The organism is Pectobacterium hainanensis (assembly GCF_046237015.1).
In the GTDB taxonomy this organism is placed as follows: domain Bacteria; phylum Pseudomonadota; class Gammaproteobacteria; order Enterobacterales; family Enterobacteriaceae; genus JBJYIN01.
Genome location: NZ_JBJYIN010000013.1, coordinates 55,935 through 113,605 on the forward strand (window position 1 = coordinate 55,935; position 57,671 = coordinate 113,605).

48 protein-coding genes and 2 pseudogenes (2 of these 50 cut by a window edge) are annotated in these 57,671 nt (G+C 47.9%); 26 read left to right on the top strand and 24 right to left on the bottom strand.

The window, feature by feature from the left end:
* From coaD to aldA, 4 genes are all read right to left on the bottom strand, one after another.
* Nucleotides 1-150 carry the 5' end (the start) of a pantetheine-phosphate adenylyltransferase gene (gene coaD / locus ACKPVM_RS14040; protein WP_409309894.1) on the bottom strand. It extends 330 nt beyond the left edge of the window, so only the first 150 of its 480 coding nucleotides appear in the window; the start codon lies at nt 148-150; its stop codon lies off the left edge, out of view.
* 15 nt (nt 151-165) lie between these two features.
* Complete coding sequence (gene waaA, locus ACKPVM_RS14045) at nt 166-1,443, bottom strand: lipid IV(A) 3-deoxy-D-manno-octulosonic acid transferase (RefSeq protein ID WP_409309896.1); 1,278 nt, start codon at nt 1,441-1,443, stop codon at nt 166-168.
* A gap of 217 nt (nt 1,444-1,660) precedes the next feature.
* Entirely contained in the window at nt 1,661-2,806 is a 1,146-nt protein-coding gene (lldD, locus tag ACKPVM_RS14050; RefSeq protein WP_409309898.1) for an FMN-dependent L-lactate dehydrogenase LldD, read from the bottom strand.
* Between the two features lie 36 nt (nt 2,807-2,842).
* The gene (gene aldA / locus ACKPVM_RS14055) at nt 2,843-4,282 is read right to left on the bottom strand and encodes an aldehyde dehydrogenase (RefSeq protein ID WP_409309900.1); all 1,440 of its coding nucleotides are present in this window, start codon (nt 4,280-4,282) and stop codon (nt 2,843-2,845) included.
* Between the two features lie 261 nt (nt 4,283-4,543).
* Between aldA and rhaS the strand changes: the two genes are divergently transcribed.
* From rhaS to ACKPVM_RS14075, 4 genes are read left to right on the top strand one after another with little or no spacing between them, the layout of a single operon-like run.
* Nucleotides 4,544-5,536, top strand: coding sequence for a rhamnose ABC transporter substrate-binding protein (rhaS, locus tag ACKPVM_RS14060; RefSeq protein ID WP_409309902.1), 993 nt, complete (start codon nt 4,544-4,546; stop codon nt 5,534-5,536).
* Between the two features lie 59 nt (nt 5,537-5,595).
* The gene (locus ACKPVM_RS14065; protein WP_409309903.1) at nt 5,596-7,107 is read left to right on the top strand and encodes a sugar ABC transporter ATP-binding protein; all 1,512 of its coding nucleotides are present in this window, start codon (nt 5,596-5,598) and stop codon (nt 7,105-7,107) included.
* Nucleotides 7,104-8,117: an ABC transporter permease gene (locus tag ACKPVM_RS14070; RefSeq protein ID WP_409309905.1), complete on the top strand. Its 1,014-nt coding sequence runs from the start codon at nt 7,104-7,106 to the stop codon at nt 8,115-8,117. Before ACKPVM_RS14065 ends, ACKPVM_RS14070 begins: the two co-directional genes overlap by 4 nt.
* A complete protein-coding gene (locus tag ACKPVM_RS14075) occupies nt 8,114-9,118 on the top strand; it encodes an ABC transporter permease (protein ID WP_409309907.1) in 1,005 nt (334 codons plus the stop codon). Before ACKPVM_RS14070 ends, ACKPVM_RS14075 begins: the two co-directional genes overlap by 4 nt.
* 209 nt (nt 9,119-9,327) lie before the next feature.
* Here the strand turns inward: ACKPVM_RS14075 and ACKPVM_RS14080 are convergent.
* The 9 genes and pseudogenes from ACKPVM_RS14080 to rfaQ form a co-directional block, all read right to left on the bottom strand.
* Nucleotides 9,328-9,537, bottom strand: a pseudogene (locus ACKPVM_RS14080) (transposase); the annotation flags it as partial.
* A gap of 73 nt (nt 9,538-9,610) precedes the next feature.
* Nucleotides 9,611-10,369, bottom strand: coding sequence for a glycosyltransferase family 25 protein (locus ACKPVM_RS14085; RefSeq protein ID WP_409309909.1), 759 nt, complete (start codon nt 10,367-10,369; stop codon nt 9,611-9,613).
* Nucleotides 10,370-10,514: 145 nt separating this feature from the next.
* Nucleotides 10,515-11,249, bottom strand: a complete 735-nt coding sequence (locus tag ACKPVM_RS14090; protein WP_409309911.1) for a hypothetical protein — start codon at nt 11,247-11,249, stop codon at nt 10,515-10,517.
* Between the two features lie 10 nt (nt 11,250-11,259).
* A complete protein-coding gene (locus ACKPVM_RS14095; protein ID WP_409309913.1) occupies nt 11,260-12,192 on the bottom strand; it encodes a WaaZ-like lipopolysaccharide core biosynthesis protein in 933 nt (310 codons plus the stop codon).
* Between the two features lie 6 nt (nt 12,193-12,198).
* Nucleotides 12,199-13,155: a glycosyltransferase family 8 protein gene (locus ACKPVM_RS14100; RefSeq protein ID WP_409309914.1), complete on the bottom strand. Its 957-nt coding sequence runs from the start codon at nt 13,153-13,155 to the stop codon at nt 12,199-12,201.
* Nucleotides 13,156-13,190: 35 nt separating this feature from the next.
* Nucleotides 13,191-14,792, bottom strand: a complete 1,602-nt coding sequence (locus ACKPVM_RS14105; RefSeq protein ID WP_498044282.1) for a phosphoethanolamine transferase — start codon at nt 14,790-14,792, stop codon at nt 13,191-13,193.
* Between the two features lie 71 nt (nt 14,793-14,863).
* Nucleotides 14,864-15,664: a lipopolysaccharide core heptose(I) kinase RfaP gene (rfaP, locus tag ACKPVM_RS14110; protein WP_409310007.1), complete on the bottom strand. Its 801-nt coding sequence runs from the start codon at nt 15,662-15,664 to the stop codon at nt 14,864-14,866.
* Between the two features lie 8 nt (nt 15,665-15,672).
* Nucleotides 15,673-16,794 (bottom strand): glycosyltransferase family 4 protein, encoded by a 1,122-nt coding sequence (locus tag ACKPVM_RS14115; RefSeq protein ID WP_409309917.1) that lies wholly within the window; start codon nt 16,792-16,794, stop codon nt 15,673-15,675.
* On the bottom strand, nt 16,794-17,858 hold the full coding sequence (rfaQ, locus tag ACKPVM_RS14120) for a lipopolysaccharide core heptosyltransferase RfaQ (RefSeq protein ID WP_409309919.1): 1,065 nt from the start codon (nt 17,856-17,858) through the stop codon (nt 16,794-16,796). The genes ACKPVM_RS14115 and rfaQ overlap by 1 nt, the downstream gene beginning before the upstream one ends.
* A 253-nt stretch (nt 17,859-18,111) precedes the next feature.
* On the opposite strand from rfaQ, the pseudogene ACKPVM_RS14125 reads away from it, so the two are divergent.
* Nucleotides 18,112-18,315, top strand: a pseudogene (locus ACKPVM_RS14125) (type II toxin-antitoxin system death-on-curing family toxin); the annotation flags it as partial.
* A 38-nt stretch (nt 18,316-18,353) separates the two neighbouring features.
* On the opposite strand, the gene ACKPVM_RS14130 reads toward ACKPVM_RS14125, so the two are convergent.
* From ACKPVM_RS14130 to envC, 7 genes are all read right to left on the bottom strand, one after another.
* A complete protein-coding gene (locus ACKPVM_RS14130; protein WP_409309920.1) occupies nt 18,354-19,607 on the bottom strand; it encodes an O-antigen ligase family protein in 1,254 nt (417 codons plus the stop codon).
* 8 nt (nt 19,608-19,615) lie between these two features.
* Nucleotides 19,616-20,620: a lipopolysaccharide heptosyltransferase RfaC gene (rfaC, locus tag ACKPVM_RS14135; RefSeq protein ID WP_409309922.1), complete on the bottom strand. Its 1,005-nt coding sequence runs from the start codon at nt 20,618-20,620 to the stop codon at nt 19,616-19,618.
* On the bottom strand, nt 20,617-21,669 hold the full coding sequence (gene rfaF, locus ACKPVM_RS14140; RefSeq protein ID WP_409309924.1) for an ADP-heptose--LPS heptosyltransferase RfaF: 1,053 nt from the start codon (nt 21,667-21,669) through the stop codon (nt 20,617-20,619). The genes rfaC and rfaF overlap by 4 nt, the downstream gene beginning before the upstream one ends.
* Before the next feature lie 23 nt (nt 21,670-21,692).
* On the bottom strand, nt 21,693-22,625 hold the full coding sequence (gene rfaD, locus ACKPVM_RS14145; RefSeq protein WP_409309926.1) for an ADP-glyceromanno-heptose 6-epimerase: 933 nt from the start codon (nt 22,623-22,625) through the stop codon (nt 21,693-21,695).
* A gap of 109 nt (nt 22,626-22,734) precedes the next feature.
* A complete protein-coding gene (locus ACKPVM_RS14150; protein ID WP_409309928.1) occupies nt 22,735-24,690 on the bottom strand; it encodes a DUF2207 domain-containing protein in 1,956 nt (651 codons plus the stop codon).
* Between the two features lie 136 nt (nt 24,691-24,826).
* Nucleotides 24,827-25,792, bottom strand: a complete 966-nt coding sequence (locus ACKPVM_RS14155; RefSeq protein WP_409309929.1) for a divergent polysaccharide deacetylase family protein — start codon at nt 25,790-25,792, stop codon at nt 24,827-24,829.
* Nucleotides 25,793-25,794: 2 nt separating this feature from the next.
* Entirely contained in the window at nt 25,795-27,096 is a 1,302-nt protein-coding gene (gene envC / locus ACKPVM_RS14160) for a murein hydrolase activator EnvC (RefSeq protein WP_409309930.1), read from the bottom strand.
* 348 nt (nt 27,097-27,444) lie between these two features.
* Between envC and ACKPVM_RS14165 the strand changes: the two genes are divergently transcribed.
* The 7 genes from ACKPVM_RS14165 (at nt 27,445) to ACKPVM_RS14195 (ending at nt 33,508) form a co-directional block, all read left to right on the top strand.
* Nucleotides 27,445-27,876 carry a rhodanese-like domain-containing protein gene (locus tag ACKPVM_RS14165; protein WP_409309932.1) on the top strand — a complete coding sequence of 144 codons (432 nt, stop codon included), beginning with the start codon at nt 27,445-27,447 and terminating at the stop codon, nt 27,874-27,876.
* Nucleotides 27,877-27,985: 109 nt separating this feature from the next.
* Nucleotides 27,986-28,456: a protein-export chaperone SecB gene (gene secB / locus ACKPVM_RS14170; RefSeq protein WP_409309933.1), complete on the top strand. Its 471-nt coding sequence runs from the start codon at nt 27,986-27,988 to the stop codon at nt 28,454-28,456.
* Nucleotides 28,456-29,475, top strand: coding sequence for an NAD(P)H-dependent glycerol-3-phosphate dehydrogenase (gene gpsA / locus ACKPVM_RS14175; RefSeq protein WP_409309935.1), 1,020 nt, complete (start codon nt 28,456-28,458; stop codon nt 29,473-29,475). Before secB ends, gpsA begins: the two co-directional genes overlap by 1 nt.
* A gap of 127 nt (nt 29,476-29,602) precedes the next feature.
* Nucleotides 29,603-30,424, top strand: a complete 822-nt coding sequence (cysE, locus tag ACKPVM_RS14180) for a serine O-acetyltransferase (protein ID WP_409309937.1) — start codon at nt 29,603-29,605, stop codon at nt 30,422-30,424.
* 164 nt (nt 30,425-30,588) lie between these two features.
* Nucleotides 30,589-31,272, top strand: coding sequence for a hypothetical protein (locus ACKPVM_RS14185; protein WP_409309938.1), 684 nt, complete (start codon nt 30,589-30,591; stop codon nt 31,270-31,272).
* A gap of 452 nt (nt 31,273-31,724) precedes the next feature.
* Nucleotides 31,725-32,363 carry a lipid IV(A) palmitoyltransferase PagP gene (gene pagP, locus ACKPVM_RS14190; RefSeq protein ID WP_409309939.1) on the top strand — a complete coding sequence of 213 codons (639 nt, stop codon included), beginning with the start codon at nt 31,725-31,727 and terminating at the stop codon, nt 32,361-32,363.
* A 245-nt stretch (nt 32,364-32,608) separates the two neighbouring features.
* Nucleotides 32,609-33,508 carry a carboxylate/amino acid/amine transporter gene (locus ACKPVM_RS14195; protein ID WP_409309941.1) on the top strand — a complete coding sequence of 300 codons (900 nt, stop codon included), beginning with the start codon at nt 32,609-32,611 and terminating at the stop codon, nt 33,506-33,508.
* Here ACKPVM_RS14195 and metR read toward each other — a convergent pair.
* Nucleotides 33,414-34,349, bottom strand: a complete 936-nt coding sequence (metR, locus tag ACKPVM_RS14200) for an HTH-type transcriptional regulator MetR (protein ID WP_409309943.1) — start codon at nt 34,347-34,349, stop codon at nt 33,414-33,416. The two genes, ACKPVM_RS14195 and metR, sit on opposite strands and share 95 nt — an antisense overlap.
* Nucleotides 34,350-34,453: 104 nt before the next feature.
* Between metR and metE the strand changes: the two genes are divergently transcribed.
* Both metE and ACKPVM_RS14210 read left to right on the top strand, forming a co-directional pair.
* Nucleotides 34,454-36,718: a 5-methyltetrahydropteroyltriglutamate--homocysteine S-methyltransferase gene (metE, locus tag ACKPVM_RS14205; protein ID WP_409310009.1), complete on the top strand. Its 2,265-nt coding sequence runs from the start codon at nt 34,454-34,456 to the stop codon at nt 36,716-36,718.
* 1,098 nt (nt 36,719-37,816) lie between these two features.
* A complete protein-coding gene (locus tag ACKPVM_RS14210; RefSeq protein ID WP_409309945.1) occupies nt 37,817-39,481 on the top strand; it encodes a methyl-accepting chemotaxis protein in 1,665 nt (554 codons plus the stop codon).
* A gap of 89 nt (nt 39,482-39,570) precedes the next feature.
* Here the strand turns inward: ACKPVM_RS14210 and ACKPVM_RS14215 are convergent, their stop codons facing one another.
* The gene (locus ACKPVM_RS14215; protein WP_409309947.1) at nt 39,571-40,401 is read right to left on the bottom strand and encodes a dienelactone hydrolase family protein; all 831 of its coding nucleotides are present in this window, start codon (nt 40,399-40,401) and stop codon (nt 39,571-39,573) included.
* A gap of 136 nt (nt 40,402-40,537) precedes the next feature.
* Between ACKPVM_RS14215 and udp the strand changes: the two genes are divergently transcribed.
* The 5 genes from udp to ACKPVM_RS14240 all read left to right on the top strand — a co-directional run bounded on the left by udp (nt 40,538) and on the right by ACKPVM_RS14240 (nt 46,764).
* The gene (udp, locus tag ACKPVM_RS14220; RefSeq protein WP_409309949.1) at nt 40,538-41,308 is read left to right on the top strand and encodes a uridine phosphorylase; all 771 of its coding nucleotides are present in this window, start codon (nt 40,538-40,540) and stop codon (nt 41,306-41,308) included.
* Nucleotides 41,309-41,355: 47 nt separating this feature from the next.
* Nucleotides 41,356-42,138, top strand: a complete 783-nt coding sequence (locus tag ACKPVM_RS14225; protein ID WP_409309951.1) for a tyrosine-protein phosphatase — start codon at nt 41,356-41,358, stop codon at nt 42,136-42,138.
* A 197-nt stretch (nt 42,139-42,335) separates the two neighbouring features.
* Nucleotides 42,336-44,033, top strand: coding sequence for an Hsp70 family protein (locus tag ACKPVM_RS14230; RefSeq protein ID WP_409309953.1), 1,698 nt, complete (start codon nt 42,336-42,338; stop codon nt 44,031-44,033).
* A complete protein-coding gene (locus tag ACKPVM_RS14235) occupies nt 44,030-46,069 on the top strand; it encodes a J domain-containing protein (protein ID WP_409309955.1) in 2,040 nt (679 codons plus the stop codon). The genes ACKPVM_RS14230 and ACKPVM_RS14235 overlap by 4 nt, the downstream gene beginning before the upstream one ends.
* A complete protein-coding gene (locus tag ACKPVM_RS14240) occupies nt 46,066-46,764 on the top strand; it encodes a DUF1266 domain-containing protein (RefSeq protein ID WP_409309956.1) in 699 nt (232 codons plus the stop codon). Before ACKPVM_RS14235 ends, ACKPVM_RS14240 begins: the two co-directional genes overlap by 4 nt.
* A 71-nt stretch (nt 46,765-46,835) precedes the next feature.
* On the opposite strand, the gene ppc is transcribed toward ACKPVM_RS14240, so the two are convergent.
* Nucleotides 46,836-49,475 (bottom strand): phosphoenolpyruvate carboxylase, encoded by a 2,640-nt coding sequence (ppc, locus tag ACKPVM_RS14245; RefSeq protein WP_409309958.1) that lies wholly within the window; start codon nt 49,473-49,475, stop codon nt 46,836-46,838.
* A 256-nt stretch (nt 49,476-49,731) separates the two neighbouring features.
* Nucleotides 49,732-50,889, bottom strand: a complete 1,158-nt coding sequence (gene argE, locus ACKPVM_RS14250) for an acetylornithine deacetylase (protein WP_409309960.1) — start codon at nt 50,887-50,889, stop codon at nt 49,732-49,734.
* A 203-nt stretch (nt 50,890-51,092) separates the two neighbouring features.
* Between argE and argC the strand changes: the two genes are divergently transcribed.
* From argC to ubiB, 7 genes are all read left to right on the top strand, one after another.
* Entirely contained in the window at nt 51,093-52,097 is a 1,005-nt protein-coding gene (gene argC / locus ACKPVM_RS14255; RefSeq protein ID WP_409309962.1) for an N-acetyl-gamma-glutamyl-phosphate reductase, read from the top strand.
* Nucleotides 52,098-52,132: 35 nt separating this feature from the next.
* Complete coding sequence (gene argB, locus ACKPVM_RS14260; protein WP_409309964.1) at nt 52,133-52,906, top strand: acetylglutamate kinase; 774 nt, start codon at nt 52,133-52,135, stop codon at nt 52,904-52,906.
* 126 nt (nt 52,907-53,032) lie between these two features.
* On the top strand, nt 53,033-54,406 hold the full coding sequence (argH, locus tag ACKPVM_RS14265; protein ID WP_409309966.1) for an argininosuccinate lyase: 1,374 nt from the start codon (nt 53,033-53,035) through the stop codon (nt 54,404-54,406).
* 219 nt (nt 54,407-54,625) lie between these two features.
* A complete protein-coding gene (gene rmuC, locus ACKPVM_RS14270) occupies nt 54,626-56,155 on the top strand; it encodes a DNA recombination protein RmuC (RefSeq protein ID WP_409309968.1) in 1,530 nt (509 codons plus the stop codon).
* Between the two features lie 108 nt (nt 56,156-56,263).
* Nucleotides 56,264-57,019 (top strand): bifunctional demethylmenaquinone methyltransferase/2-methoxy-6-polyprenyl-1,4-benzoquinol methylase UbiE, encoded by a 756-nt coding sequence (gene ubiE / locus ACKPVM_RS14275; protein ID WP_409309970.1) that lies wholly within the window; start codon nt 56,264-56,266, stop codon nt 57,017-57,019.
* 12 nt (nt 57,020-57,031) lie between these two features.
* Entirely contained in the window at nt 57,032-57,640 is a 609-nt protein-coding gene (ubiJ, locus tag ACKPVM_RS14280) for a ubiquinone biosynthesis protein UbiJ (protein WP_409309971.1), read from the top strand.
* Nucleotides 57,637-57,671: the start of a ubiquinone biosynthesis regulatory protein kinase UbiB gene (ubiB, locus tag ACKPVM_RS14285; protein WP_409309973.1), read on the top strand. It continues 1,606 nt past the right edge of the window; 35 of the gene's 1,641 nt are visible here — the first part of the coding sequence; it begins with the start codon at nt 57,637-57,639; its stop codon lies beyond the right edge, outside the window. Before ubiJ ends, ubiB begins: the two co-directional genes overlap by 4 nt.

Sequence of the window (57,671 nt, forward strand, 5' to 3'; positions counted from 1 at the left end):
AACGCGTTCATCTAGCGAGAAAAGCGTATTTTTACTCGGGCTGGCGGCAATCGCCAGCACCACATGGTCAAACATGCGTGACGCTCGCGTCAGCAGATCCAAATGACCATTGGTGAGTGGATCGAATGTGCCGGGGTAAATTGCCTTCATGGTATGCCTCATGGGCTAGTGAGTACGCTGTGGAAGATAAGGCTCCAGCAATGCCAGTAGCTTCTGTAATGCTCCCTGATTTTGGTGCAATACTTCAACCGCATGCCTGCCATAATAAAGCCGGTAATCTTCATCGGCGAGCAAATTGCCTACCTCTTTCGCGATAGAGTCCGCATCAGAGATCGTAATCAGGCCATCGGCCTGTTCAAGCTTATTGCAGATATCTTTAAAGTTGAATGTGTGTGGTCCCATGAGGACAGGAATAGCATGCGCCGCCGCTTCAAGCGGGTTATGGCCACCGCGGTCAACCAGACTGCCGCCAACAAACGCCAAATCGGCGATGCCATACAGCAACATCAACTCACCCATCGTATCCCCGATCACTACCTGTGTGTCGGCTGAAGGCTGTTCGCCGCTGCTACGTAAGGTGTAGGTGAAGCCTAAATTTTGCGTCAGAGCCTGAGTGGTTGAGAAACGCTCAGGGTGGCGAGGCACTAAAATGAGTAACAGGTTGGGGTATGTTTCTAGTAGCTGACGGTGTGCCGCTAAAATAATAGATTCTTCACCTTCGTGTGTACTGGTCGCGATCCACACCGAGCGGTGTGGTGCCCATTGACGACGTAGCGTGACCGCGCGTGCCGCAAGCTCTGGCGTGACAGAAATATCGAATTTGAGGCTGCCCGTGACCGTCAGGCTTGAGCGTTTCAAACCAAGATCGATAAAACGCTCGCCGTCTTCCTGATTCTGCGCGGCGACCAGTGTGATTTGACGTAAAATGTGGCGTGTCAAACGACCAATTTTTTTATAACCAGCCGCCGATCGGGCCGATAAACGGGCATTGGCAATGACCAGTGGAATTTCACGTTTATTCAGCTCTGCAATCAGGTTGGGCCACAATTCTGTTTCCATGATGATGACAACTTTAGGGCGAACCTGATTAAAAAAACGCCGTAAGGCACAGGGTAAATCATAAGGCAGATAGACGTGATAGACCGAATCACCAAAAGCGGAACGCACACGCTCTGAGCCTGTCGGCGTCATGGTGGTAACGGTGATGGGCAGATTAGGGTAACGATGGCGCAGCGCCCGAACCAGCGGGATTGCGGCGAGGGTTTCCCCCACGGAAACGGAATGCAACATGATGCCATCAGGCTTCACTTTCTCGGCACAAAATCCATAGCGCTCGCTCCAGCGTCTGCGGTAGGCCGGCGCTTTACGGCCACGAAACCACAGTCGAAGCCATATCAACGGCTGAATGAGATACAGAAGAACAGTGTAGAGAGTTTGTAGCATGCGTTTTACTGTCGTTAGTTATCGCTGGTGGCGATTTTATCGGGTAAAGCAGGAGAAGGCTATTTGTAAAACAGATGACTTTTATTCCTTAGGGAGGATTGAGGCAAAAACGGCACCGGATCGCCGCATTCATGTGGCGAGGCGTACCCAAAAGATTGAGACAGGCAGATCTCGCTGCGGAAAATACTGCCTGTCGATTGAAGAGGCACAGGGAATGTTACGATGGTTGGCGATATACCAACGCATCCGCATTGATTTCAGCAATGGATTTAGCACCGGTCAGCGTCATGGCGACACGCATTTCTTTTTCGATTAGGGTCAATAGGTTGGTTACACCAGCTTCTCCTGCTGTCGCTAGCGCATAAACAAACGCTCGTCCCAGCATCACGCTGTCTGCTCCCAGCGCTATCATGCGAACCACGTCCAAGCCGGTACGAATGCCTGAATCTGCCAGGATGGTAATTTCACCTTTTACCGCATCAGCAATAGCGGGTAAGGCGTGAGCCGTTGACAGTACGCCGTCGAGCTGGCGGCCGCCGTGGTTAGACACCACAATGCCGTCTGCCCCGAATTTTACCGCCTCTCTGGCATCTTCGGGGTCGAGTATCCCTTTGATAATCATTGGCCCTTGCCAGAATTCACGGATCCACGCTAAATCCTGCCATGAAATCGAGGAATCGAAATTTGCGCCCAACCAGCCGATGTAATCTTCCAGCGTTGTCGGTTGACCACGATAGGCGGAGACGTTGCCAAGATCGTGCGGCTTACCGTTTAAACCGACATCCCATGCCCACTGTGGATGCATCATGGCTTGTAACATGCGTCGTCTGGCAGCGTTTGGGCCGCTCATGCCGGAATGGGCATCGCGATAACGCGCGCCTGGAACGGGCATGTCTACCGTAAACACCAATGTTTTTACGCCCGCAGCCTGAGCGCGTTCTAAGGCATTACGCATAAAACCGCGATCTTTCAGGACGTAAAGCTGAAACCACATAGGGCGATTAATCGCAGGTGCGACTTCTTCAATCGGGCAGACTGAGACGGTAGATAAGGTGAAAGGGATACCTTTTTGGGCCGCGGCCCGCGCCGCCTGCACTTCGCCACGTCGGGCATACATACCGGTCAGCCCTACCGGAGCCAACACGACCGGCATCGCGAGCTTCTCGCCAAATAATGATGTTTCCAGACTCAGGTCGGACATATTTTTCAGTATGCGCTGGCGCAGCGCAATATCGGCCAGATCTGCGGTATTACGTCTGAGGGTGTATTCGTTATATGCGCCACCATCGATATAGTGGAAAAGAAACGGCGGCAGCTTGCGCTGCGCCGCTGCACGGTAGTCCGTTGAAGCAGAAATGATCATCGCATTCCCTTTTTCTTGTCTATTCTGGAAACACCGTTAGTGAAATTGCAAATACGCGACATGCGTTTGCAGATATTCCTGTAGGCCGTGCTTGCCGTCAGCGCCGCCGACACCGGATTTACGCCATCCTGCGTGGAAGCCCTGCATTGCCTCGAAATTTTCACGATTGATATAGGTTTCACCGAATTTCAGTTGCTTCAGCGCTTGCATGGCAGTGTTGATATTTTGAGTATAAATCGAAGACGTTAGGCCATATTCGCTATCGTTAGCCATTCTTATCGCCTCTTCCAGCGTATCGAACGTGGCAACTGGCAACACAGGGCCAAAGACTTCTTCATGCATGATAGGCATGTCTTGTTTAACGTCGACCAATAAGGTTGGTGGGTAGAAATAGCCTGTACCGCTTTCTCGCTTGCCGCCAAGGAGAACTTTCGCACCCTGCGAAATGGCTTTCGCTACTTTTTCTTCTACCCGCTGTAATGCCGCCGCGCTGATTAATGGCCCCATATCCAGATCTTTTTTCTCTGCGGTATTGCCAAAAGACACGTGTTCCATTGCTGCTTTGATACGAGAGATAAATTCGTTGTACACGCCTTTCTGTACATAAACACGTTCAGCACAGTTACACACTTGCCCACTGTTGATGACACGAGAACTGACAATCGCTTTCACGGCCAAGTCCAGATCAGCGTCATCCATCACGATGGCCGGTGCTTTACCGCCCAGTTCAAGCGACACCTTCGTGACGTTTTGTGCCGCGGCTGTCATGGTGGCAATGCCTGCCGCGACGCTGCCTGTCAGGCTAACCATGCCGACTTTCGGGTTCGCGGCCAATTCCTGACCTACGGTTGGTCCATAGCCCGTGACGATGTTGAGTACACCTTTCGGTAAGCCGATGCTATGAATGATCTCGGCGAAAATCATCGCATTATTGGGCGTGATTTCACTGGGTTTGATCACAATGGTATTACCTGTAATCAAGGCTGGCGCAGCTTTACGTGCAATCAGAAAGAACGGGAAGTTCCAGGGAAGGATACCCGTTGTCACCCCGATAGCCTTACGGAACACAAAAATGTTCTCATTTGGGCGGTCGCTTTGAATGATTTCACCTTCGTAACGGCGTGCCCACTCTGCCATATAATCAAGATAATCGGCGGTGAATAAAACCTCCGTCTGTGCCAGCCCGTAGGTTTTTCCACCTTCAGCAATGATAATTTCTGTCAGTTCTTTTTCACGTTCGCGAATACCTGCTGCAATCTTATGCAGCCAGACGCCGCGTTCTACGGCGGGTAGCGCTTCCCAACCGGGCTGAGCTGCTTCGGCCGCGTCGATCGCGCTTTTGGCATCTTCCGATGTGCCTTCAGGGATCTGGGAGATAAGTTGTTCTGTCGCGGGATTCACGACATCGATCCATTTGCCGCTGGCGTTTTTAACAAATTCACCGTTGATATACATCTGTTTCTGAATGGTGCCCATGTCAGGTTTCTCCAAGAGATCAGCGATAAAAATAGGGTATTGCAGCCATATAATTAACGGTTGGATAACTTATTGCTCACTAAAAAAACAAAAATGTTATCAAATTGTGATGTTGTTCTCTCAAACCTTTGTGTTTTTGCCATAGTTTCCCCCGGGGTGGCACGGAGAGAAAGGTCACTTTAGCGGCAACCTCCTAGAGTCAAATACATGCCTGACGAATCGGCAAACTTTGGTCGTTAAACGTTATGCGGGGGACCCATCATGACAGTAAAACGCGTACTGAGCCTGGCCCTGGCAGTGAGTAGTATGCTGTTGGCTGGTGCAGCATCAGCAGAAGTGAAGATCGCTTTAGTGGCAAAATCACTGGGAAATGGTTTCTTTGAAGCGGCTAACGTCGGGGCACAGGAAGCCGCAAAGGAATTAGGGGAAGTGAAGGTCATTTATACCGGCCCCACCACCACGACGGCTGAGGCCCAGATTGAAGTGCTTAACGGATTGATCGCACAAGGTGTGGATGCGATTGCAGTATCCGCCAATGACCCAGATGCGCTGATTCCGGTGTTGAAAAGGGCGATGCAACGTGGCATTAAAGTCGTTTCCTGGGATTCAGGCGTCACCAAAGAAGGCCGTCAAATCCACCTTAATCCCTCCAACAATGCGCTTATCGGTGAAACTAACGTCAAACTGGCTGATGATGCGCTGAAAGCGCTTAACCTCGAAAAAGGTGACGTGGCCATCCTTAGTGCGACACCGACGTCAACCAACCAAAATCTGTGGATCGCCGAGATGAGGAAAGTGCTGCCACAGTATCCTTCTATAAACCTGGTTTCCGTCGCTTATGGTGATGATTTATCGGACAAAAGCTACCGTGAAACGGTGGGGTTGCTGAAATCCTATCCTGATTTACGCGTCATTATTTCTCCCTCTTCTGTCGGCATTGTCGCCGCAGCGCAAGCAGTGAAGGATCAGGGGAAGATTGGCAAAGTCTATGTGACGGGGCTGGGTTTGCCGTCTGAGATGGCCGGCGCGGTGAAATCCGGTGCGACGAAAAGTTTTGCCATCTGGAACCCGATTGATCTGGGCTATGCCGCGACCTATCTGGCATACGATCTGGTGAAAGGCACCGCCACGAAAAGCGAAGCGAGTATGGGGCGTTTGGGCAAGGTGAAATTGGATACGGATGGCAACGGCGCGATGGCGGAACCGTTCACTTACGATGCCAGCAATATCGATCAATTTTCTAAAATATTCTGAATCTGTGTTCGGCTTGCCATTCTCTCTGGTAAGCCGATCATCCAGATAGGAGATGCGTAATGGCAGACGCTACGCCACTGTTGTCATTGCAGCACATTGGCAAACGCTTTCCCGGTGTACAGGCGTTAAATAACGTTCGGGTTGATCTGTATCCGGGCAAAGTGACTGCGCTTATCGGTGAAAACGGTGCCGGTAAATCGACGCTGGTGAAGGTGATGACGGGTATTTATCAGCCGGAAGAGGGGGAAATCCGCTATAAAGCCATTCCGATTAAGTTACCGAATCCCGAGTCGGCGCATCGGGTTGGTATTACGGCTATCCATCAGGAAACGGTGTTGTTTGATGAGCTTTCGGTTACCGAGAATATTTTTGTGGGCCACTACCTCACTCACGGTGTGCTGAAACGCCTTAACTGGGCTGCTATGCACCAGCAGGCCCGTGATATTCTGCTCCGTCTGGAAGTGAACATTGATCCGCATACTATTCTGAAAGAGCTCAGTATTGCACAGCGTCATATGGTGGCGATCGCACGAGCGTTATCGTTTGAGGCACAGGTTGTGATCCTTGATGAGCCCACCGCCGCGCTATCTCAACATGAAATTGTCGAGTTTTATCATATCGTCGAGCGCCTGAAGCTCGAGGGGAAAGCGATCCTGTTCATTTCGCATAAATTCGATGAAATTTTTGCAATATCAGATTATTACACCGTATTGCGAGATGGTAACTGTGTCAGCTCTGGCAACATTAACGACATCAGCGAACAACAGATGGTGACGATGATGGTGGGCAGAGAAGTCAGCCAAACGTATCCTAAAATTATCTGTGGGCTGGGGGAGACGGTGTTACAGGTGCAACAGCTCAGCCATCCGACGGAATTTGCCAATATCAGTTTCAGTTTGCATAAAGGTGAAATTCTGGGTTTTTACGGGCTGGTCGGTGCGGGGCGTACCGAACTGATGCAGGCGCTATTTGGTGTCACGCAACCCAGCAGCGGGAACATCCTGATTAACGGCCAGGAACAGCACTTTTCCCATCCTGCGCACGCGATTCAAGCAGGGATTGTTTATGTACCAGAGGAACGACAAAAACAAGGTGCGGTTATTGAGCTCTCTATCAGTCAGAATATCAGCCTGCCGCAACTCAGCCAGCTCAATCCGCATGGCGTTCTTAACGACAGGCAAGAGTGGGCGCTGGCGGAGGACTACGCCAAACGCCTGCAAGTTAAGGCCTCCAGTTGGCGGCAGCCTGTGGGAACGTTGTCCGGTGGGAACCAACAAAAAGTAGTGATTGCCAAATGGCTGGCGACCCAACCGGATATCATCATTCTCGATGAACCAACCAAGGGGATTGATATTGGTTCAAAAGCTGCTGTTCATCAGTTTATGTCTGAGCTGGTTGGACGCGGGTTGGCCGTGATTATGGTGTCGTCGGAGTTACCTGAAGTCATGGGCATGGCCGACAGGATTATTGTCATGCACGAAGGGCTGATGGTGGCAGAGTTTAAGGCCGGTGAAGCCAGTGCTGAAATGATCGTCAGCGCCGCCAGTGGCGCAGGTAAGGAGGCGGCATGATAAAAAGTCTGCTTAAGCAGCGTGAGCTGTTATTGGCGGTAGTGATCGTGTTGATGCTACTGGCGATTGGTATACGCTCACCCGCGTTCCTCGGCATCGGTAATCTGTTGGAGATCTTTAACGACACCTCGATTCTGATCATTCTGGCGCTGGGGCAGATGATGGTATTACTGACAAAAGGAATTGATTTGTCGATGGCTGCCAATCTGGCGCTGACCGGTATGATTGTTGCCCTGATCAATTTCAATTATCCCGAGATTCCGGTATGGACATTAATATTACTGGCGACGGTATTGGGCTTGGTGATGGGCGCAATCAATGGGGTATTGGTGTGGAAAGTGGGTATCCCGCCGATTGTCGTTACGCTTGGCACCATGAGTATTTATCGCGGCGTTATTTTCCTGCTTTCTAAGGGGGGCTGGATTAACGCTCACCAGATGAGCCCTGACTTTCTTAATTTGCCGCGCAGTCCCTTTATTGGATTGCCGTTACTCGGTTGGTGCGCGATTGCAGCGCTGATCCTGGTCGCTTATTTTCTACGCTATAGCCGTACCGGACGGGCGTTGTATACCGCAGGAGGGAATGCGACGGCTGCTTATTACACCGGTATTAATGTCGGGAAAATGCAATTTATCAGTTTCTGTCTGTCTGGGGCACTCGCGGGATTCTGTGGCTACTTATGGATTTCCCGTTTTGCTGTGGCCTATGTGGATGTGGCGAATGGTTTTGAGTTACAGATTGTTGCCGCGTGCGTTATTGGTGGGATCAGCACGATGGGAGGGATTGGCTCGGTGATGGGCTGCCTGTTAGGCGCGCTATTTCTTGGCGTGATTAATAATGCCTTGCCGGTGATTAATGTCTCACCCTTTTGGCAAATGGCGATTTCTGGAGCCGTCATTGTCATTGCGGTGATCCTCAACGAACGTGCCAACAGGCGCAAAGGGCGGATGATTTTACGCCATTCCTCGCTCCTTCATGCCGAGCGCTCAGAATCAGAGGCTAAATCATGAATAAGCCGTTAACTCCGAGAACGACAGCAGAACACGCGCCATCCGATGTGCCGCCATTCTTAAGCCGTTTGCTGTGCTGGGAAGGGTTCTTGTTGGCGGTGACGCTACTGGTATTTGTGATCAATGCGTTTGCTTCACCTTATTTCTTGAATATCTGGAATTTATCGGATGCGACGTTCAATTTTACCGAAAAAGCCATCATCGCATTACCGATGGCGATGCTCATCATTGCCAGAGAAATCGATTTATCCGTTGCTTCCACGATGGCGTTGAGTTCTACGGTCATGGGTTTTTGTGCTCAGGTGGGGTGGTCTACGCCAGCGCTGGTGGGCATTGGGCTGAGTGTTGGATTACTGTGTGGATTGATTAACGGTTTGCTGGTCACGCGCCTGAATCTTTCTTCAATTGTCATCACCATCGGCACGATGAGTTTGTTTCGCGGCATCACTTATGTTCTGCTGGGCGATCAGGCTTTGAGCCATTACCCAGCCAGCTTTGCCTGGTTTGGTCAAGGCTATGTTTTCGGCGCGTTATCGTTTGAGTTCGCGTTATTTCTGATGCTGAGCGTGGTGTTTTACTTCCTGCTGCACAAAACTAATTTTGGGCGTCGGACTTATGCGATTGGTAATAACCCTGTGGCAGCCTGGTATTCCGGTATTAATGTGAAGCGTCATAACTTGATATTGTTTGCGTTGGTAGGGGCAATGTCCGGACTGTCTGCGGTGCTACTGACGTCTCGCCTGGGCAGTACGCGCCCGACGCTGGCAATGGGATGGGAATTAAGCATTATTACGATAGTGGTGCTTGGCGGAGTCAGTGTTCTCGGCGGCTCTGGCTCGATGGTCGGCGTGATTGTCGCCGCGTTCCTGATGGGATTGTTAACCTTCGGCCTCAGCCTGCTAAATGTGCCGGGCATCGTGATGTCGGTGATTGTCGGCATGATGTTGATTGTCGTGATTTCGTTACCGGTATTGTATCGGCGGGTAGTGAAAGGAGGGTAAGAGAAATGATTTTGTTGAGTAAATCATTTTTGATATGCGTCAAAGTCGTACCCATACCTCTTAGACAATGCGCATGTTGTACTGAAAATCCTGTAATGTCATGATGTTTGCTGCTTTCACTCACGCCATTGATCCCACTCCTGCGCATCGTCGTTCCGTAACGTCAGCCGCTGGTGCGCCACCAGCCTGATTCCGCTCTAACCTTCCATTTCCCCCTTGCCGAACATTTTCAGCCCGGTGGAATCAATGACCGGATGAGCTACCTCTCCACGTGTCGGCATCTTGATGCGGACATTAACACTGTTGATACAGATATAATCTGGGCAACGTAGCAGCACATGCATCATCTGGAAAACCGAGTCGGTAAGGCCCTGCTATACCCGCAGGGTAAGGTGAAAGAGGCTTTTGAGCATCAGTATTAATTAGTACTTACATGTATATTTATATCAAATTGATCGATTTTTCTCCGTGTATTATTAAATTTTTAATTTGTTATGGTGTATATTCTATATTTAAAAATGGCTTTTTAAAAACTCTCCAAAAAAATCGCTTTATTCGATATGAATTATTTTTCTTCAGCAAATCGTGTATATATTTACTACGCTTTTCTTGAATGATATGCCTTTCTTGATTTAGTGAGGAAAGGTTTTCTGAATTTTCAATTAAACTTGTTATAGGTGGTTGCAATGAATAGATGTTGGCGAGCCCCAATTTTGAGAAATACCCCCATAAATCTGCTTCTATATATATAGGTTGGAGGTGTTTATGCAAAGAACGTGCAGCAGCATTGTTTATTATATATGAATGTGCTCTAGCGGCTTCATGAACTTTGTATAAACAATTGTCCCCTATTTTTATTTTATTGTTTTTTATAATACTATGTACTCTTGATAATAGATATATATTGGGTTTCTCGCTATTTAAGCAATCAAGTTCTTCAATGACATCAAGGATGCCGTTAACTTCTTGAATTTTAAAGACAACATCATCTTCTAATATTAACGCTATTTTAATATCGTTTTTTATAATTTCTTCATATATCTTCAAATGAGATAATGCGCACCCAATCACACCCTTTGTCATAAAGTTATCAGGATAGCTAGGGCATGATTTTTTTAGTTCTAACTCATTGAGCTTGCTACCATCTATAGCTTTAATAACGTTAACTTTAATATTTAATCGATTGCATTCATAAATGATTTTATCTCTTTTTTCTTTTTCTCTTTCTAAATTTATTGCGAAGGTTTTCATTTTATTTTCCATAATTTAAATTAACTATAAATTTTATTTAAATTAATGTTACCCAACGTATTTTATCTTTTTTTTTGATTAAGCTATTAAAGCTTTTTAAACTCAACTAACCACCAATTAAAATCTCACTATTTTTATAGAAAATTTAGAATATATTTCTTTTTTTCCATGCCAGCAACTGTTGTAAAATTGTTGGAGGGGTAAATTGGGGAATCCATGGTAATTTAACTTCCCATGGCCTAGGGTTACCATGAAAACAAACGATACGAGAATCTTTCGGTAAATGCCCATTTCCTAGCGATAACTCATGATGAAACCCAGTCATGTTGCTATTAGCAATATGCGCTTTATAGCTTATGATCTTTCCTGGATGAATATTTTGCCAACGTAAGACATTTGGATATATAGAACCAATAAACCCTTGATCTCCCCATTGGTCTTTTGTGGTGCATTTTTCCATATAATACTTAGGATTTTCTAAAAATTTTTCCCATACAGATTCTTTATATTCATAAGGTATCTTCATCACTCCGCTTGCTGGTAATGGGAGGTTCGGAGCATTATGGCCTATCCCGAAAAAATCTGTTAGCATTACCATACCTGCTGTTTTCATGAGCTCGGTAAGATCACCCGTGATAACAGTATCAATATCAATAAAAAAAATATCTCTTTTGCCAATGACAGGATGTTTAGGGTTGAATAATTCGATCTTCGACCACCATCCTGGCCAATTATGTTGTAATGGTATTGTTTTTACTCCTGGTATATTTCCGGCATCAGTTAAGCAAACAGACTCATAACTTGATAACTGAGAATGTAACCATTGAGCGTGATTGGGAAGAAAATTTTTCCCTAATTTTAAGACAGTAACAATAAGCATAGAATCCTCCCTAAATACTAGAAAGACTATCAGAGTATTTTTTCTTTTCAAAAATATTTTCAGGTATTGAACTATTAATGGACATATTAATTATCTTTATATTTAATTTCTTCGTAATATCACTTACATGAGTAAATGATGGTAAAATATTTTTTTCAAAATCTATTTCAAGCTGTGAATAAACTTTGTCTTTTTCATTCTCATAAAACCGTGGTTTATCAAAGTTATTCATATCAAGTCCAGCAATATATATATCTTTGAAGCCCATATATATAATGATTTGCAACGCCCAGTAAACTACTGTCTTTCCAGGAAAGACACCATTAGTGATATTCGTTTCAAAAGCAATATCCTCTTCTGATTCGTCTTTTTTATCATAAAAATAAACGCTCTGAGCCCTTTGAGTGTTGTTTTCTATTTCCTTAATAGAGAACTTCGGTTCATAGATTCTTTTATATGCATCCTCAATAATAGCCACTTTGCAAAGGATAGATTTCAACCCAAACTTGTCGATAATTCTTGTCAAGCCATCAATTTGTAGAAATAACAGTAAGTGTTTATCAGAAATAATTTCTTCTACAATCTTTGGGCGCTGATCGAAGAAATGAATATCAGTGATGACATAAAAACTAAATTTAACTTTTTCTTTTATTGAATAAGCACCATTTACGCCTATTGCAATCGGATTTTTTTCTTCGGAGAAAGGCGTTTGATTGACAGATGGCCCAGACGCAACGAGCATGATTTTTTCACTAAATTTCCCTTTCAGCGAAGATAACGGAATGATTGGAAAAGCCCTCCCTCTATAGATAAAACTGTTTATCTCTCCTTGTGATCCTCTTGTTATCTTCACATGCGGCCAACGTTTTCTGTTATGTTTATAACGAGTTGAATGCGTTATGCGATATAATAGTTTATAGCATTCATCTAAAAACTGGTTCATTGTATATTACGCACCTTTCCGAGATTTTATTTTTAGTTGAAAATACTTAATAAAAAAATACAATCCCTTCAAGTAATTTCCTTTTCGAATTTCAGATTTGGAATAAACTCGATAATCTGTACTCCGCATTTTACTTTGATAACTTTTTAATGGTGTATTTGCCCAAGGTGTAAAATGCTTATAGAAAAGATAAAGATTTTGCGATAAGCCTGAATGTTCCTGATACCAGGGTTTTCTTCCTCCCGTAAAATGTATTATTTTTGGTAGGTTTTCTTTATCATAGAAAAAAGAATCTTTTTCTTTTTCACTTAACCAATTAAACAAATAGTTCCATTTCGTATTTAAGACTACTATATCGTTCTGTAAGACAATGTTTAAGGCATCTTGATCAGGATATATGAGTGCAATATTATCCTTTTTCAGAATATCATTAACTTCGTTTTCTATATTTCTAGTTATCCAGTTTTCTGTGTTTATATATAAAAAACCTGAGTTAAAGTAAAAATTATCTTTAAGCCCTAATCTTGTCGCATTTGCAGTATTAATTTTTTCCGTGTTGTCAGAAACTACTGCACAAACTACATGATCAATATTGATAGTATTGATTTCTGATATATTAGAAAAACATAAAGTATCTACATCAAGATAGATAAATCGATCTACTTTATTATACAGTATTCTAGGCACTGCTAATCTCAAATAGATAGATCTATTAAGATGCTTTATAGAAAATTCTTCACTGTATTTTTCTATTTCATTTTCCGATATTTCATATATTTCAATTTGATAACCAATATTTTTTATCCGGTCTTTATCATCAGAATTTACATTATACAAAAAAATATGGAATGTAATATCATTCCCTAAATTATTCATCATTACTGATGTCATAGATACAGCAACATATTCTATGTAATTTGAATCTGCACAATATGCAATATTTATAGATGTGGTTTTATTCATTTTTTATTTCAACCCAATCCAGAAATCCAACTATTTTATTTAGCATGAGAGTGTTTTAACTCATTATAATTATAAATATTATAACCACTATCCATAACCTCATACTTATCTTTATAAGTATTGATTATATTATCTATATCAGGCTCGCTAATGTCAGTTTTATGTTTAATTCCCATCCAGGCATTTATTAACTGGTAATTATAAATAGTGGAAAAAAACTCGTTAATGATCTTATTATTTTTTCCTACATTAATCATCGGGCTATACCAAATAAACATTGGAACATGGTAGGCTTCCTGGCTTGGAGATGTTCCGCCGTGGTAATACAATGTGCTGCTTTCCGGGTTTCTTTCAAGAGCATGATCGGAAAAATACAAAATTGATGTTTTTGTATCTTTAAAATGCTCAAATAATTCACCTAATAAATCATCGGTATAACGAATGGAATTATCATATTCAGCATCAATACCATCGTTTTTTTCGGTAAATATCGCAGTTTCCGCATTCGGTGGATATCGGTTTTCCGCAGGTTCATGGCTACCGTAGAGATGCAGAACGATAAGTTTCTTTTTATTTTCCTTATTATTATTGAGAATTTCATATAAAGGTAGCAGTAGCCCTTTATCATACCCTGTAATCCATAATTTATTCTGCGCATTCATTGCAATGGAGGATACGGCGGTACCTTTACTACCGAAAGCGCTTTGAACGCTTAGCCATGAGGTTTCAAAACCAGCCTGATTAGCGATATTAATAATATTATCGGGATAATTGTGAATACTATGATTGGTCACCGTGTCTTTAGTTAACGCTAACGGTACGGCTAACGCGGTAATCGGTGCTCCGCTAATGGCATTATTAAATAAAACAATATTTTCTAACTGTTCCTGTAATTTAGGCGTTGTCGGTTTCAGATAGCCATAAACGCTCATATTTCCTACACGGGCAGACTCGCCAACAATCACGATATAATTATCGATACCCGTTTCTCTGGTTATCAAATCATAGGTTAGAATATTATTTTTAATAGAATCTAACAGATTTTCTTCCTGTAATGCCTTCAGAAAGTAGCCGATGTTATATATTGGTATATATGAACTAAATCTGGATGCTACTTGAAATACTTTGCTGGAACTCTCATGTATTGGATGAGTCTGGCTATATTTTATGGATTTGATTATGCCGTAAGAAAGTGTACATAATAAAATTATTAATGATATTTTCCATTTGTTTTTATTTGTCTTTTTATTAGATAAAATAGTCAGTATTAATAGTAATGATATCGCTAAAAAAAGAAATACATAATAAATATAAACGCCTAGCATGGAAAAGAATTCTGAGGTATTGCTATTTATAATACTTAACGCGAATCCATCGTTAAATGAACTATTAAACGTGAACCATGAATAAAGTGTTAACGTAATATCAGCGGATAATAATAATACAATGGGCAGCGAGACTAGGGTTCTTATTTTTATTGATGCTATATTTCTGGCAAGATAAATAAAAAGAATGAATGATATTAAACGAGATGATAAATGTATACTAGATGTTAGTGTGATAGTAATGAAACTAAAAAATATAAATGTTACTATGAATAAGATATAACTTCCCTGTGTTTTTACTATGCTCATCATTTTCCCAAGTATAAAAAATTTTTTTATTAAAATTTAATAATTTATTATCTAATATAATTTTGTAATAAAAATTATAACGCCTTACGTTCCGTTCTCTCGCGTATTTTCTCTGCCTTAATATGAGCTTCATTAAGTAAGGGCTGCTCATGTTGTAACGTGGTTCGCAACGATTGATGATCAAAATAGATCGTCAGGAACCACAGCAGATCATTTCTTGTTAGCCCAATATTGAGTGATGAAAAATAAAGTCCAATAAGATCTTTATTACGCCAGCGCCGTGGAACTTGGTTCCGAATTTGTGCTCGATGTAAATCAATGACCGAAATTTTAAATGTGGTATCCGTGGCTTGATAGGGAAGGTGTAATAGGAAGTGGCAAATATAGCAGTCCCTATGGTTGACCCCACCAGCATGCATTTTTCTGACCATTTCAGCGACACGCCGAATGAGACGACGTTTCTCTTTTACTGATGGCGGTTTTTCCTGCCAGGTTGCACAGTAATCTTCGAGGCTGATTGTTGGGCTCAGATCTTCAGTAATGATAAAAGATTCGCGCTGTAAGGGATTTAGCCCCCGTTGGCCAAATCCGGCACCGGTCATGGTATCGACGCCGAGCGAGTACAGACGGTGAATGGCAGACCACTCACGATCGGCTCCCAGTACGGGAAGGCGTAGTGAAATCAGGTTTTTTAGCGCCTCTTTCAGCGCCGTACCCCGGTGTATTTTTACAAACCAGGAACGCCCAGCCAGCGTGAATCGTAATGTTCTTCGACTTTCAAGGGCGCGGAAAACCTCACCATCCAGCTTTTTGACTTCTTCAAAGGGATCGCGATCTTTCCATTCAGACGCAAAAGGTTCGGTGAGTTCAATCATACTGTTTATCATTCATTACTGCCTGAAATTAACATCGCCGCTTTCTCTGGCAAACTGTATAAATCTTCGGTATCGGCAAAGTGTCGTGCATTGTCTGACCAACGCCGTAAGGTTTCTGGTTGATTCAGCGTATCGTGTAGCGCGGCATTCAGCGATTTCTGATCATAGGGGGAAGGAATGACGACGCCAGCCTGAGCGTTGTTGATGTAGAAGGCATAGCCACACACCTCTGTTACCATTACCGGTAACCCCGCTGTTATTGCTTCAAGCAAAACAATGCCCGCTGCTTCCTGATGGGCTGGATGCATCAGCAGGTCGGCTGCGGCCATGAAGGCAGGAATATCATCACGTCCTGCAAAGAAATGTACCTGCTCACCAATACCAGCCTGACGGGCAAGAGCCTGATAACGTTCCGGCTTATCTTGGCCGACGACCAGAAATATTACCTTCTGACGTAACGCATCAGGTAGGTTAGCAATAGCCTGAATGCTGCGTTCAACGCCTTTACGTTTAAAATCAGAACCAACCTGAAGCAGAACGATAGCCTGTTCGTTGATGCCCTGTGCGAGGCGAAATGTTTGTCGAACATCCGGCGCCTGGTGGTCATATTTTCTATTGAGATCAATGCCCGGCGGCAAAATGTAGAAACGTTCATCTTGTGTACCGTAATGTTTCTTAAAATCTGCAATTTGGCGTTGCGTCAGCATCAGCATTTTGGTGTGGCCATCTTGCTTGAATACGGCTTTTTCAAAGGCGGCATAATGTTTATATCGAGGCATTAAGCGATAGATCGCCCCTTTTTCCTGTTCGACTTTCTCCGCGTAGCAGACATCGGCGGCATAATAGAAATCCAGCCCTGGCATTTTATTAAAACCGACGACGCGATCGACCGGGTGTTGCTGGATATGACGCTGAACCCATTCGCTATAGCGTTGATTTCGCGAGTGATTACTCATACCAGAGACTGGAACGAGAATAATCTCAAGGTTATCTGGTTTTTCTCCCTGCCACGATAAGACATAAACGCGAACGTGATGCCCCCGTTTTACACAGGCTTGGGCAATATTGAGAAAATCACGTTGTAGGCCACCAAAAGGGAAATATTTGTACAGGCAGATGGCTATGTTCATCACGGTTTCCTGTTGGTATCAGGCGGTAATAACGTATCAATCGCCTGGATGACATCTTGTGCGGGAATACAGGAAAGATAGCGTTTATTTCTATCAAGATGCTGACGTGTAGGCATTGGCTGATAATCACCGGCCCAGATCACGATATTGTTATCTGACCAGGGACGCCAGAAGCGATGCGCCGTCGCACCAAACAGACATACCAGCGGCGTATGCAATGCAGCCGCCATGTGCATCGGGGCTGAATCTACCCCAATATACAGCGCCGCTTTATCCAACAGCGCCGCGAGTTCCAGAAATGATGTCTTACCAGCTAACGTTAGCTCCGGTTTAGCGGTACACCGTGCATGAATATCCGTCACCATATCCATATCAGCCTGCGAGGGCCCACAGGTGAGTACCACGCTGAGATTGCGTTCTTGCAGGTAATCAATGACCTGAGCGAATTTATCGTTGTCCCAACACTTAAAAATCTGTCTGGCTGTTGGCTGAATAACTACATAAGGTCGTTCAAGCAATGCTGGACAGCGATTGAAAACACGTTCAGCATCTTCTGGGCCGTAATATAACGACATTTGTGTGCTGTCGTGCTCTGGAGGCAGGCCTAGTGGGGCCAAGATCGAAAGGCTATGTTCGATCACATGTGCACCGTGCAGGTTCACGCATTGATTAAAACAGGCTTGCCAGAGCGCCTGTTTCGAACCACCACGTAAGAGTGAAAGGCTGTTGCATCCCAGTGATTTAATTAATAACGCGATCGGCCATTGATCGGCTAAATTAATAATCAGATCGTACTGATTCTGTCGCAGATTTTTGCGTACTGTCAGAAAGTCTTTGATTTTCTCCCATCCGCTTGTTGCCTTTCTTTTTAAGCCATAGAGTTGGTGAATATCGGGATTCTTCGAAAGAATAGGCCGAGTGTCTTCGTACAACAACACATCAATTTTGGCATCGGGATAGTTGTTTTTTAAGGTGCTAATGAGCGGCGTGGTAAGGAGCATATCGCCGTGAAATCTGAGTTTCACCACCAAAATTCGGTGATAAGAGATGATGCGTTGGCTCACTCGTTTTCCTTCATGTAATCAAACGTGATTATTTTCTGACAGACACGCTACCGCCCCTGGCTTTACAGCCACCAGTCGGCTGGTTTATCCATGCGGGTTGGCGGCATGGAATGCTAATTTTTTCGCTATGGTACTGTTTGCTTATAGTACTAAAAGCCATCTACCTCTCACAGAGGTAATTAAGATTATACCGTTATCTTAAGGGTTACGCAGGTATTGCATGTACTCGTAGGTTGCTGAGCACAATGCTGCATCGTTATTGCTTTCGATTGCTCGTGGGCATGGCTTTAATGACGCCAACAAAAGGACTTCAGCTGCGGCGGCTATGGTGTTTCTTGATATGAACGGCTCAACAATCACACCGTCCGACGGTTTTGCTGATTTCGTCGTAACGGCTGCACAAGGGCTTCACGATGTGCATGCCGTAGCCGAGGAATTGAAAAAACGCTCACAGTAGAAGGCGCTCATCTTTTATGGCTGGGGGTCACCCAGAGGCTAATTTTTTAGCCATTTTCCGGTCAATGTAGTACCGAGACAAAACGTCATCAACCATGCAATGAGCATGTCTCGTGAATAGAGAATGACGTCGCTGAATCCATACATCACCAACGCAAAAAGCAACGCGGCTGATAAATGGCTGCGTAAAATGAAAAAAGAAAAATAGAGTAGGGCGGCATACAGTGCGACGAGCAACAATGCGCCAGGTAAGCCTTTTAGTGAAAAGGCATCGATCACTTCATTGTGAAGATGGACGTTCAAATAGGCGACTGCACCGCTTAAAACGGGCTTTTGTTCTGCTAATGCCGTCACCCGTTCTGAACGCTGTTCGGCTGATTGCCCGAATAGTGCATCTTCTCCTACTTCAATCCCCGATTGATACATGGCAAGACGTGCGCCAACGGACGTTTTACTGTTATTCATACTGTAATTGCGCATATCGTTCAGTAGATCGTTGGTACGCTTGTGAATCGTGTCATGAAAGAGCAGCGAACATAGCAGAATGGTCATGACTGAACCCAAAAATGCTTTTATCAGTAAACGTTTATTGTGGCGTACTTCAGATAAGAGAATCATCGCTCCGACAAGGGGATAAACGAAAATGGCCGCTCGTGTCTCGGTCAAAATGATCGCGATGGTAAAAAGTAGAAAGTGGATGAGATAGTAGTAGTACTTATATCGTGAGCCGAGTTTCAGCAATGCTTGTGCGCTGAGCGCACCAATGAATGTCATAAAGTAGGCGGCGCTGGTGGCGGTACCAAATACCAGTGCGATGCGGTGTGTGTTGCCGAATAATGACTGATAGAACGCATAGCCTAGCGTCAGTACGCAGATTGCCATAATACAAGGAAGCTGGAATGGCTGTTGTTTTTGAGAGAGATGCAGTGTCGCCAGCAAGATAAATGCAGCAAGAATGCCGGCATGGGCAGACGTTTGGTAAGCATTATAAATGTAAGGGAAGAGACTATCTGGCTGATAGTATTGGTGGTACCAGATAAGGTTGGTTAAGCCAATAGCCAGGAAACATAGCGGGAGCACCAGAAGCCGTTTCGTCGCCACCATGGTTTTCAGGTGAGTCATCACGTAAAAAACGGATAGCGATCCGGTTAAATAATAAATCCATCCTGCGATAATGGTGCTGAAGGGCATCACGCCGAGCGTGAGTAAACAACCGGGAAATATCGTATAACGTGCAAGTGCCGTACTGATGCCGGAAGATTTTTCCAGCTCATATCTTAATTCATTAACCATGCGATTGTTCAAATAGTAGGAGAGTCGGATGGCTCGCCAGATGCCGTTAATTCTATCATTTGAGATAACTTTTGATGGACTTCTTCAGCCGTAATCGTCGTCATTTGCCGCTTTTCAGACAGTTCCGCGATCTGGTTTAGTCCATAGCCGCCAATTAACCCCGGATCGGTGGGGCCATATAGTGTGAGATTAGGACGATCCAGTGCGGCGGTGAGGTGACTTAGCCCCGTATCGACAGAGACGACGGCACTTGCGCCAGCCAACACTTCAGCCACCTGTTGCAGCGTTAAACGTGGTAAGACCTCGACGTGAGAAAAGCCTTCAGCCAGTCGTAATGCCCGCTGGTGCTCATGCTCGGCTCCCCAAGGGAGTTTGATGTTTAACCCGCGCTCTGCCAGCAGCGCAATCAATTCGCGCCAGTGCGTCTCCGGCCAGTGTTTTTCATCCCGCGTCGTGGCATGCAGGAAGACCAGATACGGCGTCGCATCGGCAGGATGTTGAGCGACGAAATGTGATGCAATGGCATAATCCCCGCGTTCGGTGGGGTGTTTATAACGCAGGCTTGCGGCGAAAAGCGCTCTCACACGCTCAACCGCGTGTTGCTGGCGACTAACATGATGGCGATAGTTATAGAACCAGCTTGCCAAGGGTTCACGGGCACTCTTGCAATCCAGCCCATGTTTTTTCCCACGAGCAAGTCGGGTAACCAATGCTGCGCTTTTTATCAGCCCTTGCGCATCAATCACTGCATCGTAGCGGAATTCACGCAACTGTTGCTTGAAGATTGCTCGTTCCTGACGCGTTTTTGAACTAAACCAGCTTTTCCTCCAGCGTCGGATTGCCACAGGGATCACGCGCGATACCGCCGGATGCCAACTGGGAATTTGCGCAAACCCTTCTTCTACCACCCAGTCGAATTGGATACCGGGAATGATCATCATGGCATCCGTTAAGGCAGGTAAAGTGTGAAGCACGTCGCCCATTGACGACGTTTTGATGACCAATACCCTCATGCGCTTTCTCCCGGCGTCATCAGGTATTTTTCCAACGCCGCGAGCACCTGCTTAGGCTGAATGTCGATAAGGCTCTGATGATAACCTTGTTCGGCGTCACCTTTGCGTACCCGCTGATAGCCGGTAATCAGTCGGATCACGTCTGCCTGATGAGAGAGCGGTGGGGTAAAATCGGGGCTGCTTGGGCCATAAAGGGCGACCAGCGGACGGTTGAGTGCCGCCGCAACGTGCATCAGCCCAGAGTCATTGCTGACGATGGCATGACAAGCGGCAATCAGCACGACAGCTTGTTCCAGAGACGTTTGTCCTGCCAGATTAGCGCAATATTGCCGTGCCTCTTCTGTTAGATTTTGCAGGATATCATCACCCGCTGCGCGATCTTTCGCAGAGCCAAACAGCGCGATCTGGTAACCACGTTCAATCAAGGTTTGTGCCAGCGAAGCATAGTGATAATGCGGCCAGCGTTTGGCAGGACCAAATTCGGCTCCAGGACAAAAACCGATGATCGGGCGTGCATCGCTGAGCGTAAAGGTTTGCGTCATTGCCGCGATTTCAGAGGGATCAACCTGTAACTGTGGCCACAATAGTGGCTGAGGTAAATCCTCTGCTCGACGGATACGGTGACGATCATAGGCTAGCGCGGCGTAGCGCTGCACCATCAGCGGAAACGCTGCTTTATCCAACACGCGTAAGTCATTCAGCAGTCCGTAGCGCATTTCACCGCGCCAGCCGATGCGTTGTGGAATATTGGCAAAGAAAGGGACCAGAGCGGATTTGAAAGAGTTGGGCAGCACGTAAGCACGATCATAACCGGCGTCGCGCAGTGAGACACCAAGACGACGACGTTCACCCAGCGCCAGCGCACCGTGGCCTAGCGGCATCGCCAATGCTTGATTAATCTCCGGCATCCGAGCCAATAACGGACGGCACCATGCGGGTGCCATCACGTCAATTACTGCGTCCGGGCGTTCAGCCTTCAAGGTGCGATAAAGGCTGTGCGACATCATCATATCGCCTACCCATGAAGGGCCGATGACCAAAATTTTCATACCGCTTATGAATCCTTATCCGATTAAACGGTACGATTAAGCCATGCCATATATTCGGTAACGCCTTCGGCAACCGTTTTAAAGGGTTTATCGTAACCAGCTGCGCGTAGATTGGTCAGATCCGCTTGCGTATAAGCTTGATAGCGTCCTTTCAGCTTGGCCGGGAATTCGATGTATTCCACACTGTCTTTTTTATGGAACGCTAATGTGGCGTCAGCGACGGCCTGGAAGGATTCTGCACGACCCGTACCACAATTGAAGATGCCGGACACGCCGTTCTGCCAGAACCACAGATTAACGGCGGCAACATCGCCGACGTAAACGAAATCGCGTTTAAAGTTCTCGCTACCGGAGAACAGCTTCGGATTTTCGCCCTGATTAATCTGATTGTTTAGATGGAACGCTACGCTCGCCATGCTGCCTTTGTGACCCTCACGTGGGCCGTAAACATTGAAATAGCGGAAGCCGCAAATTTGGGAATCGGCTTCTGGCAGAATTTCGCGCACGTATTGATCGAACAGAAATTTAGAATAGCCGTAGACGTTCAGCGGTTGCTCATATTGACGTTCTTCTACGAAGTGATCGTTACGGCCACCGTAGGTCGCGGCGGAAGAGGCGTACAGAAAGGGGATGCTGCGATCGAGGCAATAATGCAGGACATCTTTGGAATATTGATAGTTATTATCCATCATATATTTGCCATCCCACTCGGTGGTCGATGAGCAGGCACCTTCATGGAATATGGCCTCAATATCGCCTAGGTCATCGCCAGCGACGATACTGGCGATAAAGTCTTCCTTATCCATGTAATCGGTAATATCCAGATCCACCAGATTGACGAATTTTGTCCCGTCTTTCAGGTTATCCACCACCAAAATGTCCCGATGGCCAATGTCATTCAGCACTTTTACGATATTGCTGCCGATAAAACCAGCACCGCCAGTAACGATAATCATGGGATCTACCCTTGTTAATCTTGTCGGTGAGGCACCGTGCCCCACACTCTCTATGACCGCTATAATAGCATTTCATTACATCGATGTGATACCGCTCCCCTATTGCAGCTTACCAGCTATCGCCCCCGATATCGTGGGAACTATAATCGTAGCTATCCACATCCGAATAGACAGACGAGCTGGTCACGATAACACTAAGTCCACTGAGGCTTTGCCAGGTATATGGAACAGAATCTGAAGGAGGTTTCCCGATATCGTTCAGTTGGTTCAATAATCTATCTGCCACTGGCTGACGCATGTTCAACGCTAACATATACGGTAGCAGACGTGCGTCATCACCCGGAATCAGGCGAGATGACGGTGGAATGTCTCCGCTATCTTCCATCTGTTTGATTAGTCCTCGAACCTGAGCCAGCATATTCTCACCGTCCTGCGTGTAGCGTGGCTGTGCAATATGATAAGTGATCAGTAAATATAGCGGTGCCAGAACGACACTCAGTATACCCGCAGGCATCTGAATAATCAGATTACCTATAAAACTAAAAGCAATGAGTATCGTTAGTGCCATATGGATTGGTAGCGTTTGTCTGATGATAACGTAAAGTGGATATTGGTGTTTGGCCTGTCGGGTTTTGTTCAGTCGATGCTCTAGGAACATGAATAAAATAAAGAATAACAACAGTGCCGAGATAGGGGAGAATAAGACAACTAATACAAATGATGAAGTACTCAGATACGAATAACAAAATAACAGCGGGATGAATGCGGTCAGCACTGCCCAAAGAGTAATATTGTGAACAGGGTAGAATAGATCCTGTTGGCATCGTTGCCGATAGTATTGATCCATTTCCTGGCGGACTGCCACGAGTGCTGGTTGGTGTGTTTTCGTCAATGCAAGCCTATTTGTATCGGTTTGCTGTCGCAACATTCGCCAGAATTGCTGAGCTGAAGATGGTAAGTGAGTGAGATTAATGTCCTCATCTGACGATAATACTAATGCTTGGCTTTGATCTGTTCCTCGTTCATTATTTCCCTGATCCCAATGTATTAATCCTCGTTCTATTAAATACAGAATGTCCCCGGCAAAGCCATGATCGGTCATATTGCGGTGCATCAGGTAGCTTGCTAATCCAGGGGTGACCTCTGTCGGCAGTGGAGTGTTATATACCGAAGGCCGGTGTATATTTGGGATTGGATAACGCCATGGCCGATAAATCAATGTATAGACGAGTAATAACATAAATGGTAGCCAGAGATATAATGTATTCAGTTCTGGTAGTAGGCCATGCCAGAAGGGTTCTAGGATGGGCAACGCAGAAAAGAGCGATGCTTTCATATCAAACGCAGGGCTATTAGGCAGTACGTTGTCAGGCCAGACAAGGTGTACATAAAAGTTACGATACGGAGCAATAGGCGTTTGCGTAACCAGTGTGCCGTCTTCTTCCATAGATACAGGGATACGCTCACCCGCCAGGGATATGTCAGCCCTGAGCACTGTAACGCGGGTATCGTTTTTCCCAGTATCTTGTTTGTCTTCATTGGGTAAATGGAACTGAAAAATTGCTTTATTGATAATAAATGGCCAACCGCTACCGATTACATTCCAACGTAATTCATCCTGTCCGTTTCGCCGCAGCCGCATATCGTTTACTTCATAGCGAATAACATAGTGATGTTTGCCTTCTGACAATAAATGTTTGCTCTTTCCAATACGCCATGTAAGGGTGTCATTCTTCCTGATTGTGCTGTAATCCTCGGGCTGGTTGTCACGCATGATATCTATCAGTCGATAGTTAGCCAGATGCCGTTTGCCACCAGTATCGAACCAATAGCGTGGCAGTGTTCGTGAGATGCCGTGTACCTCACCGCTGTTTTGGATGTGTAAAGATTCTGTGATCAGCATGCGCCCATCATCTTGCATATCTATGCGCACTGCATAAAGGTCGATCTGTTTAATGCTCGCTTTGCTGAGACAAGGCATGAATAAGCCGAGTAATAAAACAAGACAGAAGATATAGATATGTATTGGCTGACGGATTGGGGAAACCACAGGGAGAATAAGCATGTACCACATTCCTTTGTGAATCATTGTGTCTAAAAAATAGACAGATAACAATAAGCGAATAGTCGACAGCCTGACTACACTTTGATACCACTATAATATTAATAAAGTCAGTTAATTAGCTAAACTGGTTTAGCCTTTAATGTGGTGTTTTGCACGGCGCGATCCAAGTCTGCCATTGGTGTTTAATAAACGAGACAGCGGCGCTTTCGCGAATGCTGTCGCTCGCCAGTTTGATGAAGACATCATTTTTGATTGGTTTCGGCGGGTGTTTAGCCAGACACTGTTTGATGCCTTTAAAGGGGCGATCGCCGCTAAATGGGTTACGTGGCTTGGTCTGCGTTGGTTTTTCGGACGGCGGCATGACGTCATGGCGTTGCGTCGGTTCGTTCAACAATTGGCTAGGGCGTACCAGCACGATGTCGGACTCCAGCGTCGGGAGCATCTGTTGCAACACCTTGATGGTAGAAGGATGGGGATGACCAATAGCGATGGCTGAACCGCTGCGACGTGCTATTTGAACGGCACGGTTGAATTGTTTACGAATATCGGCTTCGTTTTGGGTGTCATCCAGAAACACTTTGCGTTTGATGACGCTGACGCCTGTGCCTTCCGCCGCCTGGCTGGCTTTACTGCTGCCAATGGTCATACTGTCGAGGAAATACAACTGGTAGGCGCTTAATGCCTGCATCACTTTTTGCATGCCGGGCAGGCTCGCAGTCATGGCGCTGCCCATGTGATTATTCAGCCCTATCGCATAAGGCACATTGTTGACCGACTGGCGGATAATCCGTTGGATTTCTTCACTGGTCATGTCTGGGCGCAGTGTGTCACGCTCTAGGGGTTGCTTACTCATCGGTGCCATCGGCAGATGAATCAGCACCTCTCTGCCCTGATGATGTGCTTTGGTCGCCATTTCACGAGCGTAAGGGGCATTAGGTAAGACGGCGACTGAAATAGCCGTTGGCATCGCCAGTATCTGGTTTTCATTATGAGGGCGATAGCCAAAGTCATCGATAACAATGGCGAGTTTTCCGGCGAGTGCGACGGGAACAAATGTCAGCAGCCCGATAAAATACAGAGAGTAAAGTTTACAATAAGACAAGGCTACCTTCCCAGCCAAGGTTGTGGATTGACGGCCTGACCCTGGCGACGAATTTCAAAGTAAAGCGCAGGCTGGCTTTGCCCACCGCTGGTGCCGACGAGTGCAATGGGCTGACCTGCTTTTACCTGTGCCCCGACCGACACCAGCGCACTTTGGTTATAACCATACAAGCTCATATCGCCTTTACCATGCTGGACCACAACCACCAGGCCATAGCCCTGCAACCAGTCAGCCATCAACACGTTTCCGTCGGCGATGGCTTTAACTTCAGTGCCTTCCGGTGCAGCAATGACCATGCCTTTCCAGCGTAATTCCCCCTGCAACGGCTCACCAAAACGATGTTCAATACGCCCTCGAACCGGCCAGACGGCTTGCGCTGATGGACGACCGAGGCCGCCAGTTCGCGCCATCAGAGAACGTTCGTTTTCCGTTGGTTTGTAACGACTACCGCTACGTTTGGCCTGTTCTTCTTTCGCCCGTACTTTTGCGGCTTCACGCGCTTCCCGCTCGGCTCTGGCTTTAGCCTCGCGTTCTGCTCGTGCGATTTGATCGCGGAGGCGCGCCTCGTTCTGGCGAAGTTCAGTTAGCTGTTGCTGATCTTTTTCTAACGAACTTTCAAGTGTTGAAAGAGTTTTCTTACGTTCGGATTGCGCCTGTTCCAACTGTTTTTGCTGTTGTTGCTGATCGTTTAGCAACGTTTTCTGCCGGGACTGCTTTTGTTCCAGTTGTTTTCTTTGGCTAGCGAGTTCACTGCGCGTTTGCTGTAGTTCCTGGATAGATTTTTGTCGCGCTTCGTTGAGATAGCCGAAATAGGCGAGAATACGTTCGCCACGCTGGCTTTCTTCGCCGCTTAGGATCAACTGCAATGCACTGTGTTGTCCTTGACGAAATGCGGCATCCAACTGACGTGAGAGAATCGTTTGCTGTGTGCTCTGCTGTGTTTGCAATTTGGTGATGGACGCACTCAATGCACTCAGTTCTTGTCCTAGTACGGACAACGTACTGCGAGTTTCATGAAGCTGGCGGCTGGATTGTGCGATAGATTGTTCTTGCTTCTTCAACTGTTGAACGAGCGAACCGCGCTGTTTCTGTTGTTGTTGAACTTGTTTTTCTTTCTCGGCGATATCCTGTTGCAATGTTTTAAGCTGTTGCTGATTGTCCGCGCTTTGGCTGATGGCAGGCAACAGCAAAACGCCGACGCAAAGCGCGTTGGCGCATTGAGCGAACAGCTTTTGTAATGCAGACGAGCGGTGGTTGGCACGATATGCCACGCTTGGCTGAACAGATAACGCTTTTTTACTCATAACGATGGATTATTCCACGATGAACAGCGGCTTGCCAATCGTCTCTTGTCGGATTTCTATTTCCAGACGTGACAAGAGTGACACGGAATTTATCAATAATAGCTAAATGAGAACATATACACATAGAATGATCGAATTGCCTAATTTGCGCCGAGATTTTTTGTGGTGACGCCCCTTACTGGCCGTCGCTGATGCGACATTAACGATTTCTTCTGGAAATTTTTTTTGTATCACGCCGCAGATTCGGTACGCTATCTTGGCCTACTAGCTGTAATTGACGTATCACGCAGGTATACTCAGGAACCTTATATTTTTATCGCTTAACTGATTCGGGAGTCGTTACACCCCATGCAAGAGATTATGCCGTTCATTAGCAACCATCCTATATTGAGTATGGCTTGGGTTGCCCTGTTGGTCGCTGTCATTGTGCTTACTGTGAAGAGCAAATTGTCTAAAGTAAAAGAAGTGGTTCGCAGCGAAGCGATCCAACTGATCAACAAAGAAGATGCCGTGGTTGTCGATACCCGTAATCGTGACGATTACCGCCGAGGTCATATTGCCAACGCATTTAACCTGCTACCCAATGACATTAAAAATGGCAGCGTAGGTGAGCTGGAAAAGCATAAATCTCAGCCTGTTATCGTGGTTTGCGCCAATGGTATGTCATCGCGCGAAGCGGCAGAGAATCTGTTGAAAGCTGGGTTTGAACGGGTTGTCGTGTTGAAAGACGGCCTTGCAGGCTGGAGCGGTGAAAATCTGCCTCTGGTGCGTGGTAAATAAGAGGGCTTGCGAGAAATTATTTCTCGGGAGGCCAATGTCATACGGACGTCCGTTCCTTCAGTGACGAGGGAATACGTCAGGGAAATCTAACATAAAGGTATTATTTAACATGTCTGAACAAAACAACGCTGAAATGTCTTTCCAAATCCAACGTATCTACACCAAGGATATTTCTTTCGAAGCGCCGAACGCACCACAGGTATTCCAGCAGGAATGGCAGCCAGAAGTAAAACTGGATCTGGATACCGCTTCCAGCCAACTGGCTGATGATATTTATGAAGTGGTGCTGCGTGTTACCGTGACCGCGTCTTTAGGTGAAGAAACAGCATTTTTGTGTGAAGTTCAGCAGGGTGGTATTTTTACCGTTGGTGGTCTTGAAGGCACACAATTGGCGCATTGTCTGGGGGCTTATTGCCCGAACATCCTGTTCCCTTATGCGCGTGAATGCATTACCAGCCTGGTATCTCGCGGAACCTTCCCGCAGTTAAATCTGGCTCCGGTAAACTTTGATGCGTTGTTCATGAATTATTTACAACAGCAGACCGACGGCGAAGGTGCGGCTGCTTCTCAGGATGCCTGATGAACGCGCTTGACGCTTCCATGACTGTCATCGGTGCCGGTTCATACGGCACCGCATTAGCCATCACATTGGCGCGTAACGGCCATCGCGTTGTGCTTTGGGGACATAGCCCTGAACATATCCGAACGTTACAGGCGGCTCGTTGTAATCAAGCCTTTTTGCCTGATGTTCCGTTTCCTGAGACGCTGGAATTGGAAACCGATCTGGCGCGGGCGTTAGCGGCGAGTAAAAATGTGCTGGTAGTGGTGCCCAGCCATGTTTTTGGTGATGTACTCCGTCAGATCAAGCCTCACTTGCGTGCGGATGCCCGTATTGTATGGGCGACGAAAGGTCTGGAAGCGGAAACCGGGCGTTTGCTACAGGATGTGGCGCGTGATGCGCTAGGTGAATCTATTCCCCTTGCGGTGGTTTCCGGCCCGACGTTTGCGAAAGAATTGGCGGCGGGTTTGCCAACTGCGATTGCTCTGGCCGCAACGGATAGTGATTTTGCTGATGATCTTCAGCGTCTTCTCCACTGCGGTAAAAGTTTCCGGGTGTATAGCAACCCGGATTTTATCGGTGTACAGCTTGGTGGAGCGGTAAAGAATGTGATTGCGATCGGTGCCGGAATGTCTGATGGTATCGGTTTTGGCGCGAATGCCCGCACCGCGCTGATTACGCGCGGCTTGGCTGAGATGACTCGACTCGGCGTTGCGCTGGGGGCCGATCCTTCAACCTTCATGGGGATGGCTGGCCTGGGCGATCTGGTTCTGACGTGTACGGATAACCAATCGCGTAACCGGCGTTTCGGTATGATGTTGGGGCAAGGGATGGGAGTAGAGGAAGCGCAGGGGACGATTGGGCAGGTTGTTGAAGGATACCGCAATACGAAGGAAGTCTTGGCGTTGGCACAGCGCTACGGCGTTGAAATGCCGATTACCGAGCAACTGTGGCAAGTGTTGTATTGTGGTAAAGATGCGCGTGATGCAGCCTTAAGTTTGTTGGGACGTACGAGTAAAGACGAAAGCGCTCGATTATAATCACTTCATATTCTTCCGCGCATTTTGGGTGCAAGGGGATCATCATGCCTTTTGTTTATTGGTAACAACAGAAGTTTTCCCATAATAAAAATTGAGTTGCGATGTGTGGGTTGTGGAGAGTCATGCAATGTCGATAGAAGAGCTGGAACTGGTCTGGAAAAATATTAAGGTCGAAGCGCGCAAGCTTGCAGATTGTGAACCTATGCTGGCCAGCTTTTTCCACGCCACATTACTCAAACATGAAAATCTGGGCAGTGCGCTGAGTTACATGTTAGCGAATAAGTTGGCGAATCCGATTATGCCTGCGATTGCGATCCGAGAGGTTGCAGAAGAAGCCTATCATGCTGACCCGCATATGATTGTATCGGCAGCGCGTGATATTCAGGCTGTTTGCCTGCGAGACCCGGCGGTAGATAAATATTCGACCCCATTGCTGTATCTGAAGGGATTTCACGCATTACAGGCCTACCGTATTGGGCACTGGCTTTGGTTACAGGACCGCAAGGCGCTCGCTATCTATTTTCAAAATCAGATTTCCGTTTCATTTGGTGTCGATATTCACCCTGCGGCCACGATTGGCTGTGGGATCATGCTCGATCACGCGACAGGTATTGTGATCGGGGAAACCGCCGTCGTGGAAAATGATGTCTCTATTTTGCAGTCCGTTACGCTTGGTGGTACGGGCAAGACCAGCGGCGATCGCCATCCAAAGATCCGGGAAGGCGTGATGATCGGTGCGGGAGCCAAGATTCTGGGAAATATCGAAGTGGGGCGCGGTGCCAAAATTGGTGCTGGGTCGGTGGTGTTGCAACCCGTACCGCCGCATACTACGGCGGCTGGCGTTCCGGCTCGTATTGTTGGGCGACCAGAAACGGATAAACCAGCCATGGATATGGATCAGTACTTTAACGGTATCAACCGTGGTTTCGAATATGGCGATGGTATTTAGTACTGTTCAACTAATATTGTAAACGGTGTCATAATGACTTATTGATGATATTTGGAAAGCCATTTCAGATTATCCCTATACTGAATATGCATGGATGAAACTGATAATTATTATTGCAATCTTAATCATCCTAGCTATATGCTATTTTATATAAGGGATTAATCTTGAAACGCACAACATTACTCATCATTTCTGCCGCGCTTATGCTCTCTGGCTGTGCTTCTATCCTTCCTGAAATATCCCCCCTCTCAACTCAGGAAACTTCAGTGACTCAGCAATCCATCGTTGATGGCAAAACGACGATACAAGAACTCACGGAAAAATACGGAGAGAATACTGGCAAGGCTCCACTTGTCAGCGGGAAGAACGTGCTCTATTGGGTAAAAAACAAGTCTGAATTTGGCTATAATGCGGTTGCCGTCACTCGGCTCAGTGTGCTCGAAGAAAATGGCATAGTAAAAAGGCATGCGATTATTCGCCATGATCACAAATATCGTAATGATTTTCTGGGGAATACGACACAAGATGATATTTCCAAGACCATAAAAGAGGGTGTCACGACAGAAAGTAGTGTTGAAGCGAAATATGGAGAACCATACGAATACTCATTTAATGATGATGGGGATCGCATAATGGTTTATGTCTGGAATAATATTTCAAATGATACATCCAGAATGGTTCCGATATTGGGTGAACTATCTGGGACGCAATCGGGCAGTGTCCGTTCGCTCCTTGTGACCCTGAATATTGATAATACGGTTAAATCCTGGGTGCTGAATTCAAAAGCGGTAAAACGTGGCGTTGGGGCGTTGAATGCTTCTGCCTTTGAGGAAGTCAAAGAACGCTAGTCTTGTGGTATTCGATTTAATATTCTTCTTTCTTATGGCCATGCCTGCACAAGCAGGTATGTGCCCGAATCCCTATTGTATGTGCTTGCCGTCTACATATTGATATTTTTTCATCATGAATGGCGGATGAGGTTCAGTGTAACACTGTCAGTTGACATTTCGTGATGGAAAAAAGGTGCTACCCCGGTTTTCTACTGGTTTCTGGCGCATCAACGCCGATAGACAAGGTGGTTTTTTGTCATTCTGGCTAAGATATATCTTAAAGATTGTCTGCAATATCAATCTATTTAACCACGATTGTCATTCATGCCTTCATAATGCACAACTTTAATTGCTAGCCCGTATAGGCAGATTACGTGAACTAAACTATATATTTTGGTAACGATCAGAATAGCTTTGTCTGGATCACCTTTTTTTGAATGGAATCGTGACGCTGTTACAGAGAACTTTATATGCATTTGAAGCGAACTTTAATCACGCTGAGTTTGATTACACCAACCGTTGTCCCTTTTTTGAGCTACGCAGCAGAAAGCGTAAATAACACGAGCAGCATGGAAAACCCTGTATCTGTCTCGGCGGATTCTACTGATTTTGCGTCGAATAAGCAGGATGAAAGCTGGTGGCAGAGAAGTAAAAATAACCTGTCTACGACCTGGAATGAACCACAGAGTCATGATATTTATATCCCTGCTATCACGTGGCATAACCGCTGGACGTACGATAAAGATAAGACAGACAAATATAATGAAAGGCCATGGGGTGCGGGCTATGGCGTTTCTCGTCTGGATAAAGATGGGGATTGGCACGGGCTTTATATTATGGCGTTCAAAGACTCTTATAACAAATGGGAGCCTATCGGCGGTTACGGTTATGAAAAGCGCTGGCGGCCAACTCGCGATCAAGATTTTCAATTGGGTTTGGGGTTTACGGCTGGTGCAACGATGCGTGATAACTGGAAATATATTCCGATTCCGGTACTGTTGCCATTAGCATCAATAAGTTATAACAAACTCTCTTTCCAGGCGACTTACATCCCTGGAACATACAATAACGGTAATGTTTTCTTTGCTTGGTTTAGATGGCAGATTTAATTCTTAGGCTACGCGCCTCTTTTATTTTACAAAAAAAGAGGCACTATTCTTTCGGTAACGGTAGATATTAATAGAATATATTTAACGACCCAGATACCATCTCAGTAGAAGTTATTTAACAGAGTATCTCTTGATTATTGCGTTTTTGTTTGTCTGTTTTTTAATCTAATGTAAACCGCATTGACTGAAACTCATTCAGTCATCTCCGCTACAATGGCGCTACTTTCTTCTCAGCGGGTGTTGTCGTGCCATTACTTACCATCACCACTATCTTGTGGGCATTTTCATTCAGCCTGATTGGCGAATATCTGGCGGGTCAGGTTGATAGCTGGTTTTCTGCGATGTTTCGTCTGACGGCGGCGGCAGTCGTGTTTTTGCCATTCTTACGCTTTCGGGGCTATGCGCCACGCGTCATTTTCTTGTATCTGTTAGTGGGCGCTTGCCAACTGGGTATTATGTACCTGTTCGTCTTTCAGGCTTACCTGTATCTGACCGTACCTGAGTTTTTACTCTTTACGGTGATGACGCCGCTGTACGTCACGCTGATTTATGATTTGCTTGCCCGGCAGCGTCTGCGCTGGGGCTATGTCATGAGTGCGTTGTTGGCAGTATTTGGCGCAGCCGTGATCCATTATCACGGTGTGAGTGAACATTTCTGGTGGGGATTCCTGCTGGTGCAGGCGGCTAACGTGTGTTTTGCCGCAGGTCAGGTTGGCTATAAGCGCCTGATGGAGATTCATCCGGTGCCGCAGCACTGTGCATTTTCCTGGTTTTATCTGGGTGCCGCGATCGTGACGATAACCGCGTGGCTGCTCTTCGGCAATCTGGATAAATTACCGACCACAACCTTGCAGTGGGGCGTACTGCTCTGGTTGGGGGTTGGCGCTTCCGGCCTGGGCTATTTTATGTGGAACTACGGCGCAACCCAGGTGGATGCCGGAACGCTTAGCATAATGAATAACTTTCACGTGCCGGCTGGGCTTTTGGTCAACTTTGCCATCTGGCATAAGACGCCAGACTGGTTGAGCTTTATTGTGGGGACGATGATTATTATGTCCTCGCTGTGGGTACACCGGCGTTGGGTCGTGAAGCGTCCTTCACAAACGGTAAGTGTTCACAAGCGTGCTGACGCGCCGAACGAATAAACGCATCAATCACCGGTTGGCGCTGTTCTCCATCGCGAACGGCAGCGTACAACCGGCTCCAAAGTCCATCACCCAGCGATTTAGTCACAATTAACCCCTGACGCTCGAAGCTTTCCACAACCCAGTGTGGTAGTGCGGCGATGCCCATACGGGCGGCGACCATCTGAATCAGCAGCAGCGTATTATCCACGCTTTTTAGCGCAGGGCTGACGCCTGCTGGTTGCAAAAAGTGACGCCAGACATCCAGTCGCTGTCGTTGTACCGGGTAGATCATCAGGGTTTCTGCGCTGAAATCTTCCGGTTCGATTTTTTCTTTGTTTGCCAGTGGATGCTCGGGAGCCAGCACTAGCCTGACTTCAAAATCAAACAGAGGCGAATAGTGCAGGCCGCTGCGCGGCATGATGTCGGAGGTCATGACCAGATCCAACTCGCCTTGCTGGAGGGCGGGTTGAGGGTCGAACGTCACGCCAGATTTAAAATCCATCACCACCTGTGGCCAATGGTGATGAAACTCGTCCAGCGCAGGCGTCAGCCATTGAATACAGCTGTGACACTCAATGGCCAGACGTAGGGTTGTTTGGTGCGGCTCATGACAGGCCTGCAACGCCTGCTGGATCTGTGGCAACACCTGCTCTGCCAACTGCAACAGAATTTCTCCCTGAGGCGTAAAGCGCAGCGGTTGGCTTTTACGCACGAATAGCCTGAATCCAAGGCGTTGTTCCAGATCGCTGAACTGGTGGGACAGTGCTGACTGCGTTTGATGAAGTACGGCAGCGGCGGCGGCTAGCGACCCGGTATTACGCAGGGCTTGTAATGTTCGCAGGTGTTTCAATTCGATCATGAGAGTCCTTCACAGTGACAGTGAATAAATTGCGCTTGTTATTAATACACTACCTGCGGATTATGGATGTGTAAACATCTGGACGGCTAAATGAGGAATTAATGATGGCGATTGTGAATCACACACTGGGTTTTCCGCGCGTTGGGCTACGCCGTGAACTGAAAAAAGCGCAGGAAAGCTACTGGGCAGGTAACACGACGCAGGAAGCGTTGCTGACCGTTGGACGTGAGTTGCGTGCACGTCACTGGCAACAACAAAAGGATGCTGGCGTTGATCTGCTGCCGGTGGGTGATTTTGCCTGGTACGACCATGTGCTGACCACCAGTCTGCTGCTGGGTAACGTACCGGCACGTCATCAGAATGAAGATGGCTCGGTCGATCTGGACACACTGTTCCGTATTGGCCGGGGACGTGCGCCAACGGGTCAACCGGCTGCGGCGGCAGAAATGACCAAGTGGTTTAATACGAACTATCACTACATGGTGCCAGAGTTCACCAAAGGGCAGCAGTTCAAGCTAACCTGGACGCAGTTGCTGGATGAGGTCGATGAAGCACTGGCGCTGGGCCATAACGTGAAGCCTGTTCTGTTAGGCCCGGTTACCTACCTGTGGTTGGGCAAAGTGAAAGGCGAGCAATTTGATCGTCTATCGCTGCTGCAAGACATTCTGCCGATTTATCAGCAGGTACTGGCGGAACTGGCGAAACGTGGCATTGAGTGGGTGCAGATTGATGAGCCTGCGCTGGCGCTGGAATTGCCGCAAGAATGGCTGGCTGCGTTTAAACCTGCTTACGACGCGCTGCAAGGTCAGGTGAAACTCCTGCTGACGACCTATTTCGATAGCGTTAGCCAGAATCTGGAAACGATCAAAGCGCTACCGGTTCAGGGGCTGCATATCGATCTGGTTCACGGTAAGGATGATGCCGCGACGTTGAGCGCTCAGTTGCCTGCTAGCTGGGTACTGTCTCTGGGGGTGATCAATGGCCGTAACGTCTGGCGTGCCGATCTGAGCAGTTGGTTCGAACGTCTGCAACCGCTGGTGGGGACGCGTGAATTGTGGCTGGGAAGCTCATGCTCACTGCTACATAGCCCGATCGATCTGAGCGTGGAAGTACGTCTGGATGATGAAGTGAAGAGCTGGTTTGCCTTTGCGATTCAGAAATGTGCGGAGCTGTCACTGCTGTCTCAGGCGCTGAATAGCGGCAACGGTCAGGCTCTGGAGGCCTACAGTGCGCCGATTCGTGCTCGCCGTACCTCGACGCGTGTGAATAATACCGCCGTTGCGCAGCGCTTAGCGGCTATCACCGCGCAGGACAGCCAGCGACAGAACGAGTATTCGGTTCGTGCGAAAGCTCAACGTGAACGTTTTAATCTGCCAGCATGGCCGACCACCACAATCGGCTCTTTCCCGCAAACTACGGAAATTCGTGGCCTGCGTCTGGATTTCAAGCAAGGTCGTCTGGATGGTAATAATTACCGTACCGGCATTGCCGAGCACATCAAGCAAGCCGTGGTTGAGCAGGAGCGTCTGGGTCTGGACGTGCTGGTGCACGGTGAAGCCGAACGTAACGACATGGTGGAATACTTCGGTGAGCACCTGGATGGATTTGTCTTTACCCAGAACGGCTGGGTGCAGAGCTACGGTTCGCGCTGTGTGAAGCCGCCGGTCATCATTGGTGATGTAAGCCGCCCAGAAGCGATCACCGTTGAGTGGGCGAAATACGCACAGTCTCTGACCGACAAGCCGATGAAGGGCATGCTGACAGGCCCGGTAACGATCCTGTGCTGGTCTTTCCCACGTGAGGACGTCACACGTGAAACCATTGCCAAGCAGATTGCATTAGCGCTGCGTGATGAAGTCGCAGATTTGGAAGCTGCAGGCATTGGCATCATCCAGATTGACGAACCGGCGCTGCGTGAAGGTCTGCCGCTGCATCGCTCCGATTGGGACGCTTATCTGGCTTGGGCAGTGGATGCCTTCCGTCTGAATGCCGCGGTGGCGAAAGATGATACGCAGATCCACACCCACATGTGTTATTGCGAGTTCAATGACATCATGGATTCTATCGCCGCGTTGGATGCCGACGTGATTACCATTGAAACCTCTCGCTCCGATATGGAATTGCTGGAGTCGTTTGAAGAATTCGAATATCCGAATGAAATCGGCCCGGGCGTTTATGATATTCACTCCCCGAACGTACCAAGCGTGGAATGGATGGAAGCCCTGTTGAAGAAAGCGGCACAGCGGATTCCAGCAGAGCGTCTGTGGGTGAACCCAGACTGCGGCTTGAAAACCCGTGGTTGGCCGGAAACACGTCAGGCTCTGGCGAATATGGTTCAGGCGGCGCAGCGTCTGCGTGAAACCCAGTAAAACATCATTGCTGATAATATCAGGGGGCGGTTGTCCCCTGATATTTTTACGTCTAGCAATATACCCGTTATACTTCAAGTTGCATGTGCGTTGGCTGCGCTCGTTACTCGGCTCATCCATGAGCCTCGCCCCGTTGGGGCCGCTGCAAGCCGCGTTCAAATCTGCTCCCGGCAGATTTGTCACCCGAATCACTTACTCAAGTAAGCTCATCGGGATTAAATGAGAAACATCCTGTTTCTCACCGGAGGCCAGCCGTTGGCTGGTCAAATTCGTTCCCGACGAATTTGTCCCTCACTTGCCGCGTTATTCGGCCTTATGGCCTCACCCCTTCGGGGCCAGCGCAAGCGCTGTTCAAAAACGCCTTGCCGTTTTTGTCCTGAAACTTGAATTATTTTGGGTATAGATAACACATGTATTATTCTTCCCTGCCTTTCTATTCTTTATTATTTCCACGCATTAAAATTCACGCTGTAATAAAGTCTCGATACTACATCCCTTATTTTTCTTTACTGGCTTCCTTCATTTTTCGCATTATTCAACATGATGAATTCACCCATCCAAGCACAACAAAGACGTTGTTAAAAACGCCTTGACGTGTTTGTCATGCCACTCGAATTATTTATACCCGTCATACTTCAAGTTGCTTGCGCGTTGGCTGCGCTCACTCACCCGAATCACTTACTCAAGTAAGCTCATCGGGATTCCCTCACTTGCCGCCTTCATGCAACTCGAATTATTTGGGGTATAGAGCATATAAAGCTCAGGAAACTTGTGCCGATAAGGTTAACGGCATGGCGGTGGTCCTGGATATAGCAATATCCCCGTCTGTCACACGTTGCATATATATTATCCTGAACGCTAACGCTTTGTCTTGATATTCGAGCGAGTTAGGGGTTTCGGATGAGGTTTTTTTGTATTTTCTAACGTTTTACTGATGTTGAAAGTAAATCTGAAAATAACCCATTGTGAGTATTTTAAATATACCCATAAAGCATGTTTATTTTATGGGGAAATGATGGCTTTCCCGTTTATTGATGTTATTAGACGCATAGTTATGCGCAGTAGTCATTATTGTGAATTACCCAAAAGGAGTAGGATGTGAGTTTATCGAATTGGCGTATTGGCTATCGATTAGGGGCTGGATTTGCCTTCCTGATATTGATGCTGCTTGTTGTTAGTATTCTTTCCCTGTCTAAGCTGTCTGGTTTTCAGAATGGCGCCAGAGATATTGTGAAAAATGTTTATCCGCAAACGGTGGATGCCAATAATCTCATTGATAATGTCAATGGACATTTTGTCGCCTATTTACAGATGATCCTGGTCTCCGGTCAGGAACGACGTCAGGAATATCTGGATCAGATCATGACATACCGTAAGGAGATTGGTCGCCTGCTTGATAATCTGGAAAAGCAGGTCGCGGGGGAACAAGCTCGCAAGCAGATCGAAACGGTTCGTGCGATGCGTGCCGAGTTTATAAAGTCAGGCGATAAAATTATTAGTGATGCGCTGTCTGGCAATGATGAGGTCGCTGTTGCTGAATTCAACAATCATCTGAACGTTGTGCAGCGCCAATATCGTGATTCGGTGAAGCAACTGGTCAATCTCCAGGATGATGAAATGAATCGCTCGGTGGAAACGATGGCGGAAGTCTATAGCGATACCAGAATGATTTTGTTGATTATTATCGTGCTCGGAGCCATATCCGGTGTACTGATAGCCTGGCTGATCACTCGTAGTGTCACCCGACCAATACAACAAGCGCTACAAGTTGCAAACCGTGTGGCACAGGGTGACCTGACTTCATGTATCACCGTGACCAGTCAGGATGAAACTGGGCTATTGCTGCAATCATTGGATCATATGAACACCAACCTGAGTACGATTGTGGGGCAGGTACGCGATGGGGCGGAAACGATCTCGACGGCGGCATCACAAATTGCGGCAGGTAATCAGGATTTATCGGCCCGAACTGAAGAGCAGGCTGGTTCGCTGGAAGAAACGGCAGCATCAATGGAGCAATTGACGTCCACCATTAAAAACACAGCGGACAACACGTATCAGGCAACGAATATTGCGAATAACGCTTCCAACGCGGCTAAGCAAAGTGGTGATGTGATGCTTTCTGTTACGCAGAAAATGCGGGGTATCCGAGATTCTTCTCAGCGTATGGCGGAGATTATTAGCGTGATTGACGGCATCGCTTTCCAAACCAATATTCTGGCGTTGAATGCGGCAGTTGAAGCGGCACGGGCTGGCGAACAGGGACGAGGCTTTGCGGTAGTGGCCGGGGAAGTCCGTTCTCTTGCACAGCGTAGTGCAACGGCTGCACGGGAAATCAAAGATTTGATTGATGACTCCGTGGATAAAATCCGTGAAGGAATGGCGCTTGTTGATACTGCCGAAGAAACAATGGGCGGGCTGGCGGCCCATGTTAAAGATGTGAATGATATCATTAGTGAAATTTCACAGGCCAGTCGTGAACAAAGTGATGGTGTTAACCAGATCAATCTGGCGGTTGGGCAGATTGATACCACAACACAACAGAATGCAGCACTGGTTGAGCAGTCCGCCTCAGCCGCGCTCTCGTTGCAATCGCAGGCTTCTATTCTGGCGGAGGCCGTGAGCGCGTTTAAATTACAGTCGTATGGCGGTGGGCGAACCGCTTCCTATGCTGTCACGCCGCCAAACGCACCAGCACTTTCTCTGGCTCCGACGGTGGTCGAGAAAAATCGTGGCGACAAAGGAGACTGGACGGCATTTTAATTTGTGACACCAGCCCGGTTAAATATTAACGCCACTGTGAGATCGGTGGCGTTCCGACTTCGTTTCTCAAATATCAAAATGGCGTGTGGCTAAGGTGATATACCGTATTTTTGTAGCCAGGCCAGCATGCGTTGCCAGCCGTCCAGTGCGGATTCAGCATGGTAATGGGGGCGATAATCAGCATGGAAGGCATGCCCTGCATCAGGATAGACGATAATTTCCGCGTTAGCATTGGCGGCGCGTAATGCCTGACGCATTTTATCTATCTCTTCTGGCGGGATACCCTCATCTTTCGCGCCGTATAATCCCAATACGGGAGCACTGAGTTCGGTCGCGATATCTATCGGGTGTTTAGGGCTATTCAGCGTTTTCGTGCCATTGAATTTGCCATACCAGGCCACCGCGGCTTTTAACTGCGGATTATGCGCAGCATAAAGCCAAACGATGCGTCCACCCCAACAGAAACCGGTAATGGCAAGCTTATTGGCATCGCCTCCCTGCTTGATAGCCCAATTGGCTGTACGATCTATATCTGATAAGACTTGGGTATCTGGTACGTTATGGACGAGTTCCGCTAGAAGTTGTTGAATGTTGCGGTACTGATGGGGATCACCTTGTCGGAAATACAGTTCAGGGGCGATAGCCATGTAGCCCTGTTTAGCTAAGCGACGGCAGGTATCCTGAATATACGGGTGAACGCCAAAAATTTCCTGGACGACCAGTACGATAGGAAAAGGGCCTGATTGATGTGCTGGTTTCGCTAAATAAGCCGGAAGTTGTTCGCCCTGAGAAGGGATGGTGGTTTCACCGGCAACAATCCCCGAGGTATCTGTACTTATGAGTGAGGACGCTCGTGAGGGGACTGCCGAAGAAAAGTCCTGTGGTCGATGCCTGAGGGCGATTAGCTCATCAGTCTTCATTGCGATCTCCTGAGTTGGGACTGCGATGGTGATTCATAATCAATAGTATCAGCGATTAAAGAATCTACAATGAAAGGGGCTAGGCTGTACCGAGGATCGTTTTGTGATTGATTAACCCATTATCCAGGAGACGGTTATGTCTGCATCTGATGTTTTTCATCTCGGCCTGACAAAAAGTGTTTTACAGGGGGCGACGTTAGCCATTGTTCCGGGGGATCCTGAGCGGGTTGAAAAAATCGCCCGCCTGATGGATAACCCCGTGCATCTGGCATCGCATCGTGAATTTACGACATGGCGTGCGGAGCTGGATGGGAAAACGGTTATTGTTTGCTCTACCGGTATCGGTGGGCCGTCAACGTCTATTGCGGTTGAGGAACTGGCCCAGTTGGGCATTCGCACTTTCCTGCGAGTTGGCACCACGGGAGCGATTCAGGAAGGAATCAATGTCGGCGATGTTCTGGTGACAACGGCGGCTGTTCGCCTCGACGGTGCAAGCCTGCATTTCGCGCCGATGGAGTTTCCCGCCGTTGCTGATTTTTCCTGTACAACCGCGTTGGTTGAGGCAGCGAAAGCCGCCGGTGTTGCACTGCATATTGGGATCACCGCATCATCCGATACGTTTTATCCGGGACAGGAACGGTATGATACCTTCTCAGGCCGCGTTGTGCGCCGTTTTCGCGGTTCAATGGAAGAATGGCAAAGTATGGGTGTACTGAATTATGAAATGGAGTCCGCTACGCTGTTGACCATGTGTGCGAGTCAGGGGCTAAAAGCCGGGATGATTGCCGGTGTGATCGTTAACCGAACTCAGCAGGAAATTCCTGATGTCGCGACAATGAAACTGGCTGAAACCACGGTGATACGCGTTCTGTTGGATGCGACCCGTCGATTGCTGGCTACCGGGTAATTTTGCATACTGTTTCTCTCCCTTTACGACAAATCGCAAGGAGATATATGACCGAACCAACGTTGCTTCACCCTTCTTTATTGCCGCTGGACGGTGGAATTAACTTTCGCGATCTGGGGGGAAATCGTGCAGCGGATGGGAGGCTTATCCGACACGGTAAACTCTTTCGTTCTGGTTCATTGGATTTGCTGAGCCAGACGGATTGTGACTATCTGGCCGGTGTTCCCGTTTCTCATGTTGTTGATTATCGTGATGAAGATGAAATCTCAGCCAAGCCGGATGTGCTGTGGTCAGGCGCGAATTATCATGCTTTTCCGGCGAACCCCTTGCGTCATGAAGTCACGGCAAATTTAGATTCGCTGGGGTCTGACGTGCTAGCAGCTTTTGATTCCCGTGCGTTTATGCTTGAGCTTTACCGCCGTTTACCGTTTGATAACTCGGCCTATCGTCAATTGGTGGCCTTGTTGCAGCAGTCGGATGACGGTGCGCTGGTACAACATTGTGCCGTGGGTAAAGATCGCACGGGTATTGGATCGGCGTTGGTGATGTTTGCGCTGGGAGCCGATGAGCAAACGGTCGTTGAAGACTACCTGTTGACGGATACTACCTTGGCGCCTTTTCGCCAAAAACTGCTGGCGCACCTGTCTCAAACGCTCAATGAAAAAGCATTGGGGCAATTTTCTTACGTACTATCGGTGCGGGAAGAGTTCATTGTCACGGCGTTACAATCCATTTATGAGCGTCATGGCTCGATTGATGGCTGGCTTGAGGCAGAATACGGACTGGATAACCGTGCCCGTCAGTTTTTGCAGGATAAATATTTGGTTTAATGCGCGATAATGTGTTTTTTTAATGCGCTACCATGTTAATAATTAGTCCTATTATCGGTTGGTCTTTTAGATTATTAACGCCCGGTGGATCCTCATCGGGCGTTTTGTATTGATCACACAGCCTTAAATAATTTCGGCGACTGAACGCAGCCAGCGCACAGCCGACTTGAAATATGACGGGTATAGCAGGGAGGAATATGTCTCATATCATAGGGATAGATTTAGGAACAACCAACAGTCTGGTTTCATACTGGGATGGTGAGAAAGCGGTGCTGATTCCCAATGCACACGGCGATTACCTCACCCCTTCTGTCATCGGCTTTGATGATAACGACGATCTATTAGTTGGGCGTGTTGCCAAAGAGCGTTTGATTACCCATCCACTTAAAACAGCCGCGTTGTTCAAACGTTACATGGGAACCAAAAAAGCCTACTCGTTTGGCGGTGTTCAAACTTACCAGCCCGAAGAATTATCGTCTTTTCTGTTACGTGTACTCAAGGCAGATGCGGAAGCTTTTCTTGGCGGCCCTATCACCGAAGCGGTCATCAGTGTGCCCGCCTACTTTAATGACAAACAGCGTAAAGCCACGCAGCTAGCCGGGCAATTAGCCGGTCTCAAAGTAGAACGTTTGGTGAATGAACCCACTGCGGCGGCATTGAGCTACGGATTACATGTGAGTGAACCGGAAAGTCGCTTTTTAGTCTTCGACTTGGGTGGCGGTACGTTTGATGTGTCCGTTCTGACGTTATTTGACGGCATTATGGAAGTGAATGCCACCGCAGGGCACAACACGTTGGGGGGCGAGGATTTTGTCGATATGCTGGTTAAAGCATTTCTGAACGAGCATAAACTGACATCGCTTGAATTATCGGAAATGAGTCGTCTGCGCCAGCACATTGAAGGCATGAAACGGACGTTAACGTTGCAGCATGAGGCGACGATTGCACCAGTTTTTAATGGTGTGACGTATCCATGGCACCTTAGTCGCGACGATTTCGATTCGCTCTGTGCGCCCTTGATTGATGCACTACGGCAGCCTATTGAACGTGCGTTGAATGATGCGGCGATTACGCCCCGCGATTTGAACTGCGTCATTCTGGTGGGCGGTGCTAGTCGCATGCCCGTGGTCAGAAGTTTGGCAGCCAGGCTGTTCGGCCAGTATCCGGTAGCGACGTTAAATCCTGATGAAATCGTGGCGCTGGGTGCGGGGGTGCAGGCTGGGCTTAAGGCGCGTAGTCAGGGGCTAACGGAGGTCGTGCTAACGGATGTGTGTCCGTTTACCTTAGGGCTGGAAACGTCACGCCGTTTGCCAAGTGGGTATCTGGAAGATGGCCATTACACGCCGATCATCGATCGTAATACGGTGGTGCCTGTGAGCCGGGAAAAGGTGTTTTGCGCTTGTCGGGATGGCCAGACCAATATGTTGCTGCAAATCTACCAGGGGGAAAGTCGCCTGACGCGCAATAACGTCAAATTGGGTGAAATGGAAATTGAGTTTCCTCCGGTGTTGGAAGATGAGCCCATTGTGCGAGTACGTTATACCTATGATATCAATGGAATATTAGAGGTTCAGGCGACAAATCTTCGTGATGGAAACAGTAAATCAACGATTATCCGCAATGAGAACTGTGACCTGTCAGATGCTGAGATTCAGGTGCGTTTGCAGCAGTTGGCTGAGATAAAAATACACCCACGTGAACGTATGGAAAGTCGGTTACTACTGGCGCGTGGGGAGCGTTTGTATGAACAGTTGATGGGTGAAGCGCGTGAACGCATCGCCTATGAGTTAAGTGTATTTGAAGACGCCCTGGAAACTCAGGATACCTCGCATATTCGTCGGGTAACAAAAGAAATACAACGTGTGTTTGATGAGATGGAGCCTCATTCGTTATGAAAACATCATGCTGGGAATTTTTAGGGATTGAGGAAACGGTTGATCAAACGGCAATTCGACGTGCCTATGCGCGTTTGTTGCGACAGCATAACCCAGAGGATGATGCCGAAGCGTTTAAAGCACTCCGGGCAGCCTATGAAGATGCGCTCCGGCAGGCTCGCTATCTGGCGGCAGAAGAACATGCTGATCAACAGGAGAGCGTAGCGACAGACAGCATCGCTGATCCTGTGACTGATGCAGCAGTTAGCGAAGATGATATCGCCTTGATGCGCGATACCTCGCAGCAAATTGAAGCGATAAAACAGCGCGTGATGGAAGTCTATGCCGATTTTCAGCGTCGTATCGATGAAAATGCCTGGAACGACGTGTTGTCGACATCGGTCCTGGCTCAACTTGAGATTAAACAGCCTGTTTCATTGTGGTTGTTCGACTTTTTGAGTCAATGTACTTTCCTGCCTGATTCGATCAAGCAGCACTTACTGGAGATTTTTGACTGGGAGCATAACTCGCTACTGCTGCACCGACACTTTCCATCACAACAGGTAGAAGACGTGTTGGAATGGTTGAGTGGTGAGGATTTATGGCACATTCCCGTGCGGGGGTTGCAATTTTCTACTGGTATGACGGGCGAAGAAGTGGATCGTTACTTCCAGGATAGGGAACTGCTGGTTCGCATGATTTATCAACATGACAGCACGGCGTTTGACCAGCAATTGACACGTTTGTTGTCGTGCGAGATCGGCGATCCGGAGTTGCTGTGTTGGGCGATTGCTCACTACCACCGTCAGGGCGATTTTACGCCGGCTCGTGAATATTGCCGCCGACTGATTACGCTGGTTCCAAACCAAATCGACGGCTACCTGCGGTTAGCACAGATCGAGTTGGATGACCGGCAGACTCTACGTGCTGCCGATGCATTTAATCGAGTGCTGGATATTCAGGGCGATCATGCTGTTGCGTTAAAGGGGCTGGCAGGGTGTTTTCTGGCTCAAGGGATGCTGTTTGAAGCTCGGGAGCTTTATCTTTATGTCTGCACATTAGTGCCCTATGACGTGGAATCGCAGATTCAGGTCATTAAAATCAATGCGCAGACGATTGCCGATAATTTCTCTACGATTAAACCCAAGCCTTACAGCATGGCGTATTGTGAGGAGGTTGCGCAATGCTATCTGCAAAATGGGGCTTACACTCTGTGTATCGATTTCATACATCACCTGATGGCTCGTGCTAAATATAATGCCAAGCCGCTGCTGCGCTTAATCAGAGGCAGTATTTTTGAGGTGATATACCGCTCGTTTTTTGTCAAACATGGCGATTTTAATGAGCGCACGCTTTCCTCTACGCTCTACATGACGCTCGGTGATGTCCATTATCAACTGAAGCAATATGAGGATGCCCGGCAGGCATATACCTGGGCGCTGGAGGAAGCGCAACGACAGGGCGAAAATGGCTACGGCGCGAGTGTTTGTTTAGCGCGTGTTCTGTTGAAGCTGGAAATCTACCAAGACGTTATCCCTCTATTGGAAAAGGCGCTGGGCTACCACCGTAATGATTCCGAAATCTGGTTCATGCTATCAGAGGCTTCTCGTTTTACGGATGAATATGACAAATCGCTGGAATATGTGAATCAGGCTATTGCGCTGGATGCATCGCATTGGGTGTATTTTTCTGCCCGCTCGATCATTTTGCACTATATCTTTGAGCGCTATGAGGAGGCCTTGTCGGACCTGAATTTTATTGTGCGATGTAAGCCATCTTTCTCTTCGGTATGGTATCGCCGTGGGATCTGTCTGAGCCGTTTAGGGCGTCATCGAGAGGCGATAGAGAGCCTGGAAGAAGCTATCGACTGGAATATTAAGAGTCCAGATGCCGCGTTAGAATTGTTGAAATCCGCCTGTGAATTAGGCCTGTATGACAAGGCGCAGCGTGGTGCCACGCTATACCAAGAATACGGTGGCGATATGGATGAAATTGGCGGATGGCTGGCGAAGTTGGAGCAGATGGCGTTGGAAAAACAGGGAGCACATGACGCATGACAACAGAAAATCAGGAAAATACAAAGCCATTATCCAAAGCTCAGCTATGGGGGCTGGGAATGTCAGCCATTCTGACAGAAATGAACCATGACCGACATGATGTTCTGGATGGTGGCGGTGATAAGCAAACCGCCATAAAGGCGATCCGCCATATTTTGCGGCGGGATTGGGGCATTGAAACCCGTGAGGCGCTGTTGCGCCAGATCGATCGCTTGAGGAATGGTCATGGGCACGGACCAGGTTATCGACGTTTACAGCAGGTTTTGTCTGCCATGTCAGAAGCGGAAATGGATGACTATATTCAGCGGCATCAACATGATGAAGAACATTACAACGAATTGCTGGTCGTGAAGCTCAATCGGTTCACACTGGGCCGTACCGGAATTGATGCCTGGGACGAAGGCCGTGGCGTTAATCTATGTCGTTGGGGTATGGCTATCGGTATGGTGGGTGAGGAAGAAGGCTGGGGTTTGATCATGTCAATGGCGCGGGATGCCCAATTGAAATATGACAGTTGGTACCACTTCGCGATCAGTTATGTCGTCGGACGGCAATATTGGCGTTCACTAACGACGGTCGATTTTATTAATGATCAGATGGATATTCTGCGTCGTTTAGCCGGTAACCCGGAAAGCCCCTGGAACACGTTGGACTGGCATTTGCCATTGGATAGTGTCACAACGTTTACTCCCTAGCCTTATCTATGGCACGGCCTCTCAATAGAGAGGCCGTGCAGATCGAGTGATTTTCGTTTTCTAAATTGCCATTAACCCGTGTTCCGCATTCCTGCGGCAACACCCGCTATCGTTACCATCAGCGCCAATTCAACCTCAGGGCTGGGTTGTTCCTGCTGGCGTGAGCGATGCAGGAGTTCGGCCTGAAGGACGTTTAACGGGTCGGTATAGACGTTACGTAAGGCAATGGATTCTGCAATCCACGGTAGGTCTTCCATCAGGTGATCGTCATTGGCGATGGTCAGCACGACGTTGATGTCGTCGGCTAGCTGATCGCGCAGTTGTTTTCCTAACGACCAAAGTTTTTCGTCAACCAGACGCTGGTCGTAATATTCCGCCAGCCACAGGTCAGCTTTGGCAAATACCATTTCCAGCATACCAATTCGCGTGGAGAAAAACGGCCAGTCCCGACACATGGTTTCAAGCTGTTTCTGCTTACCGTCATCAACCACTTTCTGCAATGCTGCACCGGCACCTAACCAGGCGGGCAGCATCAGACGGTTTTGCGTCCAGGCAAAGATCCATGGAATGGCGCGCAGACTTTCGACGCCACCATTTGGACGGCGTTTCGCCGGACGTGAACCCAACGGCAGTTTTCCCAGTTCCAGTTCGGGCGTTGCCGCACGGAAATAAGGGACGAAATCCGGGTTCTCACGTACGTATCCACGATACATATCGCAGGAAACGCGGGAGAGTTCGTTCATCACTTCCTGCCATTCCTGCTTGGGCTCCGGCGGGGGCAGCAGGTTAGCTTCCAGAATGGCACCAGTATACAGCGCCAGACTACTGATGGTGACCTCGGGCAGGCCGTATTTGAAACGGATCATTTCACCCTGTTCGGTTACGCGCAGGCCACCTTTCAGGCTTCCCGGCGGCTGAGACAATAACGCGGCATGGGCTGGTGCGCCCCCGCGGCCGATTGATCCCCCACGGCCATGGAATAACGTTAACGCGATACCCGCTTTTTCACAGGTTTTGATTAGCGCATCCTGCGCACGGTATTGCGCCCATGACGCGGCCATCACGCCAGCATCTTTTGCCGAGTCAGAATAGCCAATCATGACCATTTGTTTGCCCTGAATGAAACCACGATACCAATCGATGTTCAGCAGTTGCGTCATCACATCGTCAGCATTGTTCAGGTCATCCAGTGTTTCAAAGAGTGGGGCAACAGGTAACGCGAACGGGCAGCCAGCCTCTTTGAGCAGCAGGTGCACCGCCAGTACATCGGAGGGCGTACGTGCCATGGAAATGACGTAAGCGGCAATGGAACCTTGCGGCGCTTTAGCAATAACGCGGCAGGTATCAAGCACTTCTTTGGTATCGGCGCTTGGCTCCCAATAGCGAGGTAACAATGGGCGTTTGGAACTTAATTCGCGGATCAGGAAGGCTTGTTTATCGGATTCAGACCAGCTTTCGTAATCGCCCAGACCGAGATAGCGGGTAATTTCAGCCAGCGCATCGGTGTGGCGGGTACTTTCCTGACGCACATCAATGCGGACTAACGGCACCCCGAAACAGCGTACGCGGCGCAGCGTATCCAGCAGTTGACCATCGGCGATAATCCCCATCCCACAGGTGTGTAAAGACTGGTAGCACGCATACAACGGTTCCCAGAGCTGCTCGTTGTTAACCAGTAAGTCTTTAGGCGGCAATAACTGTTCGCCTTTAAGACGAGCCTCAAGGTAGCTTAGCGTCGTATTGAGCTGGCTACGCAGTGATTTCATGATGGCGCGATAAGGTTCCTGAATATCGGGGCCGCCAGCTCGTTCGTGTAATTCTGGCGTACATTCAGACATGGATAGCTCAGAGACCAGCACCTGAATGTCACGCAGGAACAGGTCAGCGGCTTTCCAGCGGCTGAGTAATAACACATGTTGAGTAATTTCAGCGGTAACGTTCGGGTTACCATCGCGATCGCCGCCCATCCAGGAGGTGAAACGCACGGGAACGGATTCTACCGGCAGGCGGTAGCCAAAGGCTTGCTCCAGCTGTTCATCCAATTCACGCAGAAAAGCCGGAACGCCTTCCCACAAACTGTTCTCAACGACGGCAAATCCCCATTTAGCTTCATCTACCGGTGTCGGACGGATTTTACGAATTTCATCCGTATGCCAGGATTGGGCAATGATTTGACGCAGGCGACGCATGATTTTATTGCGTTCGTAATCTGCGAGGTCATCGTGATCGAGCTGTTGAAGACAGGTATTAACTTCAACCAGTTTGTGAATCAGCGTGCGGCGCGTAATTTCCGTCGGGTGGGCGGTTAGCACCAGCTCAATTGACAGAGATTCGATGGCATCGCGGATGTCTCGGTCTGTCAGGTCATTATGATCTTTTAAACGTTCAAACGTTTTGGTCAGTATTTCTGGGTTGCTGGCGGCTTCTCCATGGGGGGAGATCGTATGGTATTGCTCTGCGGTATTGGTCAGGTTAAGAAACTGGCTAAATGCGCGGGCAACGGGCAACAGCTCATCGTTAGAGAGATTCTGTAGTGTGTTTAGCAGTTCCTGACGATGCTTCTCACTGCCTGCGCGGGAAGACTTTGACAATTTGCGAATCGTTTCTACTTTATCAAGAATGTTTTCGCCCAATGCCTCCTTGATCGTATCGCCAAGCAGCTTGCCGAGCATACTGACGTTACTTCGCATTGCGGAATATTGTTCGTTCATATTTACCCTGACCCATCTCTCTATTTTTGTAAGTTTATTTCACTTGACATATTTTGACGTACTGACTCCATCTAGCCACGATAAGGCAGATTCGTCAATTGACGATTCCCTGTTCTTGCTATTCTTTCTGTCCCCCGATCTTTGTACCCGCTTTGGTATCGCGTTGGCAATTTGTGAAATTTAATTACAGAAGGGCTGACATTAGGTGAACTTATTAGTGAGGGAAACACGGGGACAAACGCCCCGTGTTTTGCCGTTAATTTCCGTGATGGCAGAAGTGGTGAATCACCTGCGCAATCAGTTCCCGCGTCGGTTTGATAAATGCGGTATCAATATATTCGTCCGGCTGGTGCGCTTGTTCGATCGATCCCGGCCCCAGAACTAGCGTGGGGCACAACGTCTGAATAAATGGCGCTTCGGTGCAGTAGTTTACGATTTCCGTTTTCGTCCCCAGCAGATTCTCCACGACGGATACCAGGTTATGATCCACAGGGCATTCGTATCCGGGAATCGGGGGATGCAGTTCGCTGATGGTCAAACGTCCCGGCCAGCGTTGGCTGACAGGTGAGAGCGCTTCAGCCAGCAGTCCGTTCAAATCGTTCAGCGTTATACCCGGCAGCGGGCGGATATCCATATGGAGCTCACAGCAGCCGCAAATACGGTTAGCTGCGTCGCCGCCATGGATGTGGCCGAGGTTCATGGTGGGGTGGGGAATGTGAAAAATCGGGTTGTGATAGCGTTCCTGTAGGGTATTGCGCAAGGTTAACAGATGGGAGATCGCCTCATGCATCAGCTCAATTGCGTTTACGCCGCGTGATGGGTCGCTGGAGTGGCCGGATTGCCCCTGAATACGGATCGCGTTGGACATGTGGCCTTTATGTGCCCGCACCGGTTGCAGTGAGGTTGGCTCGCCGATAATGGCGCAGTCCGGGCGAATCTGTGCCGATTCGGAGAAATACTTGGCGCCAGCCATCGTCGTCTCTTCATCCGCTGTTGCCAGTACATAGAGCGGTTTCGTCAGTTTGGTCGGATCGATATCGCGTAAGGCATCAAGAATAAAGGCAAAAAAACCTTTCATATCTGCCGTACCCAAACCGTAAAGTTTATTGTCGTGTTCGGTCAGCGTAAAAGGGTCACGTGTCCAACGTCCATCGTCAAAAGGCACGGTGTCGGTGTGCCCAGCCAACAATAAACCGCCTTTTCCTTCACCAATCCGCGCCAGCATATTAAATTTATTGAGGGTACCGGGAACGGGTTGAACGTCGACATGGAAGCCTAAATCGGTGAACCAGCCAGCCAACAGGTTGATTAATGTCTGATTACTTTGATCGAGCGCGCTTTCGGTTGCGCTGATAGACGGAGTCGCGATCAGCGCCCGGTATAGCTCAATAAAAGGGGGTAAATTCATCTTCACTGTTGACAGCCTCTGGTTAGGATAGTATCAATATTCATGCATTAATTGTGAATAAAAATACAATATCGCTATGTGAAAGGAAACCCTAAAATACAGGTCGTGGAGAATCCACCTTTTCACATAGTTTCTTGGGTGAACAGCGTGTTAACGCTGGTGAGCCTTGTTACCTGTTTCATCGATAAATAAGAAGGTGTACGGATCTCATGCTGAATACGTTGATTGTTGGTGCAAGTGGTTATACCGGTGCTGAACTTGCACTTTACCTGAACCGTCACCCACAGATGAACATAACCGCTTTAGCGGTTTCAGCGCAAAGTGTTGATGCCGGGAAACTGATCTCCGATTTGCATCCACAGCTGAAAGGCATTATCGATTTGCCGGTACAACCCTTGACGCAGGTTGCTGAGGCTGCCAAAGGTATCGATGTCGTGTTTCTGGCGACGGATCACAAGGTGAGCCACGATTTGGCACCTGAATTTCTGGCAGCAGGTTGCACGGTATTTGATTTGTCTGGAGCCTATCGCGTACAGGATGCCGATTTTTATACCCGCTACTATGGATTTGAACATCAGCATACGGATTGGCTGGCGCAGGCGGTATATGGTCTGGCCGAATGGCAGGCTGAAAGTATCAAACATGCGCAACTGGTTGCTGTGCCTGGGTGTTACCCCACCGCAGCACAGCTATCGTTGAAGCCGCTCATCGATGCACAACTGCTGAATCTCACACAATGGCCGGTAATCAATGCCGTGAGTGGCGTAAGCGGAGCGGGCCGTAAAGCGTCACTGACCAGCAGTTTCTGTGAGGTCAGTCTGCAACCCTATGGCATTTTCAATCATCGTCATGCCCCGGAGATTTCAACTCATCTCGGTACGCCGGTTATTTTCACGCCTCATCTCGGTAATTTTGCTCGTGGCATATTGGAAACCATCACTTGCCGCTTACAGCCGGGCGTGACCCAGCAGGATATCGCCGAGGCTTACCATAATGCCTATCATGACAAACCGCTGGTACGCCTGTATGAGAAGGGCGTGCCTGCGTTGAAATCGGTTGTCGGTTTACCCTTCTGCGATATTGGTTTTTCCGTTGATGGAGAGCACCTGATTATCGTTGCTACAGAAGATAACCTGCTGAAAGGCGCAGCCGCTCAAGCGGTGCAATGCCTGAATATTCGTTTCGGTTTCCCGGAAACCCAATCTTTACTTTAAATTAAAAATTCATCATTCCGAGGCGCAAAAGAACAATGAACCCGTTAATTATCAAACTAGGTGGCGTTTTACTGGATAGTGAAGAAGCGCTAGAGCGCCTGTTTACGGCGTTAGTGACATACCGTCAGGAACATCAGCGACCGCTGGTGATTGTGCATGGTGGTGGGTGTCTGGTTGACGACCTGATGAAGAAATTGTCATTGCCGGTGGTAAAGAAGAATGGTCTGCGTGTCACGCCTGCCGATCAGATTGATATCATCACCGGCGCGCTGGCCGGGTCTGCCAATAAGACACTCTTATCCTGGGCGAAAAAGCACGATATTAATGCCGTTGGCTTATGTTTGGCGGATGGCGGTAGCACGAACGTGACGCAATTGGATGAGGCGCTGGGCTTTGTGGGCAAAGCGGAAGCCGGTTCTCCGATACTGCTGAATACGCTGTTGTCAGCGGGGTACTTACCTGTCGTGAGTTCCATTGGGATCACCGCTCAGGGCGAACTGATGAATGTCAATGCCGATCAGGCTGCCACCGCGTTGGCGGCAACATTAGGGGCCGATTTAATCCTGCTGTCTGATGTGAGTGGTATTTTGGACGGAAAAGGTCAACGCATCGCCGAGATGACCGCCCAGAAGGCCGAGCAGTTGATTGTGCAGGGTATTATTACTGATGGCATGATCGTCAAGGTCAATGCTGCTCTGGATGCAGCACGGACTCTGGGGCGTCCTGTGGATATCGCCAGTTGGCGTCACGCCGATCAACTGCCTGCCTTGTTTAACGGTGTCGCGATCGGCACACGCATTCTGGCGTGATATTTTTGCAGGTCAGAGCGTGACGAGTATGGCATGATGCCGTTCTTATTTTATTGGCACAGTTTTTATTGGCACAGTTCGTGACACGGTTGCTGTGCCAGACATTCAATTCCGGGAGTAATGGTTATGGCTTTGTGGGGCGGTCGGTTCAGCCAGGCAGCAGATCAACGGTTTAAACAGTTTAATGACTCACTGCGGTTTGATTATCGCCTGGCAGAGCAGGACATCATCGGCTCTGTGGGCTGGTCGAAAGCGCTAGTGACCGTCAATGTACTCAGCGAACAAGAACAGGAACAACTGGAACAGGCATTGAATGCGCTGTTAGTTGAAGTCCAGTCTGATTCAGAGATTATCCTGCAAAGTGATGCGGAAGATATTCATAGCTGGGTTGAACAGCGCCTGATTGAAAAAGTCGGTGATTTAGGCAAAAAGCTGCATACAGGGCGCAGTCGCAACGATCAGGTTGCCACAGACCTGAAGTTATGGTGTAAAACGCAAATCTCGGAACTGTTGTTGGCGGTGCGCCAATTGCGTCAGTCGCTGGTGACAACGGCGAAAAGCAATCAGGATGCGGTCATGCCGGGGTATACCCACCTGCAACGCGCTCAGCCAGTTACGTTTGCACATTGGTGTTTGGCCTACCATGAAATGTTGGTGCGTGACGAAAGTCGTCTGGAAGACACGCTGAAACGTCTGGATGTGAGTCCGTTAGGCTGTGGTGCGCTGGCCGGTACGGCATATCCAATCGATCGTGAGCAACTGGCTGGCTGGCTGGGGTTTGCTTCAGCGACGCGAAATAGTCTGGATACCGTCTCCGATCGCGATCACGTACTGGAACTGCTTTCTGATGCTTCGATCGGTATGATCCACCTGTCGCGTTTTGCTGAAGATCTGATCTTCTTTAATAGCGGTGAAGCCGCGTTTGTAGAGCTATCCGATCGTGTGACGTCGGGTTCTTCTCTAATGCCACAGAAGAAAAATCCAGATGCGCTGGAACTGATCCGCGGTAAATGCGGTCGGGTGCAAGGGGCATTAACTGGCATGATGATGACGCTGAAAGGGCTGCCGTTAGCGTATAACAAGGACATGCAGGAAGATAAGGAAGGGCTGTTCGATGCGCTGGATACTTGGCATGACTGCCTGATGATGGCAGCACTGGTGCTGGAAGGGATTCAGGTGAAACGTCCTCGCTGTAAAGAAGCCGCAGAACAAGGCTATGCCAATGCAACGGAATTGGCCGATTATTTGGTTGCCAAAGGTGTGCCGTTCCGCGAAGCGCATCATATCGTTGGTGAAGCGGTGGTCGAAGCGATTAACCAAGGGAAAGCTCTGGAAGCGTTATCATTGGCTGACTTGCAGAAGTTTAGCTCAGTGATCGCAGATGATGTTTACCCTATTTTGTCTTTGCAGTCCTGTTTGGACAAACGTGCCGCTCAGGGAGGGGTATCACCACAGCAGGTTACTCGGGCTATCAATGACGCGCAGCAGCGTTTAGGCTAACTGATTCTCGCTGAAGGGATTTTCCCAAAGGTGGATCCACCTTTGGGAAAGCGTTGATAGGTATTTACCTGATATTTACCTCGATTGCCGTATTCTTGCCGCCATGCGGAATACGGTTCGCATTTTTCCATTCATTTCTCCCCTTATCAGAAATGTCTCTGGACATCCATACAGTATCATTTTACCTTGACGCACAGTGATATACGCCGCGGAGGCATTGTGGATATCAACCTATTTTATGGATTCGGCGGGGGCGTGATTGGCCTATTGGTCGGTTGGTTGATCGCCAGCCTGAGGCAGCAACAGCGATTATCCCACCTCGATACCGAACAACGCTTGCTGGAGCACTCGTTACAGCAAGCGCAGATATCGTTGGCGGAGGGGCAGCAGGCCAGGCAGCAGGATGAACAACGTTTGCGACAGAATGAGCTGGAATTACGTAACGTCCACGCGCAACTGTCAGCTAATCATGAAAAGCTGCAACAGTTGGGACAACTGCGGGCAGAATGTGACCAGTTAAATCAGGAACTACGGACATTACGGGAAATTAACCGTGCACAAGAGGCTGAACTGCGTGAAGTCACGATTCGGTTGGAAGAAACCCGTATGGCCGCAGAAGAAAAGCAGCGTCTGCTGGTCAATAGTGAACAACGTCTGACGACACAATTTGAGAATCTGGCTAATCGGATTTTTGAACATAGCGGCCGCAAAGTAGACGAGCAGAACAAACAGAGCCTGGATAGTTTGCTCATGCCATTACGTGAACAGCTTGATGGTTTTCGTCGCCAGGTACAGGATAGCTTTGGTGCGGAAGCGTGTGAACGACATACGCTGGCTCATGAGATACGGAACCTGCAACAGTTGAATGCGCAGATGGCGCGTGAAGCGATTAATCTGACCAAAGCCCTGAAAGGGGACAACAAAACGCAAGGGAATTGGGGCGAGGTTGTACTGAGCCGTGTGCTGGAAGCCTCGGGTTTGCGTGAGGGATATGAATATCAGACGCAGGTTAGCATTCAGACCAGCACTCACAACCGTATGCAGCCGGACGTGATCGTGCGTTTACCCCAAGGCAAGGATGTTGTGGTTGATGCAAAAATGTCGCTGGTGGCCTATGAACGCTATTTTAATAGCGAAGATGACGCTGAGCGTCTGGCTGCATTGAATGAGCATTTGCTGTCCGTTCGTGGCCATATCCGCATGCTGGGCAGTAAAGACTACCAGCAACTGCCGGGGCTACGTTCTCTGGATTATGTTCTCATGTTTATTCCCGTCGAACCGGCTTTTTTACTGGCTATCGATCGTCAGCCTGAGTTGATCAGCGAGGCACTAAAGCACAATATTATGCTGGTTAGCCCGACGACACTGTTGGTTGCACTACGCACCATTAATAATCTGTGGCGTTATGAGCAACAAAGCCGTAATGCGCAACAGATCGCCGAACGAGCATCACGGTTATATGACAAACTGCGTTTGTTTGTTGATGATATGGAAGCACTAGGTCAAAGCCTTGATAAAGCTCAGGGAAATTATCGTCAGTCAATGAATAAACTTTCGTCTGGGCGTGGTAACCTCATTGGTCAAGCCGAAGGGTTTCGCCATCTAGGCGTGGAAATTAAACGCCCTATTAGCCCTTCTCTGGCAGAGCAGGCTGCTGTAAATGAAGATGCCGAGTATGAAAATGTTGGGCAGGATTTGACGGTGGTAGAGTCTGACAGTTTGGGCTTGGATGAGAAACGTCAGCCTTGATCATCCTTAACCGATAGGTATTCGGCGGTGAGCTTTTTGTACGGGTCTGTTAAACTCTCCCCCTTAATAGGTAGACCCGACATTTGACTGGAATAGTAGGCGGATAAAATGGCAAACGAGCAGGAGAAAACAACAGACTTTGGTTTTCGTACTGTCGCCAAGGATGAAAAAGAAGTCATGGTGGCTGAAGTTTTTCATTCCGTAGCAGCAAAATACGATCTGATGAATGATCTGATGTCCTTTGGTATTCATCGTGTCTGGAAGCGTTTCACTATTGAGTGCAGCGGTGTGCGTCGTGGCCAGCGAGTTCTTGATCTTGCTGGCGGAACCGGCGATCTGACTGCAAAATTTTCCCGGATGGTGGGCGATGAGGGTGAAGTCGTCCTAGCTGATATTAACGCATCAATGTTAAAAGTTGGGCGTGAGAAACTGCGTAACAAGGGTATTATCAATAATATCAGTTATGTGCAAGCCAACGCGGAAGCGTTGCCATTTCCCGATGGTTATTTTGACTGCATCACCATTTCTTTCGGTTTACGTAACGTCACCGACAAGAATAAAGCGTTGCGTTCCATGTATCGTGTCCTGAAACCCGGTGGACGCTTGTTGGTTCTTGAGTTTTCCAAGCCAACGTTTCAACCGCTAAGCAAGGTTTACGATGCCTACTCATTCCATATCCTGCCAAGAATCGGCGAAATGGTGGTGAGTGATGCGAATAGCTACCGCTATCTGGCTGAATCAATCCGTATGCACCCCGATCAGGAAACGTTGAAGGGGATGATGGGGGACGCAGGTTTTGACAGTGTGAATTATTTCAACCTTACCGGTGGGATTGTTGCGCTACACCGCGGTTTTAAATTCTGATTGGAAACGCCCATGCTGATAACGTCTGTTCTGACCGCTACGCTGGAAACAGCATTGAATCAGCTGTTGTTTCGTGACCGTAGTATGAAAACCGCTCGCCAACGTCTACAGGGAAAAACACTGAAGATCGTGTTATCTGAATTGGATGCGCCTGTGGTACTGGTTTTCAATGAACAACGCCTTGATGTGATAAGTCAGTGGGAGGATGAGGCAGACTGTCAGCTCAAAACCCGCATTTCTGTTTTACTGAAATTGCGGGATCGCCAGAACTTATCTGCTCTGATGCGCAGCGGCGAGCTGGTTATTGAAGGGGATATTCAAGTAGCACAGCAATTTATTACGCTGCTTGATTTAGCCGAGTTTGATCCTGCGGAGTGGTTTGCCCCATACCTAGGCGATATTGTTGCTCAGAACCTAAGCCAGACTACGCAAAAAACACTGCGTTTCTTGGGACAGACCTTATGTCGATCACAACACGTACTATCAGAAACGATTGTGGAAGAGTGGCGTTTGGCTCCTGGTCGACTTGAACACGTTTGGTTTCATGATGAAATTGCGGCCCTGGATAAATCAGTCGATCGGTTATCCGAACGGTTGGCAAAATTGGAGACTCTACGATGATGCCTGGTGAGCTACTCCGCCTTTACAGCAT

Bases quoted from the DNA above. Each gene is read 5' to 3' on its own strand.
- rfaD (WP_409309926.1), bottom strand. From the start codon at position 22,625: ATGATTATCGTTACTGGCGGTGCTGGTTTTATCGGCAGCAATATCGTA.
- pagP (WP_409309939.1), top strand. From the start codon at position 31,725: ATGCATTTGAAGCGAACTTTAATCACGCTGAGTTTGATTACACCAACC.
- udp (WP_409309949.1), top strand. From the start codon at position 40,538: ATGTCTGCATCTGATGTTTTTCATCTCGGCCTGACAAAAAGTGTTTTA.
- ubiE (WP_409309970.1), top strand. From the start codon at position 56,264: ATGGCAAACGAGCAGGAGAAAACAACAGACTTTGGTTTTCGTACTGTC.
- rfaC (WP_409309922.1), bottom strand. From the start codon at position 20,620: ATGAGGGTATTGGTCATCAAAACGTCGTCAATGGGCGACGTGCTTCAC.
- gpsA (WP_409309935.1), top strand. From the start codon at position 28,456: ATGAACGCGCTTGACGCTTCCATGACTGTCATCGGTGCCGGTTCATAC.
- envC (WP_409309930.1), bottom strand. From the start codon at position 27,096: ATGAGTAAAAAAGCGTTATCTGTTCAGCCAAGCGTGGCATATCGTGCC.
- ACKPVM_RS14070 (WP_409309905.1), top strand. From the start codon at position 7,104: ATGATAAAAAGTCTGCTTAAGCAGCGTGAGCTGTTATTGGCGGTAGTG.
- ACKPVM_RS14215 (WP_409309947.1), bottom strand. From the start codon at position 40,401: ATGAAGACTGATGAGCTAATCGCCCTCAGGCATCGACCACAGGACTTT.
- ACKPVM_RS14225 (WP_409309951.1), top strand. From the start codon at position 41,356: ATGACCGAACCAACGTTGCTTCACCCTTCTTTATTGCCGCTGGACGGT.
- ACKPVM_RS14075 (WP_409309907.1), top strand. From the start codon at position 8,114: ATGAATAAGCCGTTAACTCCGAGAACGACAGCAGAACACGCGCCATCC.
- rfaP (WP_409310007.1), bottom strand. From the start codon at position 15,664: ATGATTGAACTCACCGAACCTTTTGCGTCTGAATGGAAAGATCGCGAT.
- ppc (WP_409309958.1), bottom strand. From the start codon at position 49,475: ATGAACGAACAATATTCCGCAATGCGAAGTAACGTCAGTATGCTCGGC.
- ACKPVM_RS14065 (WP_409309903.1), top strand. From the start codon at position 5,596: ATGGCAGACGCTACGCCACTGTTGTCATTGCAGCACATTGGCAAACGC.
- waaA (WP_409309896.1), bottom strand. From the start codon at position 1,443: ATGCTACAAACTCTCTACACTGTTCTTCTGTATCTCATTCAGCCGTTG.
- rhaS (WP_409309902.1), top strand. From the start codon at position 4,544: ATGACAGTAAAACGCGTACTGAGCCTGGCCCTGGCAGTGAGTAGTATG.
- ACKPVM_RS14230 (WP_409309953.1), top strand. From the start codon at position 42,336: ATGTCTCATATCATAGGGATAGATTTAGGAACAACCAACAGTCTGGTT.
- argC (WP_409309962.1), top strand. From the start codon at position 51,093: ATGCTGAATACGTTGATTGTTGGTGCAAGTGGTTATACCGGTGCTGAA.
- ACKPVM_RS14165 (WP_409309932.1), top strand. From the start codon at position 27,445: ATGCAAGAGATTATGCCGTTCATTAGCAACCATCCTATATTGAGTATG.
- ACKPVM_RS14085 (WP_409309909.1), bottom strand. From the start codon at position 10,369: ATGAAAACCTTCGCAATAAATTTAGAAAGAGAAAAAGAAAAAAGAGAT.
- ACKPVM_RS14095 (WP_409309913.1), bottom strand. From the start codon at position 12,192: ATGAACCAGTTTTTAGATGAATGCTATAAACTATTATATCGCATAACG.
- ACKPVM_RS14235 (WP_409309955.1), top strand. From the start codon at position 44,030: ATGAAAACATCATGCTGGGAATTTTTAGGGATTGAGGAAACGGTTGAT.
- lldD (WP_409309898.1), bottom strand. From the start codon at position 2,806: ATGATCATTTCTGCTTCAACGGACTACCGTGCAGCGGCGCAGCGCAAG.
- rfaF (WP_409309924.1), bottom strand. From the start codon at position 21,669: ATGAAAATTTTGGTCATCGGCCCTTCATGGGTAGGCGATATGATGATG.
- ACKPVM_RS14090 (WP_409309911.1), bottom strand. From the start codon at position 11,249: ATGCTTATTGTTACTGTCTTAAAATTAGGGAAAAATTTTCTTCCCAAT.
- aldA (WP_409309900.1), bottom strand. From the start codon at position 4,282: ATGGGCACCATTCAGAAACAGATGTATATCAACGGTGAATTTGTTAAA.
- metR (WP_409309943.1), bottom strand. From the start codon at position 34,349: ATGATCGAATTGAAACACCTGCGAACATTACAAGCCCTGCGTAATACC.
- ACKPVM_RS14100 (WP_409309914.1), bottom strand. From the start codon at position 13,155: ATGAATAAAACCACATCTATAAATATTGCATATTGTGCAGATTCAAAT.
- ACKPVM_RS14105 (WP_498044282.1), bottom strand. From the start codon at position 14,792: ATGATGAGCATAGTAAAAACACAGGGAAGTTATATCTTATTCATAGTA.
- metE (WP_409310009.1), top strand. From the start codon at position 34,454: ATGGCGATTGTGAATCACACACTGGGTTTTCCGCGCGTTGGGCTACGC.
- ACKPVM_RS14115 (WP_409309917.1), bottom strand. From the start codon at position 16,794: ATGAACATAGCCATCTGCCTGTACAAATATTTCCCTTTTGGTGGCCTA.
- cysE (WP_409309937.1), top strand. From the start codon at position 29,603: ATGTCGATAGAAGAGCTGGAACTGGTCTGGAAAAATATTAAGGTCGAA.
- ubiJ (WP_409309971.1), top strand. From the start codon at position 57,032: ATGCTGATAACGTCTGTTCTGACCGCTACGCTGGAAACAGCATTGAAT.
- secB (WP_409309933.1), top strand. From the start codon at position 27,986: ATGTCTGAACAAAACAACGCTGAAATGTCTTTCCAAATCCAACGTATC.
- ACKPVM_RS14130 (WP_409309920.1), bottom strand. From the start codon at position 19,607: ATGGTTAATGAATTAAGATATGAGCTGGAAAAATCTTCCGGCATCAGT.
- argB (WP_409309964.1), top strand. From the start codon at position 52,133: ATGAACCCGTTAATTATCAAACTAGGTGGCGTTTTACTGGATAGTGAA.
- ACKPVM_RS14240 (WP_409309956.1), top strand. From the start codon at position 46,066: ATGACAACAGAAAATCAGGAAAATACAAAGCCATTATCCAAAGCTCAG.
- argH (WP_409309966.1), top strand. From the start codon at position 53,033: ATGGCTTTGTGGGGCGGTCGGTTCAGCCAGGCAGCAGATCAACGGTTT.
- ACKPVM_RS14150 (WP_409309928.1), bottom strand. From the start codon at position 24,690: ATGCTTATTCTCCCTGTGGTTTCCCCAATCCGTCAGCCAATACATATC.